We start from the raw sequence: 57671 nt of genomic DNA, 5'->3' as shown, positions 1-57671 counted from the left end.
ATGTTAGCCAGAATACCAGGTTTAGGCATGAAATCGGTATTTAAAATTATTAATGCTAGACGTTTTAGAAGATTAAATTGGGGACACCTTAAAAAAATAGGAGTTGCTTTAAATAGAGCGCAATATTTTATGGTGTGTGAAAGTAATCAGTTTGAAAAACGAGATTTAACACCCGAAAAAATTAAAGGATTTATACTTCAGAATTCAACTAGCAAATATCAAAAAACACTAAGTAATCAATTGAATTTATTCGGTTAAATGACAGCTAAAAACTTAATATATGATGGTACATTTGATGGATTTCTGTCTGCTGTTTTTTATGTGTTTGAACAGAAGCTGAAAACGGTAACAATTCAAAGTGAATTTACTGTACAACAAGGTTTGTTTTCAGAAAATGAAACCATTCATACAGATGAAGCTAAAGCCAACCGGGTATGGAAAGGCATAAAATCTAAACTATCCTCACAAGGAAGTTACCAATTATATTATGCGTTTTTAAGTGAACAGAGTGGAGTAGAAGACTTGCTTTTAGATTATATACAATATGCCTTTTCGCAGCATAAAAAAGTAGATAAAGATTATTCGCATCCGTCTATTTTAAAAATAGCACAAATTGCAAAATCTGTTGGGAGAGAAAAACATAGAATGGAAGCTTTTGTGCGATTCAGACTTACAAAAGATGCTATTTATTTCTCCAATATAGAACCCGATTTTAACGTGTTGCCTTTAATTGAAAAGCATTTTAAAAGACGTTATGCAGATCAAAAATGGGTGATCTATGATATTAAACGGAATTATGGAATGTTTTATGATTTGCAAAATGTAGAAGTAATGCAAATGGATTTTCCTGAGAATTTCGATTTCACCAAAACAAACGATGCATTTTTTGCCACACAAGAATTCGAGTTTCAAAAACTATGGCAAGATTATTTTAAAGCCACCAATATTGAATCACGTAAAAACATGAAACTTCATATTAGACATATTCCCAAACGCTATTGGAAATATTTAAGCGAAAAACAACCTAATTAAAACAGATATTTTTAGCATAAAAAAACCACCTCGTTAAAGGTGGTTTAATATATTATGTGCTATTGTTTTTTTAGAATTGGTATCTCACACCTAAGGCAATATCAAAATCTAAATCATCATTATTATCTCCAAAACCTAATTCAGGTCTAAAATCTAGAGATAGTAATAAAGGAAAGTCAAAACTGTATTCTAATCCTACGTCACCCGCAACAAAAACAAAAGTTTCGTCATAGTCGCTATTATCATTATAATAATTATCATAACTATAAGACCCTAGTCCTCCACCAGCACCTGCGTACCAGTTAAATCCACCTTCTATATTCCATATCCATTGGTATAAACCAGCTAATTTAAATCCATCATACTCATTACCACTTCTCCAACCCAAATCAGCTTCTAATCTATTATTACCTCCTAATGCATGTTGGTAAGAGATTTCAGTACCAAATCCATCACTATCTCCTAAACGAAGTCCAATTGCATTGTCAGCAATTTCTTGAGCACTTGATAATCCTATAAATCCAATGGTAAATAATCCTAATAAAAATAATTTCTTCATAATAATTTTACAGTTTAAATTCATAATTTTAGCATCTTGTTTAATACTAATCTTCATAACGTCAAAATTAAATCTAAATTGACTGATTGACCATTTTTTTAAGACAAATTTATAACTCGTTTCGATCGATTATTAACCCTTATGAAAAATGAAATGCGCTTAGAGTTTCAAACTTTAAAATCAAAATTAAAAGGAGAATTACATACTGATGATTTAATGCAAAAGTTATATGCAACGGACGCTTCGGTATATAGAAAACTTCCTTTGGCAGTAGCTTTACCAAAAGACAATAATGATATTAAATTATTGATTGCTTTTGCAAATAACAATAAAACATCTTTAATTCCTAGAACAGCAGGTACATCTTTAGCGGGTCAGTGTGTTGGTGAGGGGATTGTAGTAGATGTTTCTAAACATTTTACCAGAATTTTAGATATTAATGAAAAAGCACGGACAGTAACCGTACAACCAGGCGTAGTTAGAGATGAACTTAATAATTATTTAAAACCCTTTGGATTATTTTTTGGGCCAAATACATCCACTTCTAACCGTTGTATGATTGGTGGAATGGTTGGTAACAACTCTTCCGGAACCACATCTATTCAATATGGAGTAACTCGTGAAAAAGTTATCAATCTAAAAACTATTTTAAGTGATGGAAGTGATGCTGAATTTTCAAATTTATCTAAGGAAGCATTTCAAGAAAAATTAAAATTAGATAATCTTGAAGGCGCTATTTATAACAAGATCTATAACGAGTTGAAATCAGAAATTGTTCAGAAGCAAATTCAAGATAATTTCCCTAAGCCAGAAATACACCGAAGAAATACAGGTTATGCTATTGATGAATTGATAAAATCGTCAGCTTTATCCAATTCAGACGTAGATTTTAATATGTGTCAATTATTGTCTGGTAGTGAAGGAACATTAGCTTTTACAACAGAAATCACATTACAATTAGATGTGTTGCCACCAACAGAAAGTGCTATAATAGCTTTACATTTTGAAAGTATAGCTAACTGTTTAAAGTCTGTAGCAACTGTAATGCAATATAATTTGCATACGTGTGAGATGATGGATCATACCATTTTAAATCTTACAAAACACAATAAAACACAGCAAGAAAACCGAAAATTTGTAGAAGGTGAACCTGCTGCTATTTTAATGTGTGAATTAAAAGCAGATACAGAAGCGCAATTACATAAGGATATTGAACAATTTTTAATTGCAGTAAACACACTTCAATTATCTTATGCGGCGCCAATTTTAAAAGGGGAAGATATTGATAAAGCTGTAGAATTACGAAAAGCTGGTTTAGGATTGTTAGGAAATATTATAGGCGATAAAAAAGCGGTAGCTTGTATTGAGGATACGGCCGTGGCTGTTGAAGATTTAGATGCTTATATTTCTGAGTTTACAGCATTAATGAAGTCTTATCACCAAAACGCGGTGTATTATGCTCATGCAGGAGCAGGGGAGTTGCATTTAAGACCAATACTAGATTTAAAACAGAAAGAGGATGTTGTTTTATTTCGAAAAATAACAACTGATGTTGCCAAATTAGTTAAGAAATACAAAGGTTCTATGTCTGGAGAACATGGAGATGGTATTGTACGGGCAGAATTTATTCCTCTGATGATTGGGGAAGCTAATTATACCATCGTAAAACGAATTAAATCGGTTTTTGATGCTAATAATATTTTTAATCCAGGGAAAATTGTAGATGCTTATCCTATGGATAAAAGTTTACGTTATGAAGTAGGGAGAAAAGAACCTGAAATTGAAACTTTACTCGACTTTTCGGAATCTCAAGGAATTTTACGTGCAGCAGAAAAATGTAATGGTTCTGGTGATTGTAGAAAATTACCTGAGTTTGGAGGTGTTATGTGTCCGAGTTATAGAGCCACAAGAAACGAAAAGGATACTACTAGAGGTCGTGCTAATACATTGAGAGAATTTTTAACCAATTCCGAAAAAGCCAATCGCTTTGATCATAAAGAGTTAAAAGAAGTTTTCGATTTATGTTTAAGTTGTAAAGCTTGTAAAAGCGAATGTCCAAGTAGTGTAGATATTGCAAGTTTAAAAGCTGAGTTTCAATACCAATATCAGAAAGTAAATGGTGTACCAATGCGTACAAAACTATTTGCTTTTAATAATAAGATTAACGGTTTTGCAAGCCTTGTTCCTGGTATCACCAATTTTATGTTTACCAATAGTTTTACAAGTTCTATCATAAAATCTGTTGGCGGAATTGCTAAAGAAAGAAGTTTACCTTTAATATCATATAAGAGTTTAGAAAAAGAGTTTAAAGGTTTCAGTAATCAAGAATTTAAAGGCAAATTTATTAAAGAACTATATCTGTTCAATGATGAGTTTACTAATCATTTAGATACCGAAATAGGAGTAGATGCCATTTCACTTTTAACAACCTTAAATTATAAAGTAAACCTTATTTCTCATTCAGAATCTGGTCGTGCTATGTTATCTAAAGGTTTAGTGAAAGATGCCAAGAAAATGGCTAATAAAAATGTTTCGCATTTTAAAGATTTAATATCAGAAAACACCCCTTTAATAGGAATAGAACCTTCAGCTATATTAACGTTTAAAGATGAGTATCTTAAGTTAGCGGATGATAAAGAAGCAGCAAAATCTATCGCAAAGCATACGTTTATTATAGAAGAATTTATTCAGCAAGAAATTACGTTAGGACATATTACTTCAGATCAATTTACTAAAGAAGCGAAGACTATTAAATTTCATGGTCATTGCCATCAAAAAGCATTAGCCAATCAGAAATCTAGTTTTGATGTTTTAAACCTTCCTACAAATTATAAAGTCACAGTTATACCTAGTGGTTGTTGTGGTATGGCAGGAAGTTTTGGGTACGAAAAAGAGCACTACGATGTGAGTATGCAAATAGGTGAGCAAACGTTATTTCCTGCGATTAGAAAAGCTTCAGAAGATACTATGATTTCAGCAAATGGAACAAGTTGTAGACATCAAATTAAAGATGGAACAGGTAGAAAAGCAAAACATCCAATTACAATATTAAAGGAAGCATTACTTTAATTTTTTCTTTCTTTTAGGTTGCTCAACAATGGTAATAGCCGCAATGAGATCTTGTGTGTTCATCTCTTTAATGTCTTCATCGGCAAAAAAAGGACTTAATTTATCATTATTATAGTTGTAAATTTTCCAGCGTTTGAATTGGTATTCTAGCGCTGTAAAATTTTCAACCCAATCACCAGAGTTTAAGTAAGTTGTTTTTCCTAATTTATTCTCTTTAACAAGCATTTTTGGTTGATGAATGTGTCCGCAAATCACATAATCATAACCATTTTTAATAGCTAAATCGGTGGCAACTTCTTCAAAATCGTTAATATATTTGATAGCACCTTTTACACTATTCTTTATTTTTTTAGATAAAGAATAACGTTCTCTCCCCATTTTTAGCAAGCACCAATTAACACAACCATTAATTAAGATTAAAAAATCGTAACCCCATCCACCTAGTTTTGCTAACCATTTTGCATTCTGAATAGAGATATCAAACACATCACCATGAAAAAACCATGCTTTTTTACCATCTAAGTCTAAGACTAACTTATTAACGATTGATATGTTTCCGATTTCGGTATCAGTGAATTTTCGAAGCATTTCATCATGATTCCCTGTGATATAAACGACTTCAACACCATTTGCAGCAAAATCCATGATTTTTTTTATGACACTTAAATGTGATTTTGGGAAGTAACGTTTTTTAAATTGCCAGATATCAATAATATCCCCATTTAAAATTAGTTTTTTAGGTTCAATACTATTCAGGTAAGTTAAAAGTTGTTTTGCTTGGCACCCAAAGGTACCCAAGTGTACATCAGAGATAACGGCTATTTCAACTTTTCGTTTTAAATTCACAATGTGTTTTTTGAATATGTTACAAAGAACAAGGTTTCTAGTTAATAGACTGTAAACCAATGATTAATTTACTATAAGCAAATTGTTACTATTTTGTTATGAAAAATAAGTAAGTTAAAAACCATGTTAACATTGAAATAACACAGTAAAAAGCACTTTTCAATTTTTGTTTCTGTCTTAGAACATTTACATTAGCGTAAAATTATATTGTAATGGCAGGAAATTCATTCGGAAAGTTATTCAAACTCACCACATTTGGCGAGTCTCATGGAGCAGCAATAGGTGGTGTTATAGACGGTTGTCCATCGGGAATTGAACTAGATTTTGAAGCGATTCAGAATGAGTTAAATCGCCGCAAACCTGGTCAGTCTAAAATAGTTACACAACGAAAAGAACCCGATACTGTAGAGTTTTATTCAGGTGTTTTTGAGGGTGTTACTACCGGAACGCCTATAGGTTTTGTAATTCATAATACCAATCAAAAATCTAAAGATTACTCGCATATTAAAGATGTATATCGTCCTAGTCATGCAGATTATACTTACGAAAAAAAGTATGGAGTAAGAGATTATAGAGGAGGAGGACGTAGTTCTGCTCGAGAAACAGCTTCTAGAGTTGTTGCCGGTGCTATTGCAAAACAATTTATAGCATCAATTAAAATAAACGCATTTACGTCTTCTGTAGGAGAAATTTTTATAGATAAACCTTATCAGGCTCTAGATTTTAGTAAAACAGAATCTAACGCTATTCGTTGTCCAGATGAAGCTACTGCAGAGAAAATGATTACTAAAGTAGAAGAAATTAAAAAATTAGGAGACACCATAGGAGGGACAATTACTTGTGTTATACAAAACGTCCCTGTTGGATTAGGTGAACCTGTTTTTGATAAATTGCATGCTGAATTAGGAAAAGCCATGTTGTCCATCAATGCCGTTAAAGGTTTTGAATATGGTAGTGGTTTCTGTGGTGCAAAAATGACAGGAAGTGAGCATAACGATTTATTTAATAAAGACGGAAGTACAATAACTAATTTATCTGGAGGTATACAAGGAGGTATTAGTAATGGTATGGATATTTACTTTAGAGTCGCTTTTAAACCTGTTGCTACCGTAATTCAGAAACAAGATGCATTAAATAGTGCCGGAGAAATTGTAGAAATGCAAGGAAAAGGCAGACACGATCCTTGTGTTGTACCAAGGGCGGTGCCTATTGTTGAGGCTATGGCTGCTTTAGTCATTGCAGATAATATCCTTTTGCGTAGACAAGAGTCTAGAGATTGGTAAATTAAAAATTAAAGTGTGTTACTTTTTATCAAGTTGAATAGATATCACATTAAACCCTAATAAATATTGAAGAAATTCCTATTTTAAGAGGAATATAGCTTATGAAAAAACTAGCATTACACTGGAAGATTATAATAGGAATGGTTTTAGGAATCATTTGGGCTTTAATTTCAAGCACAATGGGATGGAGCCAATTTACTATTAATTGGATCGATCCATTCGGAACTATTTTTATTAATTTATTAAAGTTGATTGCTGTTCCGCTAGTTTTATTTTCTATAATAGGAGGTGTTGCTAATATTGGTGATCCTAAAAGTTTAGGCCGCATGGGAGGAAAAACTTTGGGGATATATTTGGTAACCACAATTATGGCTATTTCATTAGGATTAGTACTCGTAAACTTAGTTAAACCAGGAGAACTTATAGATGAACAAAGCCGAATAGACAATCGTATCAGTTACGAAATTTGGGCTTCTAATGAAGGACATGTAATTAAAGATGGGATTAACTATCTTCAAAAACCAGAATTTTTTGAACGTGCCCAAGAAATTTCAGAATTATCAAAAAGTCAATTAAAAGATGCGGCTGTCTCAGATAAAATGAAAACAGTTAAAACGCGTAAAGATGCTACTCCATTACAAGCTTTAGTAGATATTGTTCCTAGTAACTTTTTTCAATCGTTATCTAATAACGGTCGAATGCTTCAAATTATATTTTTTGCCATTTTCTTTGGGGTCTGTTTATTATTTGTGCCTTCAGAAAAGGCATCACCTGTACTAAATTTTGTAAATGGTGTTAATGAAGTTTTTCTTAAAATGGTGGATATTGTTATGCAAGGTGCACCATTTTTTGTGTTTGCTTTATTAGCAGGTGTGGTTAGTAAAATGGCTGGAGATGACATAGGTAAAGTTGTAGAGATTTTTAAAGGATTAAGTTGGTATTCTATGACTGTTTTAATTGGATTGCTTTTAATGATATTTGTAATTTATCCAATGATTTTAAAGATTTTCGTGAAGAAAATCCCATATAAAGGCTTTTTTAAAGCAATGAGTCCTGCGCAAACTTTAGCTTTTTCAACATCAAGTAGTGCTGCTACACTTCCTGTTACTATGGAATGTGTAGAAGAAAATTTAGGAGTCGATAAAAAAATAAGCAGTTTTGTATTGCCAATTGGGGCAACTGTAAATATGGATGGTACAAGTCTTTATCAAGCCGTTGCTGTTATCTTTTTGGCACAAATGCACATGATAGATTTAACCATAGCACAGCAAGTTACTGTTGTTTTAACGGCAACTTTAGCTTCTGTTGGTTCAGCAGCAGTACCAAGTGCAGGTTTAGTAATGTTAATTATTGTATTGAGTTCTGTAGGTCTTAACCCGGCTTGGATTGCTATAATTTTTCCTGTAGATAGAATTTTAGACATGTTTAGAACGGTTGTAAATGTAACTGGAGATGCTGCTGTTTGTTCTATCATTGCAGATGGGGAAAACATGTTAGATTATAAAGAACACGAGAACCCTTCAGAAACTTTTGACTTAGATTCTTAATTTGCATAACGTTGGATTCAAAATTATTTTTAAATTTATAACAATCAAATAAAACGTATAAATGAAATTTGAATTAGTATGTAGTGTTCAGTCTAATATTTTTAATAAATAAGATATTGAAAACAATCGATATAAGTTCTAACGTAGTTTCTGTAGAGTGGCTTAATAATCACATTAATTCTTCTAACTTAATTGTGTTAGATGCTACAATTAATAAAGTGATCGATACTAATTCAACCCGTATACCAAATGCTAGATTTTTTGATATCAAAAAGAAATTTAGCGATATTTCGGCACCTTTTCCAAGCACATTACCTTCAAAAGAACAATTTGAAAAAGAAGCCCAGTTATTAGGTATAAATTCTGAATCTGCTATTGTTGTTTACGATGACAAAGGGATATATTCAAGTGCAAGAGTTTGGTGGCTATTTAAAGTTTTTGGCTTTGAAAATATTGCTGTTTTAAATGGTGGATTACCAGAATGGCAACTTCAAGATTTTCAAATTGAGAATTATAACAATCAAAATTATAAACTAGGTAATTTTAAAGCTGTTTTTCATGGTGATTTAATGACTAATTTTGAAGGTATTAAAGCCTTTCAAAAAGATTCTGATGCATTAATTGTTGATGCGAGATCGGAAGCGCGTTTTAATTGTGAGGTAGACGAACCTAAGGAAGGATTAAGGCGTGGAACGATTCCTAATTCAAAAAATATACCTTACACACTATTATTAAATGGTTATAAATTACGACCAAAGGAAGAACTCTCAAAAATATTTAATATTTTAGTCGAAGAACAAAGTCCTTTAGTCTTTAGTTGTGGATCTGGTATTACCGCTTGTATTTTAGCATTAGCAGCCACAATTTGTGATTATAAACAATTAATTGTCTATGATGGATCATGGACCGAATATGGAAGTTTAACATAAATATAAAATGAACAGAATAGATTGGACAAGAGACGAACTCGTCGCTTACATTTTGCTTTTCGCTGCGAATGCAGACTTTAAAGAGTCTGAAGTAGAGCGTAAATTAATTATCTCTAAAGTTGATAAGGAATCATTTAAAGAAATTCACGAAGAGTTTGAAGATGATAATGATTATCAAAGTATTAAGAAAATTACAGCTAGTTTAGAACAACACCTCTATACTAAAGAAGATATCGACTTACTTTTAGAAGATATAAAGGCAATTTTCTTTGCAGATGGTGATTTTGATATTACAGAGCAAAATATGCTTATGTGTCTTACACGTTTATTTAAAAAGGCATAAAGCCTCAAGTCATAAAATGTAGTTATGTATAATTTAGAAGGGTAATCTTTATAAGTTATATGCAAATATTGTAATATATGATTTCATTATAAAGAAGCTTTATTACTTTATTGTGAAACCAATTCTATATAAAATAACAGAGCGTATCGTAAAACATTTTACGGTACGCTCTGCTTAATTATAATCAAAAACCTAATAGTAATTGATTGTGTTTTTTATTTCTAAAATAGAAATTACAATTTAAAACTTACAATACCACAATCCATTTCAAATATCTGACCAGACTGAGAAGCTGATTTATCAGATAATAAAAATGCTGCCATATCTGCAACTTCTTCTGGTTGTAAATACTTTTTTAAAGGATGGCGTTCGTTCATGTTTTCAATCATGCGCTCATTCCTTAAAAGTTTAGAAGCTAATTCTGTATTCGTTACAGTAGGAGCAATGGCATTAACTCTTATCGTTGGTGCTAATTCTGCTCCTAAGGATTTTGTTAGACCTTCAACGGCTGATTTTGATGCTGCTACACTAGCGTGAAAAGGCATCCCTAATTTTGTAGCAACTGTACTAAAAAGCACAATAGAGGGGTTATTTCCCTTTTTTAGTGCAGGTATATACTTTTGAATTGCTTTTACAGCTCCAATAACATTGATTTCAAAGTCATCCCTAAAATCTTCTATGCTTAATCTGTTTATTGGCTTCAGGTTAATACTTCCTGGGCAATATACTAATCCGTTTGCTTCTTCAATATGAGGTAATTCATCCGTTAAAATATTACAATTGTAATGCTTTAAATTGGGATGAGATTCTTCAGGTTCTGTTCTGCTTATGTTTACAATTTCATCATAAAAAGAAAGCAAAGATGTGACAATTGCTTTGCCTATACCTTTGCTTCCTCCAATAACTATTAATCTCTTCATCTTATATATATTAAGATGTAGCTGTTAAAGGTCTTCCTTTTAATCGTTTTTCAATTTTTTGTTTAATAACGGTCAAACGCTTCATAATATCCATAAGTTTAGCGTCCTTTTCTTTTTTATATAATTCGTTGACTTCTAATATTAAATCCTTAGCTTCTCTAGCTGCTAATATTCTGTCACTTGTTGTTTTAAATGAAAATTTTCTGTTTTCAAATTCTAAAGCCTTTTCTACTGTTTCCATAGCTTAATTTTTTAAATAGTTTTGTAATTCGACAATTTTTGAAGCGGTGTTAAATTCACCTCCATAATAGGTTGTTACTGTGGTAGAAGCATCATCTTTAACTCCTCTAGATGATACACATAAGTGTTTTGCATCTATTATTACAGCAACATTTTCGGTTTCTAAAACCGTTTTTAGTTCATTTGCAATCTGGTTTGTTAAACGTTCTTGAACTTGAGGACGTTTAGCATAATATTGTACAATTCGGTTTAATTTAGAAAGTCCTATAACTTTCCCCGAAGATTTGTATGCCACATGTGCTTTTCCTATAATTGGAACAAAATGATGCTCACAATTAGAGTATAAGGTAATATTTTTTTCGACTACCATTTGATTATATTGGTATTTATTTTCAAAAAGAGTCACTTTTGGCTTATTTTTAGGGTCTAACCCTGAAAATATTTCTTCTACATACATCTTTGCAACACGGTCCGGTGTTCCTTTTAGTGAATCATCATTAAGGTCCAAACCTAAAACATCCATTATTTCTGAAAATAATATAGCAACACGGTTTTTCTTTTCGTCGTTAGACATCTCAAAAGCATTAGGCTTCATTGGTGTGTCTAAATTGGTAAATAAATGATCATCTCCAATCGCTTCTGTAGAGAAACCATTAAAAGAATTTTCATTTGTTTTTGAAGTTGTATTTGTATTCATTAAATCTTTTTAATGTGCTGTATTTAAGTACTCCAGACTTAAATCAAAGCACGAGTTATCGTTTTGAAATAGAGTTATTTGTTATTGTTTTTTGACGTGAACACTTAAATCTGCCTTTGTCAAACGTTCTTTTTTTTATGTGTTTAGTAGATCTTCCCTGTACGCGTTTCCGCCACATTCTAAAACTACTTGGTTTTAACTCTTTTCTCATTAAGTTAATGACTTCTTGTTCTTTCAAATCAAATTGAAAGGTAATGGCTTCAAAAGGGGTTCTATCTTCCCATGCCATTTCTATAATTCGGTCTACAGCTCTAAGGTCTAAATTCATATTCCGTAGGGTATTGCATATTCTAAATCATAATTAATTTTTAGATCCATTAATTTATTAAAAAACGTTTTGTTTTCTTTAAATGTAATATTGTTTCTAAAATGTATAAAACGGCCTTGAGCATGAATGCTAGAGCCATTTGTTTTGTAAATTACTAATTGATAGAAAGGAATAATCCATGTGAAATTTTTTAATCCTTTATTTACCATTATTAAAATCCCTTTCGGTCTTAACTCAATATTTGCATAATTAGTATCTGACACTTTGTTCATTAACGACATCATATTTGGACTGACATTGTCAATAATCATGCGTTTAGAGCCTATACCCCTTAATCTCAACTTCTGTACCAAACTAAAAGGTCTGCCAATTAAGTCAGATATTATAGTTTTGTGCTCTGCGTTATAATGTGTTGTGTTTAATATCATATCTACTCAAATATACAAAATGTTTAACTTATGTTTTAAAAGGTTAAACAAAAATTAACACTTAATTATGAATAATGATAGATGCAATAAATTTGAAATAATTTGTTTAATTTTTTTAAACTGTTCTTTAAGTTTTATTAGTCGTTTTAACTTTCTTATGCTTTCATATATTATTATTATTATTATTATAAGTATTTCTATTTTAAAAGAGCACAAATTTTACATTTACTTTCTTTTCAAAGATTATAATAGGTTTAAAAACTGTTCTGCATTTTTAAAGTGTTCTTCTTTTTTGTTTTGCTTCATTTTATCAAAAGTTCCAATAAGCATCCCTAATCTAGGATTACTTAAAAAGAAATCTCTGTGTTTATCCATAAATGTCCAGAATAAACCATCCCATATAGGTTGCCAATCTCCTTTAGAATAATTACTCATTTTTAAGATGTAATTACTACTGCTTATATATGGTTTTGTAGACATTAAGCCTCCATCAGCAAAAAGACTCATACCATACACATTTGGTACCATCACCCAATCATAAGCATCTATAAAGAGTTCCATAAACCATTTGTAAACCTCATCTGGATCGAATTCACAGAGTACCATAAAATTTCCAAGAAGCATTAAACGCTCTATATGGTGTGCATAGCCTGTTTTTAATATTTTTTTAATTACGTCATCAATTGGTGGAATTCCTGTTGTACCATCATAGAAAGATTTTGGAATTTTTCTATTGAATTTCCAGAAGTTTTTATTACGCTCTTCAGTGCCTTTTACCTCATAAACGCCTCTAATAAATTCTCGCCATCCTAATATTTGTCTCACAAACCCTTCTGTAGAATTCAAGGGGGTGTTATTAGATTTGGCATATGCAATAGCTTCATCAATAACTTGTTTAGGATTTAATAGACCAACATTAATTAAAGGTGAAAGTAAACTGTGATTTAAAAAATGTTCTTCTTTTACAATAGCATCTTCATAGATGCCAAATTCATGAAATCGTTGTTCTAAAAATTGTTGAAACCAAGCTTCTGAAGTTTCAAAATCGATTGGATAAATAGAAAAATCGGTGAGTTTACCATAATGATCACTAAAATTTGAATTAACATAGTTTGTTGCTTCGGCATGAAAATCTGATGTATCAGGAAATTGAATACTCGGTGGTGTTTTATCCTTTGGATATTTCTTTCTGTTGTCAGCATCGTAAGACCATTTTCCGCCTTCAGGTTCATCAGAAACCATTAGAACATGATGTTTTTTACGTTGTTGCTTATAAAAAGAGGTTTGAAAGAATTTCTTTTTTGAAGCTTTAAAAAAAGTGTTTAAGTCTTCTTTTGAATTTATAAATAACGGATTAGTGTACCATTTAACGTCTAAGTTAATTGTAGCAGAATCAATTCGTTTTTGAAGCCAATTATCTGTAGGATCAATAATATGAAGTTTTGTAATGCCTTCCTTAGTCAATTCTGGAATTAGTTTTCTAATATCGCATAAATCGGAAATGGCTTCGATATAATTTACAGTTTTCCCCTTAGATTCTAAATAGGAAGCATAGGCTTTCATTGTAGCACGATGAAAAGCAATTTTCTGCTTATGAAACTTGTAGTGTTTAAAGAATAGAAATTCTTCAACAAGATAAATTTCATAATCTAAATCTAGAATCTCTGAAGACTTAAATAGTTGATGAGGAAAGATAATTGTAGCTTCTTTATTCTTCAATTTTATAAGTTTTAGTTTCTAATTATGTCTAATAAATTTCTATGAAATGAGAGTCTCAAAGATTATAAGTTCAGATAATATCAAAAAGATTTAGTTTTTTGTTTTCGACATTTATCACTGCAATACTTTACAGTTTTCCAGTTCTTTTCCCATTTTTTTCGCCATCTAAAAGGACGTTCACAAACAGGACAGATTTTAATGGGAAGATTTACTTTCTTTACCGTTTTCATTTTTCAACCAAAGCGTTAATCATTCCTTTAAAAACAAAGGCATGAAAAGGTAACACAGAATACCAATATAATCTGCCCCAAACTCCTTTTGGTCTAAATACAGCACGCTGGTACAGCTGACCTTTTTCAATTTTAAACTCTAACCAAGCTTCACCTGGCAATCGCATTTCAGCAAATAATAATAAACGTTTTTCTTTTTTGTCAGCGAGTAATACACGCCAAAAATCTAAGGGGTCACCTGCTTCTAAATACGTATCGTGTGTTCTACCACGTCTTAAACCAACACCTCCAAAAAGCTTATCCATATAGCCTCTCAGTTTCCATAATTTATTAAAACTATACCAACCATTTTTACCGCCAATGCTCCAAATTTTCTCTAATGTATAGGCTTCATCTATAACAGCTCTTTGTCTTGTGTCTTTAAAACAACCGAATTGTGGTAACTCTATATGTTTAGAAAGTTGGTCTTTAAACCTTCCGCTACTTACGGCATCTTTCCAGCTAGAAATAACGGCATTTTGTTCTGTTTTTTGAAATGCTAAATCTACAGCGGTTTTATAATCCATAGGTTCAATATCAATAACGTCATTAATGTTACTAGGTCTTCCTATGACTTCAACCTTCATACTATCAACTAATGCGGCTGCTAATTGAAACGAAGTAGAGGTTACAAAATATAACCAGTAGGACGATAGCTTTGGTGTTAACACAGGAAGCGTTACGATGTAGCGTTTTAAATCTCTTACTTCAGCAAATTGAAGTAACATTTCTTTGTAAGTTAGAATTTCTGGTCCAAAAATATCATAAGCATTGTTGTACAATTCTTTTTTACCTAAACCACCAGATAAAAAAGCAAGCACGTCTCTAACGGCTAGGGGTTGTGTCTTTGTGTTTAACCATTTTGGGGTAATCATAAATGGTAATTTTTCTACAATATCTCTTATAATTTCGAAAGAAGCACTTCCGCTACCCACAATAATTCCTGCTCTAAATGTTGTTAAAGCATAATGATTAGACTTTAGAGTTTCTTCAACTAAAAGTCTTGATTTTAAATGTTTAGAAAGTGTTTCTGCATTGACGATTCCGCTTAAATAAATGACTTGTTCGCATTCTGTTTTTGAAACTAAATCTTTAAAATTAGAAGCACAACGCTCTTCTAAACTTTCAAAATCGTTAGAAGATGTTGCCATTGAATGAATAAGATAGTAGGCAGCATCGATATCTTTAGGAATTTGAGCATTTTCTGGTTTTAAAAAATCTACTTTTATAAAGGAACAATTAGAATGCTCTTCTAGTTCATCCGGAATTCGATTAAGGTCGCGAACGCAACAAACTAATTCGTGATTTTGCTCTAATAATTGTAAGGCAAGTCGTTTAGCAATATAACCTGTTGTACCTGTAATAAGAATTTTCATAAACCATCGATGTTTTTAAATCTAGCTTTTAGGACGTTGATAGTCTAATCGCGTTTTTAACTTTGGTATGCTGTAACCGTCTAAACCATTTATAGCGGCTATTTTAGCTTTGGCTAAGTTAATAAAACCATCGTTTTCTATCAGATTATCAGCAACATATATTTTTTTAATGGCACCAATAATCAAAATTGTATTATTTGCTTTAATAGGATACTCTTCAACATATTCCATGGCTAATTGCAGTGGTGCACCTTTAACAAAAGGGGCAAAAAAATCACCTTTATATTCTTCTTCTAAATTGGTAACATCAAATTCTGAAATTTCACCATCATATTTAGCAGAAGTATGGTGTGCGTCTTCTAAAATAGCTTCAAAAATTGGGTTGATTGTATAACAACCTGTTGTTTTTAAGTTATGATACGTATTGCGCGTCACTGTTGTTGGTCTCATAAAGAAGCCTAACAACGCAGGATCTGACCCCACATGGGTTACGGAACTAAATACAGCAACATTGGAAATTTTATCTTCACTTTTAGTTCCAATTAGATTGGCAGACTTGTATCCAGAACAACTGTTTATAAGGTTTATTTTATATATATGTTCTAGCTTGTCAATGTCTTCTTTAGAAAATTCTGCCACTTATAGATTTTTGAAGTTATTTATTTTTACGTTTTCAGCTTTAAGATCAAACATTAAATTATAAAGTCCGAAAAAGGTTCTATTGATATAAATAAAGTGGGTAGAACCTCTATTTCCATTCATATTTTTAAGCTCAGTACTTTTTGAATAGCGTTGTCCCATTTCTGAAATCTGATTAAAGAAATCCGAACTTGAAAAATCAAATTCTTCAACATGAAATGGTTTAGTAAATAAACTTAATAACTCATGAAACATCGCGGTAAAGAAGGTTATTTCTTCTTCAGAATCATCTTTTCGTAATATTTCAAGTTCATAAAGTTTTTCTGTAAACAATTTAGGATTCTGAATACATTCTGGTTCCGCTAATTCAAAATAAGGAATATAGAAGTCTTCCGGAATGGTTTTCATACAACCAAAATCTAAAGCAATTAAGTCTGCGCTATCTGAAATTAAAAAATTACCAGGATGCGGATCTGCATGTACTTTTCTTAGATTGTGAATTTGAAACATGTAAAAATCCCATAAAGCTTGTCCTAATTTGTTAGACTTTTCTTGGTCTGTATTATGTGCTACAAATTCTGAAAGATGTTCCCCTTTCATATAATCCATAGTTATAATGCGCTCAGACGAAAATTCTTCGTAATACTCAGGAAATTTTAAATTCGGAATGTGTTTACAAGCCTCAGCAATTTCTTTACTCTGGGCAATTTCTAAGATGTAATTAGTTTCTTCTGTAAGTTTATTTTCAACTTCTTTGAAGTACTTATCAGAATCTTTTCCTTTAATATTAAACATTTTAATAGCAATAGGTTTTACTAAAGCCAAATCAGAAGCAATACTTTCTGCAACTCCAGGATATTGAATTTTCACAGCAAGTTTTTTCCCATCCTTTTCTGCCATATGGACTTGTCCGATGCTGGCAGCGTTTACTGAAGTTGCGTTAAAAGTATCAAATATATCTTCGGGATGTTTTCCGAAATATTTTTTAAATGTTTTTATAACTAATGGTGGTGATAATGGTGGCACAGAAAATTGAGATAAAGAAAATTTTTCTACATAAGCCTGTGGCAATATGCTTTTCTCCATGCTTAGCATCTGTGCAACTTTAAGTGCACTTCCTTTTAATGTTTTAAGACTATCATAGATGTCTTCTGCATTATTTTTATTGAGGCGATTTTTAGCATCTTCTTCAGAATTTACCATTTTATCTCCATAATATTTCAAGTAGTTAACTCCAACTTTTGCTCCTGTAGAAACAAGTTTAGAGGCTCTTGATATTTTTGAAATCGGAATACTGTCTAATGTTTTCATCCTAATTAGTTTTTGTGGATTTTTTCTTTGTATAAAAATTTACCAAAATCAATTAGGCTTTTAATAGGTGTAGTATCTATTAAGTCGAAACTAGCGGTTACCGATTTTTCTATAAAAATGTCTGTTTTTTCAAAAGAAATAGAGGTGTCGTCTAACCAGAATTTAATAGTTATCAACAATTGAAACCATGCAGATTCTTTAAGTGTTTTGTCCTTAATTTTCTCTAATTTTTCTTGTTTAAGATCTAACGTCTTAATATCTAAAAACGTAATGTATTTGTTAAAGCTATGTCTTAAATGTGTAAGTTGTTTTAAAGACTTTAACGGCTGTTTTTCTTTATTTAAAGCGTAAACCACATAACTTCTGTTAGCGGTTAAAACTTCGAAAAAAGTAAAATAAAAACTTAGTAATTTATTGCGGGCATCGAAAGATTGATACTCTTCGCTTTTTTCTAAAACATGTATTGCATTGCTAAAGAAAATTTCGAATATAGATTGCTCTAAAGCTTCAAACGAACTAAAGAATTCGTAGAATGTCTGCTCTTCAAAATTATTGTCTTTAGCAAATGCATATACTGTTTTTGGATTATGGTTGTGAGTTAACACATAATCCATATAAAATGATATTAAATCAGCTTGCTTAATGTTCTTCTTTTTCGCCATTGTACTTTATTTACAATGTAAAGATAAATAATGTTTAACTATTTTTAATTAAAGTTAAACAAAATTTAACATATTGAAAAAGAACATTTTCAAACTAAGCCTTTTTAGGTAAATAATACTTTTTACGTAACCAAAAAGAAACACGAACTAAAAGTATAAGAGCTGGTACTTCTACTAATGGGCCAACCACGCCAGTAAAGGCCTGACCCGAGTTTAAACCGAATACAGCAATGGCAACAGCAATAGCTAATTCAAAGTTATTACCAGCTGCTGTAAATGCAATTGCGGCATTTTTGTCATAAGTTGCTCCCATAGCTTTACTGACAAAAAAGCCAATAAGAAACATTAAAGAGAAATAAATAAGCATTGGTACGGCAATAATTAAAACATCCATTGGGATTTCTACAATCATTTCACCTTTAAGAGAGAACATTACAACAATTGTAAATAGTAAGGCAATTAATGTCATTGGTGAAATTGTCGGAATAAATTTCTTAGTATACCATTCTTCACCTTTAAGTTTTACTAAAATAACACGAGAAAGAATTCCTAATAAAAATGGAATACCTAAATAAATAGCCACGCTCTCAGCAATTGTTCCTATCGAAATATCAACTATAGCACCTTCAAAACCAAAATAGGGTGGAAGTACGGTAATAAATAGGTAGGCATAAAAACTATAAGCAAATACCTGAAAAATACTGTTTAGAGCAACTAAACCAGCACCGTATTCGCTACTTCCTTCAGCTAAATCATTCCAAACTAAAACCATGGCAATACAACGGGCTAAACCAATTAAGATTAAACCTACCATATATTCAGGATAATCTTGTAAAAAGATAATCGCTAAAAAGAACATTAAAACGGGACCAACAATCCAGTTTAAAACTAAAGAAATGGATAAGACTTTTACGTCTTTAAAAACCTTTGGTAACAAAGCGTAATTCACTTTTGCTAAAGGCGGATACATCATTAAAATAAGTCCTATGGCAATAGGGATATTTGTAGATCCACTGCTGTAAGATTCAATATACGCAGGGAATTCGGGAATAAAATTGCCGATACCAACACCAACTAACATGGCGATAAATATCCATAACGTAAGGTAACTATCTAAAAAGCTTAATTTTTTTTTAATTGCACTCATAATAATTATTATTTAATATTAGAAAAGACATATTTCATTTCAGTAGCAATTTGAAGACTACGTTCATTATATTTCTCTAATTGTTGTGGTGTATTATCAAAGGCTTTTGGGTCTTCATATGTAATAGGAATACGTTTTTCAGCACCAGAAATAAACGGGCAACCTTTATCTGCACTAGAACAGGTCATAATAGCAGCAAACTCTGAAGTTGGGTTAAATTCTGAAGTAATCGTTTTTGAAAAACATATCACCGGATGTGAATTTTCTGCGTATTTAATACTGTAAACAGGATTGTTTCCTGTTGAAAGTGTATGCACTTCAAAACCTGTGTTTTCTAAAGTTTTAGCAGCAACAGGAAATAAAGCTGTAGCCTCTGTACCTGCAGAATAACAGAATACATTATTGATTTCGTAATATTTAGCAGCAACTTGTGCCCATACTTGAGACAAATGACTTCTGCGTGAATTGTGCGTGCAAATAAAATCTAAATTAACTGACTTTTTTGCTGCTACTTTACTTTGAATAAAGTCTACAAGTGGTTGCAAAATAGTTTTACGTTCAGCTGAAATAGAATCCATATCTAAGGCTTCTATTTGATTCTTTATATTTTGGTATAGCATGATATTTTCTAAAATTTAAGAATTAACAACATCCAGAATCAGGTCCGCAACAAGATCCTTCTTGCGATAATTCTGATAATTTAAGTTTTGGTTTTTGCTCAGGAATGCCACATTTATCTTTTGCTAAACAATCTGTAAGCTTGCTAGTTAATAAAAAGTTTGTACCGTCAAAATCTAAACCGTATTTTCCAATAGTATCACTTTGGTATTCTACTTCGATTTCTAAGTCTTCAATGTTTAGGACTTTCTCAGAAAGCTCAATAATGCTCAATAATTTTTCAGGATGTAAGCGGTGATCATAATCATCTGCTTCCCATAATTGAAAGTTAGCGACGTTTTCAGACCTAACAGTTCCACCACAATCAATAAAGTTTTTGGTTATTTTACCGACTTCAGTAACATGAAAATGATTTGGAACTAAAGTTCCGTTTGGTAATTGAAACGCGATAGTTTCTAACGATCTTAATTTTGATTTAATTTCTGAAAGTTTCATATTTATATTTACTTTTTTAATTATTATTTAGCAACAATTGCCATTATCGTTTAAATCTTGATCCAGAAAAACATGTAATATGCTTTTCATTTTAGTCCAATTTTCTTTATTTATACAATAACAAACACTTGTGCCTTCAATATTTCCTTTAATAAGGCCTGTTTTTTTTAATTCCTTTAAATGTTGAGAAATTGTGGGTTGTGCTAGACCAATTTCATTAACAAGATCTCCGCAGATACAAGAATCTGTTTTAAATAAATATTGAAGAATTGCAATTCTTGCAGGATGACCAAAGACTTTAGCAATGCTAGAAATTTCATTTTGATCTGGTGAAAAAATTTCGGATTTAGTAACTCCCATAATTTTAATGTATTATTATATTGCAATATTACGATTAATGAGTGAGATTACAATTATTAATGATTAAAAACTTGTATTAAATAATTGTTAATTGATTTTAAGGAATCCTTAACATATACATTTTTATGAAGTTGTAATTTTACGATTCATAAAACAACTATAACACAATTAAAAATGAAGAAATTAGTACTTTTTACATTTGCTTTAACTTTAATGTTTTCAGTGAATGCACAAATTGAAACTCCACAACCGAGTCCTTTTACTAAAATAGAGCAGAAGGTAGGTTTAACAGACGTTACGTTAGAATATTCGCGTCCAAGCATGAATGGAAGAACCATTTTTGGCGATTTAGTACCTTACGGTAAAGTTTGGAGAGTTGGAGCAAATAAGAATACAACGATTACATTTAGTGATGCTGTAGTTGTTGGAGGTCAAGAGCTAAAAGCAGGTGCTTATGCTATTTTTATTACACCTTCTAAAACATCTTGGGATGTTATTTTTTACAGCGACACTAATAATTGGGGAACACCAAAAACAATTGAAGCTTCTAAAGTTGCTGCTAAAGTGACTATAGAGACAATGGAATTACCAATGAATGTTGAGACTTTTACAATTACTTTTGATAACCTTACTAGTGGTTCTGCTGAATTAGGTTTTATTTGGGAAAACACTATGGCTAACTTAAAATTTGAAGTACCAACAGACAAAACAGTTACCGCTGCTATTGATAAAGTAATGGCAGGACCATCTGCTGGTGATTATTATGCTGCAGCTGTTTATAATTTAACAGAAGGTAAAGATTTAGAAAAAGCAAAAGAATGGATGGATAAAGCAATGTCTATGACTAAAGAACCAATGTTTTATCAATTAAGAAAACAGTCTTTAATATATGCAGCTTTAGGCGATAAAAAGAATGCTATTGCTACAGCTAAAAAATCTTTAGCGAAATCGGAAGCAGCAGGAAATGCGGATTACGTAAAAATGAATAATGATTCTTTAAAAGAATGGGGAGCTAAATAATTATTTTTAGATTTCAGAATATATAATAAAAGCGCAACTGTATCAGTTGCGCTTTTTGTTTTTAATAATTTAAACCAATTAGCTGTCGAATAGTATCTAAAGTGCTAATGAGCTGTTTACTTTTATCAAAAGTCATAATGTCACTTTCAGTCTTGCCAGTTCTAATAAGTTGATTAAAATGCTCTATTTCATAGCTGTACCCAATTGTTTTACAATCAAAAGTTTTTGTTACCGAATTCCCTTCTTTGTCTGTTAATACAACAGTTGAAGGTTGATGAAAACGACCATTAATTTTAATCGTTCCGCGTTCACAGTGAAATAAAGCTTCGGTATTTGTTTGCGCTAATAATGTACTTTTTAAATAGGCTTTTGAACCTGAATAATTAAATACAATCTCACATTCTGAATCTGCTCCTGAATCGAAAAATTGTGCTTCTGCTTCAATAGAATCAGGTTTTCCTAAAGTTGATAAAGCCGCAAAAACAGGATAAATGCCGATATCTAATAAACTGCCGCCTCCTACAGATTTATTGAAAACTCTAGAGGTTTCATCATATGTAGGATGAAAACCAAAATCAGCTTCAAGCGTAGTAAGATTTCCAAAATGTTTACTTTCAATCAACTTTAAAACATATTGATAATGTGGAAGAAAAAGTGTCCACATGGCTTCCATTAATAAAGTCTTTTTTTGTTTTGAAAGCTGAATCATGGCTTCAACTTCTTCTAAATTCATTGCGAATGGCTTTTCGCATAACACCGGTTTTTGCTGATTTAAGCACAATATGGTATGCTCCTTATGAAAACTGTGTGGTGTGGCTATATAAATAGCATCAATATTAGGATCTAAAACTAAATCCTCATAGCTACCATAAGCAATATTTGCGTTAAAATTTTCTTTAAAAGCTTCAGCCTTTTCTATATTTCGTGAAGCAATGGCATAAAAATTACAATTAGAAACTGTATTTAAGTCCGTAGCAAATTTAGTTGCAATTTTACCTGCACCTATTATTCCCCAATTAATGATTTTAGATTTCAATAGCCGTTTTTTTAGGTGTCATGATTTGTAATAGGTTAGCGATAAAAATAACAACAACACAGCCAAATAAATTGAGCCACAGATAAGGCATCCAATCAAAATACCAACCAATAACAACGATAGCTTGAGTTATTAATGCACCAACAAATACAGCATTTCCTTTAATGTATTTAAAGAAGAAAGCTAGTAAAAAGATACCTAAAACATTACCATAGAATATAGAACCTATAATATTTACAAGCTGAATTAAGTTTTCAGCCAAATCAGCAAAACATGCAATAATAATGGCTACGATTCCCCAACCTAAAGTAAACCACTTGGTCATTTTTACCATATGGTCATCGTCCTTTTCTTCTTTTGTATTTCTACCATACAAATCAATAGAGGTAATGGTTGCTAAAGCATTAATTTCTGATGCCGTAGAAGACATCGCTGCCGATAAAATAACAGCTAATAACAAACCAATTAATCCCGTAGGCAATTGATTTAATATAAAGCGAATAAACATATAATCTCTATCATTGGTCTGCGTATCCTTTGCAGCATCTTTATAAAGCGAAGTTAGAGCTGCTGATTTTGCTAGGTAAATTTCACTTTCAGGATTCCTTTCTAAAGCTTTAACTTCAGAATTAAGAGAATTATATGCCGAAGTATATTCTGGATCAATAGCTTTTTTTATTAAAAACTTAGACTCTAAACGGTATGTTTTTTCAATACTATCTAACTGAAATAAGTCTTTTTTTATACTTGAATCTTTTGTCTTGGATAGGGCTAAACTTAATTCCTGTTTTTTATTAAATAAAATGGTTTGTTTATCTTGAAGTGCTCTATAGTCATCACCGTATTGGGAAGCCAAAACGGTTTCTGTAGATTTGTCTATAAAGTTTAAAGGTGAAGGACTAAATTGATAAAAGACAAATACCATAACACCAACTAATAAGATAAAAAACTGCATTGGCACCTTAAACAAGCCGTTAAAAAGTAAACCCATTTGCATTTCTTTCATTGATTTACCCGAAAGATAGCGCTGTACTTGACTTTGGTCAGTTCCGAAATAAGAAAGCATTAAAAATGTACCACCAATTAAACCTGTCCAAACGGTATATCTATTCTCTAAATCGAATGAAAAATCTAAGATTTCCATTTTACCAGAAGCGCCAGCAATATCAATAGCATCTTTAAATGAAACTTCTTCAGGAATTAAATTTACAATGATAAATAAGGCCGCAATCATACCACCAAAAATGACAAACATTTGCTGTTTTTGAGTGACAGTAACGGCTTTGGTTCCACCAGAAACGGTATAAATAATTACTAACACACCAATAATAATATTAAGCGTTACAATATTCCATCCTAAAACTACAGAAAGAATAATTGCAGGTGCAAAAATGGTAATTCCAGCAGCTAATCCACGTTGAATTAAAAATAGAATCGCTGTAAGACTTCGAGTTTTTAAATCGAAACGATTTTCTAAAAACTCGTAAGCAGTGTAAACTTTAAGACGATGATAAAGCGGGATAAAAACCAAACAAATAATTACCATGGCAATAGGCAGTCCAAAATAAAATTGTACAAATCCCATTCCATCAGAAAACGCCTGCCCTGTTGTAGATAGAAATGTAATTGCACTCGCTTGGGTTGCCATCACGGATAAACCGATAGTCCACCATTGTGAGGTATTACCACCTTTTATATAATCTTGAGCATTTTTTCGTCCTCTTGTTTTCCATGTTCCATAACCAACAATAGTAGCAAGTGTCGCTATTAAAACCGTCCAATCAATCCAATCTAAAGTCTGTGTCATAAATTAAGAGAATGAAGCTGTTATAAAGTAGAATATTATAATATAAAGTACATTAGCTAATAGTACAGCTGTGTACATATGGCTCCATTTTTGTTTAGGCTCAGGTCGGCTTTGGTTATCCATTCAGTTCTGTTTAAGCGGTTTTAGTTTTGTTTTATTTTTTAAGACTGATAGTGTCTTCTTTTTCAGCAGAAAGTAAGTTAGCAAAAAGGCGGTAAGCACCAGAAACTCCTGCAGGAAATTCTCTAAAGAAACTTAAACCTGTATAGATATAGTTTCCTTTGCCATATTTTGCGACTAATAGTGATCCTTTTTTAGATTTTTCACCTTTATCATGTGCAGCGAGTAGGGGGGTAAATTCTTTAGACCATTCATTTGGAAAATATAAACCACGTTCTTGTACCCAACCTTCAAAATCTTGAGATGTTATTTTGTTTGGATAATTAAGAATAGGATGATTTGGTTCTAAAATTTTAACTTCTGCGTTTTCGTCAGTAACACGATCTCTAGATAATTTTAAATTATAAGGTGCTAAATTATCAATTTTAATACCTCTGCTTGTATTGTATTGCACCACTAAATTTCCACCTTCTTTAACATATTCTAATAAGAATTTTTGTTTGAATTTTAAATCTTCAACAATATTATACGCTCTAATACCAACAACAATAGCATCAAAATTAGCAAGGTTTTCTGGTGATATTTGTTCGGGCTTAATAATGGTAACGTTGTAACCGATTTGTCTTAAACTTTCTGGTACAACATCTCCTGCACCTTCAATATAACCAATATTATTACCGCGTTTTTCAATATTTAGTCTTACCACTTTACTTTCGCTAGGTATTAATACCGTTTGAAAAGGAATATGTGCATAATCGATCTCTATTAATTCATCGGTATAAAATTGCCCATCAATATTAACCATTGGTGAGATTAAACCTTCACTCTGATTTTTAGGTGGAATAACGGTGAAAACAACTTTTTGGATATCTCCTTTGTTTGCAATTTCAATCTTTTGCTTTTCAGGAAAAATACTCCAACCTTTAGGGTAAGCCATTTGTACGTAACCACTAAGATTATTTTTACCAGCTTTTACAGTAACTTCAATTTCTTTTTGTTGATCATTTTCAAAAATAAATACCTTATCACTAATACTTGCAGATACGATTGGTATGATTTCGAACGGTCGGTATAATTCGCCCTTATCTGGTTTAGAATAGCGATAAACAACAGGCTTTTTAAAACTGATAGGTGTACCTTCAATTAATAAGTTGAAATCTACAAAAATAGCTCTTGGTGTTTCTGGTAAACCTATTAATTTTTGATCTTCAACGTGGTACATTCCTAATGAAGCCTCTTTGTTTAACCAATAAGGCGTTGTATAATCACTATTTTGAGGAATAGTGATACGTTCTTCAAAATTTAATTTTTGATTATTTTTTAGAGTTATTTTTTTAGAAGTCCCGTTTTGTAATGTTGATAAATGATAAGATAGCAATTCGATTTTTGAAGTACTTCGGTTTATAACTTCCATGTCTAAAGTTACCTCAGAGTTTGGTGCTGCATTTGGACTTTTAGCTGAAACTTCTAAATATAAACCTGCACAAGCTTCTATGATTTCTTTTAATTCTTTAGATTTAACCGTTTTCCAATGTTCGTCTTTTAAATTTTGAACCAGCTTGTAAGCTTCTAATAACTGTGGTAAATGTGATGCTGGATTTTTAAAATTGAAATTAGTTTCAACAGATTTTAATAACGTTTCAATGGCTTGTCCGCCTTCAACACGATTCCATGATGTATCGATACCTTCAAAAATATTTTCACTTCCGTTTAAGTCATCTCCTTTTAAAAATTCTATATATTCTTCTTGTGTACCGCGCTGTGTTAAACGACCAAAACCTTGGCAAAGGTGTTGACTGCTCGCTAAAGCTGCGACCTCATTGTTAGACATGCCTTTGCTAGGGTAATAAACCCCAACATCAAAATTAAGCATGTTACTTTTATCTAGTTTATCAAATTTTTCTTGACTTCCATAACGCCACCAAGAGGTATTGTAAAACAAACGCTTTGGTTGCCAAATTTCTGTATCCGTTAATTGTGATTTGTATTTAGAAGGATCATTAGCCAAATCAAAGGCTTCTACGCTTAACATTGCCGAAGTGGTGTGATGACCATGTGTTGTACCTGGTGTTCTGTGATCGAAACGATTGATAATAACATCGGGTTTAAACTCTCTAATAGCCCAAACAACATCTGCTAAAACTTCATCTTTATTCCAAATTTCTAAGGTTTCATCGGGGTGTTTTGAATACCCAAAATCATTAGCTCTAGTAAAGCGTTGTTCGCCACCATCTACACGTCTAGCGGCTAATAATTCTTGAGTTCTTATTACTCCTAAAAGTTCTCTAATTTCTGGACCAATAAGATTTTGACCTCCATCTCCTCGTGTTAATGATAAATACGCTGTACGTGCCTTAACTTCATTAGACATGTAAGAAATAAGACGTGTATTCTCATCATCGGGATGTGCGGCAATATAAAGTACAGAGCCTAAAACATTCAGTTTTTGAACAGCTTCGTAAATTTCTGAGGACTTAAGTTTTTTGGGTTGTTGCGCTTGTAAGGATACAATTGTGCTTATAAAAAGCAGTAGACAGAGTCTAATTTGGAACATGAGGCTATTAGTTAGTTGGATTCCAAATATAGCCAAGTTTGATACTTTTAGACTTTGTTTTAGATTTTTTTAACGTTGCGTTAATTTTAAGAAATCCTTATATTCTAAGTATTCAATAAGTAGTTTACCTATAACCACTTCTTCCTTTTAAAATAAATTAACAGCGCAATAAAGATGAGTAACATGACTCCTAAAAGAATAAAATAACCATTGCGATGTTGTAGTTCAGGAATGTACTCAAAATTCATTCCGTAGATACCCGCAAGAAAAGTTAAAGGGATGAAAATAGATGACATAATAGTCAGCACTTTCATTACTTCATTCATCTTATTACTAATGGTGGTCATATACATATCCATTAAACTCCAGATCATTTCACGATAGATGTCAATGTTTTCTGAGACTTGAATAAGGTGATCGTAAATATCTCTATAGTAGGTAATTGTCTTTGGGTAAATTAATGTGTGCTCGCCTTTTTCTACACGATTTATAATTTCACGAAGTGGAAAAATAGCACGACGAACTTTTAAGATTTCTCGTTTTAATTGTTGTACTTCAATATTTATGTTTTCTCTAGAATTCCCAGCAAATAAATCAGTTTCTAAATCTTCTATTTTATTACCTAAAGTCTCAATAATACTAAAGTAATTATCTACAACGGCATCTATTAGAGCATAAAGTAAATAATCAGATTTTAAGCTTCTAATTCTTCCATTTCCTATACGTAGGCGGTCTCTCACATTATCAAAAACATCACCTTCAGATTCTTGAAAAGACAAGACGTAATTTTCTCCTAATACAAAACTAACTTGTTCAATAACAATGTTTTCATCAGTATCATAATAAAGCATTTTAAGGACAATGAATAAATAATCATCGTATTCATCAATTTTAGGACGTTGAGTTGTGTTTACAATATCTTCTAAAACAAGTGGATGTAATTCGTACTGTTTACCAATATTTTCAATTTCATTAATAGCATTTAAGCCATCAATATTAACCCATGTTACTGAATTACTATTTTTAAAAGACTTAGCTTCTTGAATATTGGTTAATACACGTTCGTTTAGTGTTTCTTTAGTATAATCGAAAGATTCTATTTGAAGTAGTTTATCTGTTTTTACACCTGTATAAACTAAAGTCCCAGGGGCTTTTCCTGTATGCTTTTTATGGTTTTCTGTACGTTTTTTGATCGTCTTTTTCTTCATTGTTATAAAATAGTAGAATCGTCTAGAGCGTCTTTTTGCAATAAAGTTACTGCTTTTTGAAGAATAAGATTATTAGGGTAAGTCATTAAGTTTCCATTGTCTTCTCTTAGAATAAGTTGAAAGGCTCTAATGTCTTCAATAATAGCTTCTACAGGACAATCTTTATCGTGAATTTTTATTTTGTCTCCAACCTTATATGGAAACGAAAAAAACATGATAACACCAGAGGTAACATTACTTAAAATAGACCAAATGGCAAAGAGAGCAATACCGATAACAGCAAAAACAGAAGAAAAAACCAGAGTAACATCTCTAGTTTGTGCACCAAGAATAAAAGCCTCAATTAGTATGGCTATAAGTACAAGTGTTACTGTTGCATAACGCCCTATTAAACCAGCACGTGCTTCTGTTGTACCACTTTTTCTTCCTATTCTTTTTACAGTAATTACAATGATGGCTCTAATTATAAAAAGTACAATTAATAAAATTGTTGTAGAAATAATTTCATCTTGATAATTGTTAAAAATAGAGTTCATGTAAAGTATTGTTAGTCGATGAAAGATAATTTAGAATTTAGATAATTTATTGCAATTTTAAAATTTCTCTTAAGTTTGAATCTGTATTGCTTTTCTTATTCCAATAATCAGATTTTATAGTCTTTAATTTTGAAGCTTTTGTGGTTTGTGATTTAGCATTTGCACCTAAACCATGAATTGTAGTTTCTTCCCAACCTTCAATTTCATAAGGGAAATTTTGATTGAAATTTATTTTTAAAGTTCTACCTAATTCATCATAAGATATTGTGTAACTGTCATTTTTTAAACTAGCAAGTGCTTTATGAGGTTTAAAGGCTATATTATTTAATCTGATATATTCCATAGCCGGAATTATATCTATTTGTCCGACAGGAAGACTTTTAGGGTTAATTCTTAGCTTAGCCCATAATTCATTTTCTGTGAGTGCTTTTTCTATCTTAAAAGATTGATCAGCTTGGTTTTGAAAATAAGAATGCGACTGTATTTCAAAATTATCACGATTGTTGAGTTGCATATAAGTTTGCCCACACCATTCTTGAACCGAAGTCGTGACTTTTATAGCATGTTGGTTATCTACAACAGGATAAAACGTGCTTTGCATAATAGAGTAGGGGTAAATACCTGTGTTAAAATTCTTTGTTGCATTCACTTTTAAAACAGGTATGTTGTTCTCGCTATAATTATCTGCTTTGACTTGTTTTTCGGGTAAAAAATCTTCGGTTACAAAAACTAAAATAGCAGAACCTTCTCTAATTTCACCATAGCGAGCTTGCTCTAATTTATAAGATGTTATTTCTGCATCACCATTGTACCAATAATCTTTAAAGTCTTTAGATAATTTAGCTTTAGGTTTTAATATTTCAGTTTTAGCTTCAGTAATTGCAATTGACTCTGAAGTTGTAGTCTTATTTTCGTTACAAGACGTAAGGCTTAAAAAAGTTCCAATAAGTAAAACGTATGGTGCTTTGTTTTTTGTAATCTTTATCATGATATTCAGTATTTTAAATTCTCTTAAACACAAGGTTTTATCACAGAATGATAAATAATAATAGTCTAATAAAGATAAGCTTCTAAACTGCTTTAGCAATGCTATTTAACGTTTTGTAAAGTAAATGTGTTGGTAAGCCAACAACATTATTATAAGAACCCTCAATATTTGTAATTCCTATAGCACCAATCCATTCTTGTATACCATAAGCACCAGCTTTATCTAAGGGTTTATAGGTGTTAACGTAATACCAAATTTCTTCATCAGTTAGAGCCTTAAAAGTTACTTTTGTTGTGGTGTTAACAATGTGTTGTTCGGTTTTTAAAGTAAAACAAATTGACGTAACAACGTCGTGCGTTTTATGGCTTAGAGATTTAATCATATTAAAAGCATCTGTTTCGTCTTTAGGTTTACCAAGTGCTTTATTTTCTGACCAAACAATAGTATCGCTTGTAATAAGAATATCTTTATTTTGAAGGTTTTCGAGGAAAGGTTCAGCTTTTAGTTTAGCTAAAAAATCGGTTATTGCTTCACCTTTTAAATGCTCAGGAAAAATTTCTTCAACAGGTTTAAGCCTAATTTCAAAATCGAGATTCATTTCTTTTAAAAAAGCATGACGACGTGGTGAACCTGAAGCGAGAATAATATTGAAATCTTTAAGTGTATCGTTAATCATAATTATTTCAATATAAAATTATAAAGAAGTAATGAGAACATCCCTGTTAACATTACAAGTTTTAATATTAAGCTTATATGTTTGTATTGCGATTTTTGTTTTGTATTAAATAATTTTATGGTGACATAAATTAATGGTGCAATTACTAATATTAAGAAGTAAGCGACTACAATTTGTTGTTTAAATAAATAGGTAATAACATAATAAGTAATAGAAAAAATAGGAATTAGAGACAATGCTATTATCAACTTATTAGCACGATCTTTACCAATTAAAATAGGAAGTGTTTCTATTCCTGCTTTATAATCACCATCCATATCTTCAATGTCCTTAACTAATTCTCTTAAAAAGTTAATCATAAAAGCAAAAATAGCATAGTCTTTTATAATATTTAGAAATGTCATTTGTGTAGCTTTATTACTGAAGTTCATTGCCGGAATTATTTCGTAAATACCAACTAACAAAATACTTAATGCCACAACTAAAGACACCACAATATTACCAACTACAGCAATCTGTTTTAATGACGTAGAATAAATATAAAGTAAGGCAGAAGCAATAAAAAATGCAGCAAAAAAAGTAGGTTTTCCAATGCCATTAGCCAAGTAAAACCCAATACCAACACCAATAATATTAAGAATTATAAATAATGTTGATGCATTATTTTCGGTAATATATTTAGTTACAATAACTTCTTCAGGTTTATTTATTTTATCTGTTTCTACATCATATATATCATTAATAATATAACCACCAGCAGCAATGCATATCGTTGCGAAAACTAATAAGAAAAAATTAAAATCACTTAAGGTTGTTAATACACCGTGACTTTCTTTAAAAGGGATTAAAAGCGCATATTTAATTAAGTATTGCATTATAGCAATCATTAATAGGTTTTTCCAACGAATTAATTTAAGTATATGAATCATTTGAAATTTTAGTAAGATTATATTGTGATATATAAATAATAAGAAGTTAATAAAGGTAACGTTAGCAATTATAACGGTCTTATTTTGTCTTTAATTTTTTATTAATCGTATTTAGCGCTAAAATTCTTATTCCATTTGTTTTGAACTTTAAGAACTTGCTCAATAACATCTCTAACAGCACCTTTTCCACCATTTTTATGTGAAATATATTTTGAAATAGCCTTAATTTCTGGCACAGCATCTTGAGGACAACATGGCATTCCTACCAATTCCATTACAGGATAATCAGGAATATCATCTCCCATATATAAGACTTGAGATTTTGAAATATTATTTTCACTCAAGTAAGTATCAAGCTGTTCAATTTTATTATGTGCGCCTAAAAAGATGTCTTTAATACCTAAGCCAGCTAAACGTTTTCTTACGCCTTCATTAGAACCGCCAGAAATTATACAAAGGTTAAACCCTGTATCAATAGCTGTTTTTAGAGCAAATCCGTCTTTAATATTCATGGTTCTTAACATTTCACCTTCTGTTGTAACGGTTATTGTACCATCAGTTAGTACACCATCAACATCAAAAATAAAGGTGGTTATGTCTGCTAAGTATTCTTTATAACTTTTATCGTCGCTCATTATTTGCTGTTTTTTGTTGTTTTATTGATTCTTGTAGAATTAAATCCGTGTGTTCTTTTTATAGAAGACGTAAGTAATTTATAAATCGATTCGTGTTCTTCTTTTTCAATCAGTTTTAACTGTCGCTTAATGGTTTTTTTATCATTCCGTTTTGCAGGACCTGTTTGTGCCATAAAAGGAGACATTCCTTGAATTTTTTTAGCCGTTTCTTCAATTAAAGGGTGTAAGATGTTAAACTCTATATTTTTGGTTTCACAGATTTCGTGTCCAATTCTATACAATTGGTTTGTAAAATTATTTACAAAAACAGCTGCTAAATGAAGCGTTTGCCTTTGTTCTGTTGTTATTTTATGAGGTTTGCATCCAACGGCTTTTACTAAATCTTTTAATAATTGAAGATCTTCTTTGTCATATACTTCAATACAAATAGGAACTTCAGAAAAATTGATATCTGCATCTTTAGAAAACGTCTGAAGCGGATAAAAAACACCTATCTTATTTTTTTTATCAATATCATGCATGGCAACACTTCCTGAGGTATGCACCACAAACCGATTTGTAAAAGGTAATTCGGTAGAGAATTCTGCAATATTATCATCACTAATAGCAATAATATAAAGGTCTGCTTCTTTTAATTCCTCTAAAGAATCTGTAATGTCAACTTCATTTGCATACGAAGAAATTGAAGCACGTGTTCGATTATACCATTGTGTAATCGAAACATTTTCAGCATTCATAAATGCTTTATATAAGTGTGTGGCTACATTGCCTGCACCAAGTAATACAACTGATATCATGCCGTAAAAGTACTAAGATTTCTTTTTTTAGTACCACAAGAATAGGAATAAATAGAATAATATTTTTTGTTTTATTAACAATACTTCATAATTAAAAACTCTTACAAATTAGCCAAATGATTTTCTTTTAATTTAGGTAAATTGCAGCAATTATTTTAACATTGAGAACAACAGAAATTCACCAAATAGAAGACATTGAAAACTTTAAGCAAAACGCATTGCTTTGGAGTCAGCAATTTATAGATGTTGTATGGTTAGATTCCAACCACCACCAAGATAAATATAGTAATTACGATGCGGTTTTGGCTGTAGAAGGCTTTACGGCAATTCATACAGATTATTATGATGCTTTTGAACGTCTAAAAGAATACCAAACCACAACAAAAGATTGGATTTTCGGTTACCTCACTTACGATTTAAAAAACACAACAGAACGTTTAAAGTCGAATAATTTTGATGGTTTAGAATTTCCTGATTTGTATTTTTTTCAGCCTCAAAAGTTGTTTCTAATTAAAGGGAATCAAGTTGAAGTTCAGTATCTAAAAATGGTAGATGATGAAATTGAAAGTGATTTACTAGAGATTCAAAATTTATCAAATAAATGTACTGAAAAGCTTCAGAATGAAATTAAAATAAAACTAAGAATTCATAAAGATTCTTATTTTGAAAAGTTAGATAAAATGTTAGCGCATATTCACCGTGGAGATATATATGAAGCTAATTTTTGTCAAGAATTTTATGCAGAAGACAGTGTAATTAATCCACTTGAAACTTTTAATAAATTAAACGCAATTTCTAAACCACCGTTTGCAACTTTTCTAAAATATAATGACAAATACTTATTATCTGCTTCGCCAGAACGTTATATTCAGAAAACAGGATATTCAATTATTTCTCAGCCGATAAAAGGAACCGCAAAACGATCTTTAGATACCGTTGAAGATGAAAGATTAAAAACTGAATTAGCGAAAGATGAAAAGGAACGTAGCGAAAACATTATGATTGTAGATTTGGTGCGTAATGATTTGTCCCATACCGCAATTAAAGGCAGCGTAAAGGTTGAGGAACTTTGCAAAGTACATTCTTTTATGCAAGTGCATCAAATGATATCTACGGTATCTTCAAAAGTAACAGAAGAAACACATTCTGTAGATATTATAAAAACAAGTTACCCGATGGGAAGCATGACGGGTGTTCCTAAAATTTCAGCAATGACTATTGTTGAAGATTTAGAAGAAACCAAACGAGGTTTGTATTCTGGTTCCGTAGGCTATTTTACACCAACTGGCGATTTTGATTTCAACGTTATTATTAGAAGTATTCTTTATAATGCAACTAACAAATACATTTCTTATTCTGTAGGTGGCGCTATTACTGCTAAAAGTGATCCTATTAAAGAATATGAAGAATGTTTAACTAAAGCCAAAGCCATGCGTGAGGCTTTAGAGAATTAGATTTTAGTTTTAGCTTTGTTTTAATTATAAACCTAAAAGTCTTTGTGTACCTCTGTGTTTACTCTGTGAAACTTCGCGTAAAACTATCCAGTAAACAAACTGTTTTTACATGAGTTTTCACGAATCAGATCAAATATTTACAACCTAAAAGTCTCTGTGTATCTCTGTGTTTTTCTCTTTGGAAATCTGAGTAATACAATTCAGTTCACAGCGCTACACAAAGACTTCAAACTTTCAATCTATTATCCAATATGTCTTCTAAAAGTACGTTTCACTTTATTAAAAATTGAAATAATACGTTTAGTTTCTATATTTTTAATTTTAGCAATAGATTCAAAATCTAATTTACCAATAACATGTAAATCCACAATATTAGAAACATTAAAAGGTAGCCAGTTGTAAAGTTGTCCGAAGACTTGATCAGTTGGAGTAGAAGATAAATCTTCCACTTCAAATGCGTTTAATATAGAGATTTCTTTATCGGCATATAAATGCAAAGGTTCATTTTCGTTTTGATTATAAGAAATGTCATTTAATTCTGTGTTAAGAATAAAATCGAAATCGGCATCAATGGTATAATCTTGACTCAATTTAGACAATTCCTTATTCAAAAAAGTATCTGTACTTATGGTGTTTTTATGATGTGCTTCTTCTTTAAATAACCCATTCATGTAATTATCTACAATCTTAAATAACGCTAACCTAATAGCCGTTGCATCAGCATTTCTATCAAATTCTTCACTATAAAGAATAATAATACTTTCGTCTATAAGCCCATTAGAAGAAAACATGTTTTTAGGTAAAATACCCGTGGTTTCAGCAATATAAATTCTATGTTTTACATAAGGATGTAAATGAGGAAGAGCGGAAAGTACCTTTTTGTCAAAATTAGTTTGTGTATATTTTGGTTTTATATTATTTATAGTTGCCATAACTTCTAGATTTTAAATTAATTTAAAGATAACGATAATCAAATTTTTGAGATATGATAATTATCATTTGTTAGTGAGCTTAAAATCATATTTTATATTATTTTTAATAAGACTTCAATTTCAGAAACAATAAAATTCAATACCTTTGAAAGGTGTATAAAGACTTCAAAAATCATATAGAAAATAAGCTTTCTATTCTAAAAGAAAGCAAGCTTATTATTGCCATTTCAGGCGGAATAGATAGTGTTGTATTGGCCAAATTATGTCAATCTTTAGAGTTAAATTTCGCTTTGGCGCATTGTAATTTTAATTTAAGAGCAAAAGAAAGTGATAAAGACGAAGCTTTTGTAGTTGCTCTTGCAGAGCAGTTAGAAGTTGAGGTTTTTGTTCAGAATTTTGATACGTTAGCCTATGCAGATAAAAATAAATGTTCTATTCAGATGGCTGCGCGTGAGCTTCGTTACGATTGGTTTGCAGAATTAGCGCAACAATTAAACTACGATTATATACTTACAGCGCATCATGCTGACGATAATTTAGAGACTTTCCTTATTAATTTTACGCGTGGTACAGGATTAAATGGTTTAACCGGAATCCCGATGATTAACCGAAATATTGTAAGACCATTATTGCCGTTTTCTAGACATCAGATTGAAGCTTTTACCCAAGAAGAAAATATTACATGGCGAGAAGATGCGAGTAATGCCTCTCGTAAATATTTAAGAAACAAATTACGTCACGAAGTGGTACCCGTTTTAAAACAGATTAACCCAAATTTGTTAGATAGTTTTCAAAATACACTCACTAATTTAAGTGATACGGCAGCTATTGTAGAAGAAAGTTTGTCAGCCGTTTTAAAAAGAGCTTTAGTTTCTAAAGACGAAAATGGCAATACATACAGGGTTTCAGAATTTAAAAAACTTAACAATCCTAAAGCTTATTTATTTGAAATATTTAAAGATTACGGATTTACAGAATGGAATGATATCGTTGACTTATTAGATGCGCAATCCGGGAAATTAATCCAATCTAATTCCCATCGGTTAATAAAACATCGTGAGTTTTTAATTCTTACCGGCTTAAAGGATTCTGAATTAAGTGAAGTAAGAATTTTAATAACAGAACAAGATTCTGAAGTAGAAATTCCTTCTGGTACATTAATAATTCAACCTATAGAATCTATAGACAGTGAAAACGATAACGCCTTATATATAGATAAGGAAAAGGTAAGTTTTCCGTTAGAATTGCGACTGTGGAGGGAAGGTGATTTTTTTCAACCTTTAGGGATGAATGGAAAAAAGAAGCTGAGCAAATATCTTAAAGATGAAAAGTTTTCTTTAGTTGAAAAAGAAAATACCTGGTTGCTTACCTCGAATAAAAATGTGGTTTGGGTTGTTGGTAAACGTGCTGATGATCGTTTTAAAGTAACCAAATCAACGCATTCTATTTTAAAAATAGAGTTTAAATCTTAATATCTGGCGCAGACAGTTAAAGCCTAATAAAATTAATTATCATTCTGTATGTAATGCAGAAACCACATAGAAGTTATGAAATTAAAAGGAAACATCGTAGATATACAAAACCGTAGAATTTTTAAAGGTGAAGTTACTATTGAAAACGGAAAAATTAAAAGTATTGAAGAAAAGAATTGTAGTGAAAACCATTACATTTTACCTGGTTTTGTAGATGCACATATTCATATTGAAAGTTCTATGTTGGTGCCTTCAGAGTTTGCTAAAATTGCTGTAAAACACGGAACTGTTTCTACAGTTTCTGATCCGCATGAGATTGCAAATGTTTTGGGTGTTGTAGGTGTAGAATTTATGATTGAAAACGGTAAAAAAACACCATTCAAATTTAATTTCGGTGCGCCATCTTGTGTGCCAGCTACAAGTTTTGAGTCGGCAGGAGCGGTTATCGATTCTGATGACATTAAAACTTTAATGGCAAATCCGGATATTAAGTATTTGGCAGAAATGATGAATTACCCAGGCGTTATTTATGACGATGCTGAAGTATTGAAAAAAATAGAATGGGCAAAACACTATAATAAACCTGTAGATGGCCATGCGCCAGGATTACGGGGTGATGATTTAACGAAATATATTTCTGCGGGAATTTCTACAGATCACGAGTGTTTTACATTTGAAGAAGGTTTAGAAAAACTACAAAAGGGTATGAAAGTGATTATCCGCGAGGGTAGTGCGGCTAAGAATTTTGAAGCTTTAATTACTTTACTCGATGAACATTACCAAAATATGATGTTTTGTAGTGATGACAAACATCCCGATGATTTATTATTAGGGCATATTAATCAGGTTTGTGCAAGAGCTGTAGCTAAAGGAAATGACGTTTTTAAAGTGTTGCAAGCTGCTTGTGTTAATCCGGTAAAGCATTACGGTTTAGATGTTGGTTTATTGAATGAAGGCGATACCGCAGATTGTATTGTTGTAGAAGATTTAAAAGATTTTAAAACGCTTGAGACTTATATTAATGGGGAAGCGGTTTATGCAAATGAAACTTCAAAAATAAAGCATGTTGAATTTCAAAATTTGAATAACTTCAACACGGATAAAAAAGAAGTTTCTGATTTTAAATATGAATCTGAAGCTAAAGAAATTAGGGTTATTGAGTGTTTAGATGGCGAATTAGTTACTGATGAAATCGTTACGGCATCTACAATTAAAGATGGTAATTTAGTTTCTAATACAGAAACAGATGTTCTAAAAATGACCGTTGTTAATCGTTATAAAAATGATAAACCTGCTATTGCATTTATTAAAAATTATGGACTAAAAGAAGGTGCTATTGCAAGTTCTGTAGGTCACGATTCTCATAACATCATAGCTATTGGTGTTTCGGACGAATCGATTTGTAAAGCCGTGAATCTATTAATAGAAAATGAAGGCGGAATTTGTGCGGTGAGCGATACGGAACAGAAAGTAGTTGCGCTTCCTGTTGCTGGAATTATGAGTGATAAAAATGCCGAAATTATTGGTAAACAATATGCCGAATTAGACAAAATGGCTAAACAATTAGGGAGTAAACTTCATGCACCTTATATGAGTTTATCATTTATGGCATTGCTTGTTATTCCTGCTTTAAAACTGAGTGATAAAGGTTTATTTAATGGTGGTAAATTTGAGTTTACTTCTGTTGAAGTTAATTAAGGTTTCATTATTTGCTGTAATGTTTAGAAGTTAACAGCTATAAATTCAAAATATATATCTTTAAACCTTTCAAAAAATAAAACGTTATTATGATAAAAAGAATTTTACTCATTACCCTAATTGTATTCACTCTTACAAATTGTCAAGAAACAAAGTCAACAGATTCTAATGTTAAAGTTGCTCAAGTAGAAAATACGTTTGCTAAAGATAATTACACCAAGAAAGAAGTCATGATTACCATGCGAGATGGTATAAAATTACACACTACAATCTATAGCCCAAAAGATACCTCTAAGACGTATCCGATGTTAATGATGCGTACACCATACAGTTGTAAACCTTATGGTGAAGATCAGTTTAAAAGCAAAATAGGTCCTAATAAATACCTTATGGAAGAAGGTAATATTATGGTTTATCAAGATGTTAGAGGACGTTGGAATAGTGAAGGTGTTTATGATAATATGCGTGCTTACATTCCTAATAAAACAGGAAAACAATTTGATGAGGCTAGTGATACCTACGATACTATTGAATGGTTAGTAAATAATGTAGCACATAATAACGGTAATGTTGGGACTTACGGAATTTCGTACCCAGGATTCTATGCCACTTATTCGCTTTTAGATTCGCATCCTGCATTAAAAGCGGTTTCACCACAAGCGTGTATTGGTGATTTTTTCTTTGATGATTTTATTCATAATGGTGCATACATGTTAAGTTATTGGAGAGCAACAGGTTTATTTGGTTATATGAAAGATCAACCCACAACTGAATCTTGGTATACATTACCAAATTTACAAACAGAAGACCAGCATCAGTTTTTCTTAGATCATATGCCGTTAAGTAAATTAGATACATTCTACGATAGTACCAATGTGTTTATGGAGCAACTGAAAACACATGTTACTTATGATGACTTCTGGAAGTCTAGAGGAATTATTCAATATTTAAAAGATATAAAACCAGCAACAATGATTGTTGGAGGTTTGTTTGATGCGGAAGATTTATACGGACCTTTTAATACTTATAAAGCTATAGAAAAGAATAGCAATAATTACAATACCGTAGTTTTTGGACCATGGAGTCATGGTGATTGGGCTAGAAATAGTGAAAGACAAGTGGTTGGTAATATTCATTTTGGAGACGGTATATCTGATTACTTTCAGAAGAATATTGAAACGAAGTTCTTTAATCATTTCTTAAAAGGTGAAGCTAATGGAGATACTAGTTTAGCTGAAGCGCAAATGTTTAATACGGGGACAAAAGAATGGCAATCTTTTGAAACTTGGCCACCAGAAAACACAACTAAAGAAGATTACTTTATGCAACCTTACGAGCGTTTAACACAACAAGAAAATCGTATGATAGCAATATCTGATTTTGTTAGTGATCCAATGAAACCAGTACCATATACTGAAGATATAGGTGTTGGATTTACACCACGTAAATTTATGACAGACGATCAACGTTTTGCTTCGAGACGTCCAGATGTGTTAACTTTTGAAACAGAAGTTTTAGGAGGTGATGTTACATTAGCAGGTGATATTTTAGCAAAATTGAAGGTTTCTACCACAGGAACAGCAGCAGATTGGATTGTAAAAGTGATTGATGTATATCCGGCAGATACTAAAAATACAGAAGATGTTCAAGATCATCTAAAGCTTAGTAATTACCATATGATGGTGAGAAGTGAAGTGTTACGTGGTCGTTTTAGAAACAGTATGTCAGAACCAGAGCCATTTATTCCAAATGAGAAAACAGCAGTTAACATAAAGTTACAAGATGTGTTTCATACGTTTAAAAAGGGACATAAAATTCAAGTACAAATACAGAGTACATTCTTTCCTTATATAGATGCAAATCCACAGACTTATGTAGATAATATTTTTGAAGCTAAGGAATCAGATTTTAAGAAACAAACACATAAAGTGTATAATGACTCAGCAATTGAGTTTACTGTGCTTAAATAATATATAACAATCACATCAGAGTTGTCACTTCGAGTGATTTCGAAGCATGAGAAATTGTATCGAGAAGTTTTTAGTAATTAATGCTTTAAAATATTCTCGATACAAAATTGCAAAAAAGCAATTTCACTCGAACTGACGATAAGCAAGGTTAATAGAATAAACTCAAATACAGATAATAAAGAAAGATGCCAGTAATAGAATCTACCTACAAACCGCCATTTTGGGCAAGAAAAAGTTTTGTATCAACCGTGTTTTCAGGTTTAGTAAGAAAGGTAAAAGGCGTAGAGCAAACAAGAGAACGTATCATTTTAGAAGATACCGATTTTTTAGATTTAGATTGGAGCTATGCCAAGGAAAAATCTAATAAAGTTATTATTTTACTTCACGGTTTAGAAGGTCGTGCACAACGCCCTTATATTACCGGAGCAGCAAAACTATTTAATGAAAACAATATAGATGCTTGCGCTGTAAATTTTAGAAGCTGTAGTGGAGAGCCAAATAGGTTATTTAGAAGTTACCATTCTGGTGCTACTGAAGATTTAGATGCCGTTGTACAGCATGTTTTGTCTAAAGGACAATATAATGAAGTCTATATTAAAGGAATTAGTTTAGGTGCCAATATGGTATTAAAATACGTGGGAGAGGGTAGAACACTTCCTACGGAATTAAAATCTGTTATCGCTGTATCCTCACCTTGTGATTTAAAAGGTTCTTGTGGTGAATTACTAAGCTTGAAGAATAAACATTATGCGATTCGATTTTTAGGACATCTAAAAGATAAATTGAAGCCTAAGTTAGAGCAATTTCCTAATGATATATCTATAGCCGATTTTAATGCCATTAAAACTTTGAAAGATTTTGATGATGTTTATACGGCAAAAGCACATGGTTTTAAAGATGCTTTTGATTATTATGAAAAATCAAGTTGTTCACAGTTTTTACCTAATATTAAAATTCCAGCTTTAATCATTAATGCCCTTAATGATTCCTTTTTATCATCGGGATGCTATCCTGTAAAAGAAGCAAAAGAGAGTGCAAATGTGTATTTAGAAATGCCAAAATATGGTGGTCATGTTGCGTTTATAGATAAGGGAAATGTGTATTATAATGAAAAACGTGCTTTAGAGTTTGTGAAAGAAAACTAAGTTTTTTAAACAAAAGCATTTAATTTTATAATTGAAAAATATGTAACAGCTATCATTTTAGTATTAAAATTAGATTCAGATAATAATTTAATAATATAGGTAACATTATCATGTAGATATTATAATTATCGAATAACATTTACATAATAGTTTAAGGGTTTTAATTTCATTTTTTTGCTAAATGAAACTGAAACCCTTTTTTATAATCCAGATTTGTGCTTTTCTAATCTTTATAGCAAGAGCCTACCAATTTTATTTTTTCGGAGCACCTTTTAGAGCTATCCTTTGGGATGAAAGCTTAATGAGTCCTATTGTCGAGAATGTTTTTAACACAGCGTGGTATGATTATGCTACGAGTTCTAAAACAAACAAAGGCATAGCTAATCTTACCTTGTTTTTTAGTATCACATTATTTGTGTCTGCATTTGTAAGTCTCTTTTGGAAACAGATTCCTTATGTAAGACTTAAAAAGAGCATTATAGGATTTAGTTTATTCATCTTATTTATACTTGGTGTGTGTATGGTGAAAGATAAGAACTATGACTTCTTACAATTCTTTGAGCTTACCATGCAATTTGCGGCACCTTTAGTACTCTTCTTTACTAAAGATTTTGAAACACTTAATAAGCAGAAACTTATTTTTTGGTTAAAAGTATCTATCGCATTGACGTTTATTCCACATGGACTTTTTGCAATGGGATTAATATATGTACCAGGTCATTTTATAGATATGACCATTAAAATATTAGGTGTAACAGAAACTCTTGCTAGACAATTATTATTTGTGGTTGGACTTTTAGATGTAATAGCAGCTGCTTTTCTATTCATTCCTAAATTGGTGAAGCCTGCTTTTATTTACATCATTATTTGGGGAATTTTAACGGCGCTAGCAAGAATAGTTGCTGGTTTTAACTATGATTTTTTCCTGAACTCAATTCATCACTTCACTTATTTAACAGTTTACAGATTGCCGCATGGTCTATTGCCTCTGGCGACTTTAATGTTATACGGAATTTACGATAAAACCCTTAAAACTAAACACTAAAACAAAAAATGCTATGAAGTTAAAATTACCTCTAATGTTTCTTATTCTGCTTGGCCTAGTTCGCTTAGGTTATGCAAATAATGACAAGTACAGGCTCATTCTTTTAGATGATCCTGCAACTACAATTACAGTGGCTTGGAATCAAATTTCTGGTTCTAATGCTTCTGTTTATTATGATACCATAGATCATGGTACAGACTTTAGTGCATATGCTTTTAATAAAACAGTAGATAGAGAGACGTCAGCAAAAGGAATGACCAATCAGTTTGCAAGATTATCTGGTTTATTACCAAATACAAATTATTATTTTTTAATAAATGATAGCGAAGGTGTAAGTCAACAATTTTGGTTTAGAACAGCACCAGATGACGACAGTAGATTGTTTTTCATTGCGGGAGGAGATTCTAGAAATAACAGAACACCAAGACAAAATGCTAATAAATTGGTAAGTAAGTTAAAACCACATGCCGTTTTATTTGGTGGAGATATGACCAATGCTGATAGTGATTCAGAGTGGCAAGATTGGTTTGAGGATTGGCAATTAACTACAGCTGCAGATGGAAGAATGTTTCCAATTGTACCAGCTAGAGGTAATCATGAAAACACATCTTCTATATATGACCTTTTTGATACGCCAAACGCGGATTCTTATTATGCAATGACGTGGGGAAATAATATGATTAGAACTTACACGTTAAATTCTGAAATTTCAGTGCTTGGTGATCAGTTAACTTGGTTAGAAGATGATTTAAATACGTCTTCTGATTTAACATGGAAAATGGCACAATATCATAAGCCAATGCGTCCACATACTTCAGGTAAATCTGAAGGAAATGCACAATATGGAGCATGGGCACAATTATTTTATGACCAACAAGTAAGATTGGTTGTAGATTGTGATTCGCACATGGCTAAAACAACATGGCCAATAAAACCATCATCAGATCCAGGAAATGATGAAGGTTTTGTTATTGAAGAACAAGCCGGAACTGTTTACACAGGTGAAGGATGTTGGGGAGCACCATTAAGAGATAATGATGACGATAAGAGTTGGACAAGAAACTCAGGGTCTTTCAATCAATTTAAACTAGTTTTTGTTGATAACGAAAAAATTGAGTTACGTACCATAGATGTTAATAATGCAGATGAGGTTGCAGAAGGAAGTAATACAGATCCTTTTACATTGCCTGAAGCATTAAATATCTTTTCACCAGAAACAGGAAGTGTTGTTACTATCTCTAATTCTAATATAGATGATAATCCTTGTCCTGTTGTAGGTATAACTTGTGATGATGAAAATGCAACGACTTTATATGATGAAGAAGATGGTTTTTGTAATTGTGAAGGTGTGCCAGATTTTGAATTAGTAGAAGAAACTATTGCAGTACAAAATAGTAGTGATGATGCTGAAGAAGAAATAGGAACAGGTTTAGTTTATACGGAAAGTACAGATTTAGAGTTAATCTATGATGATATCGATCAATTGGTTGGTATTCGTTTTGAAAATGTTCAAATCCCACAAGGCGCTACATTATATAGATCTTATATCCAGTTTCAAACTGATGAAACAAGTACTGAAGTTGATGTAACTAATTTAATTATTAATGGAGAATTATCATTAGCTAGTGAAACATTCACTTCTAATAATAATGATATTTCAGTAAGACCATTAACGGTTAGCGCTGTAAACTGGAACGATGTTGCACAATGGGAAACAGTAGGAGAAGCTGGTGTTAATCAGCGTACACCATATTTAAATAATGTTGTATATGAACTTGTTTCTCAAACAGGTTGGGAAGTCGGTAATGCAATGACATTTATTTTATCAGGTTCAGGAGTAAGAATCGCAGAATCTTTTGATGGTTCGGCAGCACCAGAATTGAAATTATTCTATCAATTGCCATGTAATCCAGAAGGTACGACTTGTGATGACGGAAATCCTAATACGGTTTTAGATTTTGAAGATGGTAACTGTAATTGTATTGGGGTAGAAGAGTCGGGGACGTTAACTTACCAAGTGAACCATGCAGATGACGATGCCGAAGAGGCTGAAACAGGAGGGGCTATGTATACGGATAGTTCTGATTTAGAAATGGTTTATGATGCTTATGAGGATCAATTCAATCAAACTGTTGGTATGCGATTTAATGGCGTTACCTTACCACAAGGTGCTGTTATTTTAGATGCGGCAATTCAATTTACTACAGATGAAATTAATACAGAGTCTACAAACTTAATTATAAGAGGTGAAAAAACGATTAATAGTTTACGTTTTACTACGGATAATTACAATATAACATCTAGAGAAAAAACAGATGCTGTAGTGGCTTGGAGCAATGTTCCAGCTTGGGAAACAGTAGGTGAAGCAGGGGAGGATCAAAAAACACCAAGCTTAAGAACTATTGTTCAAGAAATTGTAGATCAACCAGATTGGTTACCATATAGTTCTATGTCCTTTTTTATATCAGGTTCTGGTGAAAGAACAGCAGAGTCATTTAATGGTGATTCTGGTGCAGCACCTCAGCTAATTATAACATATTCATTAGAGTCTAATGACTGTCCTACTTACGGTACACCATGTGATGATGGCGATGCGAGTACAATTGATGATGAAGAAGATGGTTTTTGTAATTGTAATGGAATTCCTGATGATGTTGTAGAAGCTATTAATGAGGTGCTTAATTCTAGTGATGATGCTGAAGAAGAAATAGGAACAGGATTAGTTTATACGGAAAGCTCAGATTTAGAGTTGGTTTATGATGGTATTGATCAAGTCATTGGTGTGCGTTTTGATAATGTAGTGATACCAGAAGGGGCTACTTTACATAGAGCTTATTTACAGTTTCAAACTGACGAAACAAGTTCTGAAGATGATCCAACTAACTTAGTTATAAATGGAGAATTGTCTCCTGCGAGTGCTACGTTCTCTTCAGATCTTAATAATGTTTCTTTACGTCCTTTAACTTTAACTTCAGTAAACTGGAATGATGTTGCACAATGGGAAACTGTAGGTGAAGCAGATATTAATCAACGTTCACCTTATGTTACAGGTATTGTGCAGGAGGTGATTACTCAAACAGAATGGGTAAATGGAAATGCAGTTACTTTTATAATATCAGGTTCTGGTCAACGTGTTGCGGAATCTTTTGATGGGTCAGCAGCTCCTATTTTAAAATTGTATTATCAAACACCTTGTGAACCAGAAGGAACTGCTTGTGATGATGGTGATGCTACTACGTTTTTTGATGTTGAAGATGGAAATTGTAATTGTGAAGGTATCGCTGAAACGGGTACTTTAACGTATACCGTTAATAGATCTAATAACGATGCGGAAGAAGAAGTTGCTAGTGGTGACATGTCTTTAGGGAGTTCAGATTTAGAACTTGTAGACGAAAGTGGTTCTACTAATCAATTGGTTGGTGTAAGGTTTACAGATATACAATTACCTGCAGATGCTACAATTACAAATGCTTATATTCAATTTACTGTAGATGATGATAATTCTGGTGCTACAAGTGTAGAAATAAGAGCAGAAGCTAATGCATATTCATTAGAATTCTCAAATACAGATTTTGATATTTCATCTAGAACACTTGGAAACAATGTGGTAAGCTGGAGCGATATACCTGCTTGGGAAACTGAGGATATTGGAGAAGCAGGAGCAGATCAGCAGACCCCAAATATTGCTTCATTATTAGAAGAGATTTTGGCACAAGAAGATTGGGAAATGTTTAATGCAATGACTTTTGTAATCAATGGAAGCGGAGAGCGTGAAGCAGAATCTTTTGATGGTACAGCAGGACCTCAATTAATCATTGAATATTCACTTTCTAGCTTATCTGTAAAGGATGAAAGTTTAGAAAATGCTATAACAATATATCCTAACCCAGTTACTGAGGTATTAAATATTGAATCTACTGTTGTTATTGATCAAATCACTATTTACGATGTAAATGGTAGACGTATCAATACCCTAAAAAAGAATAATGATTCATCAATCAATGTTGGTGATTTATCAAATGGAGTTTACTTTTTAGAAATTCAATCTGGTATTAATAAAACGATTAGAAGGTTTGTTAAAAACTAAACAATTTTAATATTTTATAACTAAAACCTTTCAAATTAATTTTTGAAAGGTTTTTTTGTATTTTTAGCATTTATTTAACATTGTACCTGTTGAAATCATTCAAAATAGAATACTAATCATAATACATGTATAAAGAGCATTATCAAAAATTACAAATCTGAGAATTCTAGAATTACCGCCTAGTTAATTGAACTTACCCTTTTTAAACCAGCCCCAAATGAATCTTCTTAAACTATCTACTACAATACTTTTATGTATTTTAGTTACACAATTATCTTTTTCTCAGGATGTAAATATCACTGATGTAAATTTTAAAACCGCTCTATTGACTCACAATCCTATTATTGATACCAATGGAGATGGTGAAATTCAGGTTACAGAAGCAGAAACTTACACAGGAAGTTTAAATTTAAGTTTGTTAGATATCTCTGATCTTACAGGTATAGAACATTTTGTTTCTATTACAGAATTGCAGTGTAATAATAATGGGCTAACATCAATTGATTTATCTAATAATATAGATTTACAAATAATTAATCTTGTAGCTAATGACTTGAGTGTTCTAGATATCTCTCAGAATATCAATCTACAAGAGTTAGCTTGTAATGGTAATAATCTTACAGAGCTCTACACAAACACAAATTTAAATCTTGAAATTTTAAATCTTTCAGCAAATTCAATTTACGATTTAGATTTGTCTGCTAACACAGCACTGAAAGACCTCAAATTAAATTTTAATCCTATCGTAAATCTCGATATTAGTGCTAATATTAACTTAGAAGCATTTAGTGCAACGTATTGCTATAGTTTAGAAAATGTAGATTTTTCAAATAACAATTTATTAGAACAAATTTCTTTATGGTATACCAATCAAAGTGAGATTGATGTATCTAATATGCCAAATTTAGGATCTCTATACCTTCGGAATTTAAATTTAACGAGTTTAGATGTTTCAAATAATCTTAACTTATATAATTTATATGTTACAGATAATAATATATCAGAGTTAGATGTCAGTTTTAATAGTAGTTTAGCGTACTTATCACTCGATGGTTTATATGTGTCTTCTGTAGATGTTTCTAATAACCCTAATCTAGAATGGTTAGATCTTGGAGGGTTTTTGTTAGAATCAGTAAATGCTAAAAATGGTAATAATACTAATTTAGCATATTTCAATATAGATAATGCCTCATCTTTAGGTTCTATTTGTGTAGATGATGTTGTTTATGCAAATTCAAATTTTACAATACCATTAACTAGTTATTTTAGCGAAATTTGTAGTCCAGATGATTGCGATGCTTTAGTCGTAAATGATACACAGGGTTTTGAAACCACAACACAACCTGGTATTGATGGGTGTTGGCGAAAATATCCACTTACATTATCTAATGTTTACTATGTAAAAACGGTTAGTTTAGGACATACAGGTAATAATTCCGTTGGTATGCGTGTGTCATCTAATAATGAAGCCTTTTTAATTACACCAGAATTGTCTGATTTTGATAGTTCTAAGCGTGTGTCGTTTTGGTTGTATTCGCCAGAAGTTACCAGTCTAAATATTGGGACAATTGTAGATCCTGATGATATTTCAACATTTGAACCTTACCGTGGTATTACTATAAATGATGGTGGAGGTAATCAATGGAGAGAGATTCATATCGATTTCGAAAATTATACAGGTACTGCAAATCATGTGGCGTTTAAATTAAGTGGCTATTATACGTTAACTTATATTGATGATTTTATTTATGAAGATTCACCAAACTGTATAGCCCCTATAAATGCTGAAGTCGTAACATATGCTACTGAAGCATTAGTAGATTGGACCAGTTTAGGTAACGCTGAAAGTTGGGATATAGAATATGGACTTGAAGGTTTTACTCTAGGTTCTGGTACCATAGTAAATACAACGTCAAAACCATTTTTATTAGAAGGATTACAGAGTGACACTGAATATAGTTTCTATGTAAGATCTCATTGTGATGGTGATGAAACTAGTGATTGGTCGCTTTTAAATCAATTTACAACGGCTTGTCCTGCACTTGTTGCAGATTATGCTTATAATTTTGAAGATGGATACAGCGGAGAATTTTATAATTGTTGGGAAGTCACAGGAAGTGTTTTTTTAACCCAAGATGGAAATACGTTAGAATCTTCATATGCTATTAAAATGTCAAATTATAATGAAGGGGCAGTTGTTACACCAGAATTATTTGAATTTAACAGTTCTAAACGTATCAAATTTTGGTTAAAAAATGAAGATGGTGCTTCTAACTTTATTGTCGGTACACTTTCGGATCAAAACGATTTGTCAACGTTAACACCGTATCAAACGATTTCTTCAGCTGATATGGTAGATGGTGAGTGGCAGCAAGTTATAATAGATTTTGAAAATTATACTGGAAATGATCGCTTTGTAGGGTTTAAACAAGTTCAAATAGATAATTATGCTGAATTTTATATCGATGAGTTTGTATATCAAAACACACCAGATTGTTTAGAGCCTGAAACTATTCAGCTAACTACAATAACAGATACAACTATAGATCTACAATGGTCAAATACCAACGGAGTTACAGATTGGGAAATAGAATATGGTTTACTAAATTTTGAATTAGGTACAGGAACAACACTCATTGGAAGTGGAGAAAGTACAACAATCAATAACTTGTATCCAGATTCAGCTTACGATATTTATATCAGGTCAAATTGTGGTAGCGGAAGTTATAGCGATTGGTTTAAACTTCAGGATATACATACTATTTGTGGTCCGTTTTCAGGAGCTTATATTCAGGAATTTGACGATAGCGAGTTTGCCAATTGTTGGTCTCGCTTACCAGTTGTAGATCCAGAGGTATATAATACAAATATTATAGATGTTTCTACTCAATATCCGCTTGGAGATAGTGGAAGAAATATTAAATTCTATAATTATGAGCAAAATGATGGACTTTATTTGATATCACCAGAATTTAGTGATTTAAATAATGGTAATAAACGTATAAAGTTTTGGTTACATACTAGATACAACAATGCAAATATGGTTGTTGGTACAATGACAGATCCAGCAGATCCAAGCACCTTTACGGCTAAAGAAACCATTGATTATACAGATATGACATATAGAGACTGGAAACAGTTTACGGTCAATTTCGATGATTATTCAGGGTCTGACAATTATATCGCATTTAATATGCAAATTGTAGATGAGCCAGTAGGAGGAACTTCAATTATTTATTTAGATCGGTTTGAATATTCAGATAATCCAAGCTGTCAGATTCCAACAGATTTTTCAAACACATCAATCTCTAATGGTAATATCGAATTGTCTTGGAATGATGAAAGTAGCGCTACGCAATGGGAAATATTATATGGAGAAGAAGGCTTTTGGTTTGATGATGGTACGGTAATTCAAGTGAATTCAAATCCGTTTAGTGTTGAAGATCTACCAACGGGTATTGTGTATGATTTTTATATCAGGTCAATATGTGATACCAATAACATAAGCGATTGGTCAGATAAAATAACCGTAGATATAGGTTGTGGGCAATCTTATCTTACGGGTTACACTTACGATTTTAATTCCTCAACTTTAGATGAATGTTGGACGGCTTATGAGTTTACTTCAAACCATTATACAACACTTTTCGAAATGGTTATTGATAATAATTTTGGAGACGATGGTTACTCAGCTTACTTAGAAGATACCAGCTCTTATTCTAGTTATGGAGTTATGCTAGTATCACCAATTTTTACAGATTTATCTAATGATAAAAAGATAGAATTTTATATCAGTAATTATGACGAAGGTCTGACGGTTGGTACTATGAGCGATCCTGAGGATTCTTCAACCTTTGAAGCCTTAGAGACTGTTACAGGAGGTGTTAATCCTAATGTTTGGGAAAAACGAACCGTATATTTAGCAGATTATAATGGTACAGATCAATTTATAGCATTTAGACAAAGGCGCCCTAATACTAATGCAGGTTATCAAGTGGTTATCGATGATTTTTCGTATTCACAATCTGTTTTGTGTAACGTTCCTACAGAGTTAACATTAAATAATATAAATGATACGAGTGTAGAAATCAGCTGGACAGCAGGAGAATCTGATATAGAGTATGAAATTGAATTTAAGATAATAAATGAGTACAATTCAGAAGAAACAGTTGTGGTAACTTCTAATAATTACGTCTTAGAAAATCTTCTTGAAGGTACTGAATACGGAATAAGAGTTAGAGCTAAATGTGATGAAGAGGGTTTATATTCAAATTGGACAGAAGTAAGTACGTTTTTTACAACTTGTCTTCCTGTTGAAGCGTATTACTTTGAGTCTTTTGAATTTGAAAACGCTATAAGTCCTTGTTGGACTAAAATAGTAGAGACAGACAATACGATTACTAATATTTATCCTGTTTCAGATTTTGCTGTAAACTATAATGGTGTAGATAGAACTGTATATCCTGTGACTGGAAATCAGTTTATTAAATTTGCTAATAGCTTTGATAATTCTACAGACCCATCAGATAACTTGTTATTAGTTTCAAGAGAAATTTTAGATATAAATAATGAAAAGAGAGTTAGAATTCATTTAATTTCCCGTCAAGGGACTTCAAGTCTTCTTTATAACAGATCTAGCTTACATATTGGTACAATGTCTGATCCAAATGATAGTAGCACTTTCAATTTGGTGCAAACCATTACACCAGAAGAAATGAATGAGTATAAAGGCTATCAGGTAGATGTTGTAGATTGGAAAGAGCACACCATCTTTTTTAATAACTATACTGGTAATGACAGTTATATAGCCATCAAACATGGTGATGAATTTGTAGGAAGTGAATTTTTTGTAGATGATTTTACATTTGAAACCATACCAGACTGTACAGAACCTTTATATCCAATTGTAAACGATGAACGTTATGACGCTGTTGATGTGAGTTGGGAATCTTATGAAAATTCAAATCCTACAGGTTGGGAAATTGAATATGGTTTTTCTGGTTTTGAAATAGGTAACGGAACCATTATTACGTCTTATGATAGTTCTTTCACAACAATTCCTAGTCTTTTAGAAGATACAGAATATGATTTTTATATCAGAGCAAATTGTGGAAGTACTTTTAGTAACTGGTCCGTAAAACAATCCTTTACAACCAAGTGTGGAGGTTTTGAGGTAGGTTATCAAGAGAGTTTTGAAAACCATCCAACAGGCTTTTTAGAGCATTGTTGGACAGGGTTGTTGCCGAAAGTAGGATCATCATATTGGGATGAAATAGCTCAGATAAAAGTCTATGATAATAGTGCTGTTTATACACCTGATGCCCGAACAGGTGAACATGCTATATGGTTTTTAAATGAATCTAATAATCCATTAAATGATGCCGTTTCGGAACAAAGCATCTTAGTGTCACCAAGATTAATTGATTTAGATAATTATAAAAAAGTGTCATTTTGGATGTATCCAATATCGAGTGCTTATGCAACACCTACAGAAATAATTGTTGGTACAATGACGGATCCAGATGATTATACCACATTTACAGCATATTTTACAATTACAAATGCTGCTGAAAATGAAGATACTTGGACACAATATGAGATAGATTTATCTAATTATTATTTAGAAGATGAGTATATAGGAATAAGACAAGCAAGTATAAATGAGCGTCAAGTAATTCTTTTTGATGATTTTGAGTATTCTGAAAATTCATGCATTATACCAACAGATTTAGAAGCGACACAAAGTGATTCTGGTGAAATAACGCTGACATGGCAAGATAATAATACACAACAAGCCCCTCAAAATTGGGAAATTGAATATGGACCTATAGATTTTAATATCGGTGAAGGTACAGTGGTGCAAGCCAATTCAAACCCGTTTGTTTTAGATGGTTTAAATACGTTTTCTAATTATGAATATCGCGTGAGAGCATATTGTAATGTCGAGAGTGGTTATAGCGATTGGAGTGTGCCTTATGCTTTTACTATAACTTGTGTAGAATCTGCACCTTTTTATGAGGATTTTGATAGTTATAATGCATATTATCAAAATTCAAATAGTGGTATTCCAAATTTCTGCTGGACAAGAAACGATCGTTCGGTTTCAGGGATTTACAATTCAGAAGGACTTGTGGTTAGCCCTAGTTCATCACCAAATGTAGGTTTTGTAAATTATTATGGTTCAGATACTTCACCTTTAGCAGGTGTTTTAATTTCTCCATTTCTATCCGATTTAGATGCAAATAAAATTCTTAAGATTTGGGTGAGAAATGAATCTACGGGTTCTACTTATAATCAATCCGGAATCATAATCGGTACCATGACAAATCCTTTAGACAGTGAAACATTTGTACCATTTAAAACCATTTGGGCAGAAGAGATTCCATTATTCGGGAAAGAGTTTTTAATCGATTTTGCGACATATACAGGGGATGCGCATCATATTGCTATTATGCATAATGAAGAAAATGATTATTCTAGAGTAATGTTTGATGATATAGAGTATAAAGAAAGACCAATGTGTTTAGAACCTATAAATGTCGATTTCTTATCGGTTTCAGATACAAGTGTAACGATCTCTTGGGAGAATTTAGGGTCAGGTGAAGCTTTTGATGTAGAATATGGTATACAAGGATTCACACAAGGAACCGGAACAATAGTTAGCTCAACAATCAGCCAAATAGAGATTAGTGGTTTGGATATTGAAACAACTTATGAGTTTTATGTCAGAACAAATTGTGGTTCATCAGGAAATAGTGAGTGGGTTGGTCCAATTAATGCCACCACAGCTTGTAATGTAGAATCTGTACCATGGGTAGAGAACTTTGATACTATGGATGCTTATGGTCAAGGAATATTACCAGACTGTTTTCAGAATGATGATGTTTGGGTGTCTAGTAATACTAATTTAAGTGCTTATCAAGTTGGAGATGGAGATACAGATTATCTCTACGCTATTTTTGATGAATATGGTATTGAAGCTTATATGATAACTCCAATGTTTAATTTACAGGCTGGTACAACATATACACTGTCGTTCAAAATGAGAAAAGAGCAAGGGGATTATAGTTCTCAGAGCGTTAAAATATGGACAGGACAAGGCAATACAACTGATGCCTTAGATAATTATATTAATTATTTTTCAGAATATAGTTATGGGTTCTATAATTATTACACCATAGAAACAACGTTTACACCTGTAGTAAATGGTGATTATTCCTTTTTATTAGATTTTGGGTATTCATCTATTGTACATACCATTTCAGTTGATTCCTTTAGTTTAGAAGGAGAGTATGAAGAACGCGTTGAGGTGCCAAGTGGTTCCGCTGTAAGTTATGATTTTGATAGTGGATATCTTGAAGGCTTAATTCTAGAAGAAACAGAAAATACCCAATGTAGAATTACGAATGATAACGGAGCAGATGTTATTATGATGAGAGGTGGTTCAGATAACACAGCCTGGTATAATACAGGAAATGCAGATCTAAATTGGTTAGAAAATCAAAACTTTATCTCTAAAGTGAATTTTGAAGTTGATGCCACAAACGTTTCAGAATTATTTATGAATTTCGATTTAAGACAAACATTTCTAAATTCTAATACTGAATCTGTGTTTAGAGTTGTAGTTAATGGTAATGAGCTTGTGAGTTTTAATGCAGATAATGCAAATGAATACGAGAATGTAGAAGTAGATCTTTCGTCTTATGCAGGAGCTGATTTAAGAGTATCCTTACAGCAACTTGGTAAAAATAATGATGATAAAGCTTATTTAGATAATCTTACGTTTGGTGAGGAAAGTACGCTTAGTGTAAACGACTACTTGTTTTCTGGATTTTCATTCCGTCCAAATCCGGTGAAAAATCAATTATTTTTAAATAATACTACAATGATAGATCAAATCTCTATAATAGATGTTACGGGGAGACTCTTGCAAACAGAAGTTATTAATAATGAAAATTCAACCATAGATATGTCATATTTACCATCAGCAATGTATTTTGTAGAGGTTAAGGTGGGTGAAGCAACAAGAACTATTAAAGTTTTAAAAGAATAGATTTTATTATTTACAATATGAAAACCTTTCAAAAGTTAATTTTGAAAGGTTTTTTTATAGGATTAGTTTTCTGTAGAACGGGTTAAACAACATTCAAAATCTCTATTTAGAAAAGTAAAAGTATAGAGGATTTGTTGGTTCTATTGTTAAAGATGAATGTGTATTATAACGAGAAATATACTTAGGAGCTTACTATTAACTTCTTATAGTTTAGATTTGAATTCAACTTAACATAATTATGAATAGATATACACTATTATTAAGTCTTGCTCTTTTGTTTTTTAGCTTTAATATAAATGCGCAATGCCCAACAACTCAAGTAAATTTAAGTACTCAGGCAGATATAGAGGCGTTTATATTAAATTATCCTAATTGCTCTGATCTTCAATCTACTTTATCCATTCAAGGTTCAGGAGTTAGTGATATTTCAGGTCTGTCTTTCATAAATTCTGTTCAGGGAAACGTGTTACTCTATTATTTAGACAATTTGTTATCGTTAGAAGGGTTGCAAAATATTACAACAATTAGCGGTAAGCTAGATATTAAATCTTTAAATGCGTCTACAGATTTTTCTTCTTTGTCAAATGTTACAACAGTTGGTGGTAATCTTTCAATAAATAATTGTGATTCATTAACAGATATGACACCTTTTTCTAGTATAACAGATGTTGGAGGTGATTTTGAATTAAAAGATAATTCAAGCCTTGTTCATCTCGATGATTTGAATGATGTAATTATAGTTGGTGGTTTATTCCTTATAGATAATAACGACGCTATGACATCTATAAATGCTTTTAATTTTATGTCAAATGTCATCGAAGATATAAGTATTAAAAATAATAACTCATTACTAAGTGTAAATGCATTTAATGCTGTGGCTGGAGTTCAGGGCAGTGTTTCAATAACTAATAACACTGGTTTAACTGAGTTTGTTGGTGCAAATAATTTGTTAAACATTTCTAGCAATCTTACCATTAGTGGAAATGCGATATTGCAGTTAGATAATGCTTTTAATCAATTGTTATCGGTGTCTGGTAATGTATTAGTTTCAACTAATAATCAATTACAAGATATATCAGGTTTTAATAGTTTAAGTGAAGTGCAAGGTGATTTTACTGTGGACAACAATGATTCGTTAACTGAAATCTCAGGATTTAATGTTTTAGATAATGTAGGTGGTAATTTTGTTATTGATGAAAATATAATGCTTGCACAAGCATCTGGTTTTTATCAGTTGCAAACTATTCAAGGTGATTTTGCGATAACTTACAATGATAATTTCCAAGATTTTTCGGGTTTTCAAAATTTAAGTTTAATCAATGGAGAATTTGAAGCAAGATATAATGATAGTCTTATAAATTTTAATGGGCTTAATAGTTTAACACAGATTAATGATGCTCTAAGAATAGGGAGTAATTTGAGTTTAGAAAACCTTGATGGTCTTGAGAACCTAACTTCATTAGGTGGATATTTAGGTGTTTCTAATAATACTGTATTAACTAATGTTAATGCTTTAAATAATTTAGAAAGTATAGGAGGAGGTATTGGTATTGGTAGTTCTTACAATGATTCTGTAGATGTAATTTCCAGTTTACCTTTTGATAGTTTAACCTTAGTTGATGGTAATATAAATATTAATAGTAATGAAGGATTAACAAGTTTATCTGGTTTTAATGCGCTTACACAAATAGGAGGAATTTTGATTATAGAAGTTAACTCTGCTTTGGAGGAAATTTCAGGTTTTAATGCCTTAACAAGTATTCAGGACTCAAGTAGTAGTTACAGAAGTGTTGAAATACGTTATAATGCCAATCTTTCTTCTGTCTCTGGTTTTAATAGTCTATCAGAAATAAGTAATTCGCTAATAATTCTAACTAATGCCCAATTGCAGAGTGTTACAGGTTTTCAAAATTTAGAGAGTATCAGTAATTATTTAAATATTAATGAGAATGATGTACTTACAGATATTACAGGATTTTCTAATTTAACCACCATTACGGGTGATTTAAGATTAGGTGTTTATGATAACTCTGGGTATAATTCCATTGGTAACCCAATGTTAGCCAGTTTAGAAGGATTAGAAGGGTTAGAGGTTGTTACAGGTAATTTAAGTATTAGAGAGAATCATGGATTAATTAGTATTGATCATTTAACTAGTTTAACTAGTGTAGGTGGTGATATTGATATCGTTTTAAACTCTGTTCTTCAGGATGTTCAAGGTTTATCTTCTCTTGTTTCTGTTGGTGGTGATATTGAAATTAATGCCAATTATAATTTAGCATCACTTCAGGGTCTTAATGCTTTAACTACTGTAAGTGGTGATTTTAGGATTTATCATACGGCTTGTGATGATTTTTCTGGTTTAGAGAGTTTAACAAGTGTTGGCAATTATTTGGCTATTAGTAATAACGCTGTTACAACTTTAAATGGCTTAGAAAACTTAGACCAAGTAGACCGTATTTCTTTAGGAGGCAATGATAATCTTGTAGATATTTCTAGTTTATCTAATATTGATTACTTAAATCTGACAGATCTTTATATTCAAGGTAATCCTCAATTATCGGCTTGTAATATAGCTAGTATTTGTAATTATTTGAGTTTAGATAATGTGTCTTCAAGTATTAATGTGTTTAATGGTGTTGGATGTCAAAATGAAGAACAAATTTTGAATCTGTGTGCTACAGAGACGAAT

45 protein-coding genes (2 of these 45 cut by a window edge) are annotated in these 57671 nt (G+C 31.7%); 17 read left to right on the top strand and 28 right to left on the bottom strand.

Going from position 1 to position 57671, the window contains the following annotated elements; all coding sequences use genetic code 11:
- Window positions 1-258 carry the 3' end of a putative DNA modification/repair radical SAM protein gene (locus tag HSX10_RS14150; RefSeq protein ID WP_173588886.1) on the top strand. The gene continues 1005 nt to the left of window position 1, outside the view, so the window shows 258 of its 1263 coding nt (coding positions 1006-1263); its start codon lies beyond the left edge, outside the window; its stop codon occupies window positions 256-258.
- A complete protein-coding gene (locus HSX10_RS14145) occupies window positions 259-1032 on the top strand; it encodes a TIGR03915 family putative DNA repair protein (protein WP_173588885.1) in 774 nt (257 codons plus the stop codon).
- A 70-nt stretch (window positions 1033-1102) separates the two neighbouring features.
- Here HSX10_RS14145 and HSX10_RS14140 read toward each other — a convergent pair whose 3' ends face one another.
- Entirely contained in the window at window positions 1103-1591 is a 489-nt protein-coding gene (locus HSX10_RS14140) for a hypothetical protein (RefSeq protein ID WP_173588884.1), read from the bottom strand.
- Between the two features lie 141 nt (window positions 1592-1732).
- On the opposite strand from HSX10_RS14140, the gene HSX10_RS14135 reads away from it, so the two are divergent.
- Complete coding sequence (locus HSX10_RS14135; protein ID WP_173588883.1) at window positions 1733-4660, top strand: FAD-binding and (Fe-S)-binding domain-containing protein; 2928 nt, start codon at window positions 1733-1735, stop codon at window positions 4658-4660.
- Here the strand turns inward: HSX10_RS14135 and HSX10_RS14130 are convergent.
- The gene (locus HSX10_RS14130; RefSeq protein ID WP_173588882.1) at window positions 4652-5506 is read right to left on the bottom strand and encodes a UDP-2,3-diacylglucosamine diphosphatase; all 855 of its coding nucleotides are present in this window, start codon (window positions 5504-5506) and stop codon (window positions 4652-4654) included. The two genes, HSX10_RS14135 and HSX10_RS14130, sit on opposite strands and share 9 nt — an antisense overlap.
- 212 nt (window positions 5507-5718) lie before the next feature.
- Here HSX10_RS14130 and aroC point away from each other — a divergent pair, with 212 nt between their 5' ends.
- The 4 genes from aroC (at window position 5719) to HSX10_RS14110 (ending at window position 9608) form a co-directional block, all read left to right on the top strand.
- Window positions 5719-6789 carry a chorismate synthase gene (gene aroC / locus HSX10_RS14125; RefSeq protein ID WP_173588881.1) on the top strand — a complete coding sequence of 357 codons (1071 nt, stop codon included), beginning with the start codon at window positions 5719-5721 and terminating at the stop codon, window positions 6787-6789.
- A gap of 101 nt (window positions 6790-6890) precedes the next feature.
- On the top strand, window positions 6891-8336 hold the full coding sequence (locus HSX10_RS14120) for a dicarboxylate/amino acid:cation symporter (protein WP_173588880.1): 1446 nt from the start codon (window positions 6891-6893) through the stop codon (window positions 8334-8336).
- Window positions 8337-8452: 116 nt separating this feature from the next.
- A complete protein-coding gene (locus HSX10_RS14115; RefSeq protein ID WP_173588879.1) occupies window positions 8453-9265 on the top strand; it encodes a sulfurtransferase in 813 nt (270 codons plus the stop codon).
- A 7-nt stretch (window positions 9266-9272) separates the two neighbouring features.
- Window positions 9273-9608 carry a hypothetical protein gene (locus tag HSX10_RS14110; protein ID WP_173588878.1) on the top strand — a complete coding sequence of 112 codons (336 nt, stop codon included), beginning with the start codon at window positions 9273-9275 and terminating at the stop codon, window positions 9606-9608.
- A 233-nt stretch (window positions 9609-9841) separates the two neighbouring features.
- Here the strand turns inward: HSX10_RS14110 and HSX10_RS14105 are convergent, their stop codons facing one another.
- The 15 genes from HSX10_RS14105 to HSX10_RS14035 form a co-directional block, all read right to left on the bottom strand.
- Window positions 9842-10528 carry an SDR family NAD(P)-dependent oxidoreductase gene (locus tag HSX10_RS14105; protein WP_173588877.1) on the bottom strand — a complete coding sequence of 229 codons (687 nt, stop codon included), beginning with the start codon at window positions 10526-10528 and terminating at the stop codon, window positions 9842-9844.
- 10 nt (window positions 10529-10538) lie between these two features.
- Window positions 10539-10769 (bottom strand): hypothetical protein, encoded by a 231-nt coding sequence (locus HSX10_RS14100; RefSeq protein ID WP_173588876.1) that lies wholly within the window; start codon window positions 10767-10769, stop codon window positions 10539-10541.
- Between the two features lie 3 nt (window positions 10770-10772).
- Window positions 10773-11465, bottom strand: a complete 693-nt coding sequence (gene folE, locus HSX10_RS14095) for a GTP cyclohydrolase I FolE (protein WP_173588875.1) — start codon at window positions 11463-11465, stop codon at window positions 10773-10775.
- 55 nt (window positions 11466-11520) lie between these two features.
- Window positions 11521-11793, bottom strand: coding sequence for a TIGR03643 family protein (locus HSX10_RS14090; RefSeq protein ID WP_173588874.1), 273 nt, complete (start codon window positions 11791-11793; stop codon window positions 11521-11523).
- On the bottom strand, window positions 11790-12221 hold the full coding sequence (locus HSX10_RS14085) for a hypothetical protein (protein WP_173588873.1): 432 nt from the start codon (window positions 12219-12221) through the stop codon (window positions 11790-11792). Before HSX10_RS14085 ends, HSX10_RS14090 begins: the two co-directional genes overlap by 4 nt.
- A gap of 243 nt (window positions 12222-12464) precedes the next feature.
- Complete coding sequence (locus tag HSX10_RS14080; RefSeq protein ID WP_173588872.1) at window positions 12465-13940, bottom strand: cryptochrome/photolyase family protein; 1476 nt, start codon at window positions 13938-13940, stop codon at window positions 12465-12467.
- A gap of 80 nt (window positions 13941-14020) precedes the next feature.
- Window positions 14021-14170, bottom strand: a complete 150-nt coding sequence (locus HSX10_RS14075) for a DUF2256 domain-containing protein (protein ID WP_173588871.1) — start codon at window positions 14168-14170, stop codon at window positions 14021-14023.
- Window positions 14167-15585, bottom strand: a complete 1419-nt coding sequence (locus tag HSX10_RS14070; protein ID WP_173588870.1) for an SDR family oxidoreductase — start codon at window positions 15583-15585, stop codon at window positions 14167-14169. Before HSX10_RS14070 ends, HSX10_RS14075 begins: the two co-directional genes overlap by 4 nt.
- A 21-nt stretch (window positions 15586-15606) precedes the next feature.
- Window positions 15607-16224, bottom strand: a complete 618-nt coding sequence (locus HSX10_RS14065; RefSeq protein WP_173588869.1) for a flavin reductase family protein — start codon at window positions 16222-16224, stop codon at window positions 15607-15609.
- Entirely contained in the window at window positions 16225-17535 is a 1311-nt protein-coding gene (locus HSX10_RS14060) for an ABC1 kinase family protein (RefSeq protein ID WP_173588868.1), read from the bottom strand.
- A 5-nt stretch (window positions 17536-17540) separates the two neighbouring features.
- Window positions 17541-18197 (bottom strand): TetR family transcriptional regulator C-terminal domain-containing protein, encoded by a 657-nt coding sequence (locus tag HSX10_RS14055; RefSeq protein ID WP_173588867.1) that lies wholly within the window; start codon window positions 18195-18197, stop codon window positions 17541-17543.
- Window positions 18198-18291: 94 nt separating this feature from the next.
- Complete coding sequence (gene arsB, locus HSX10_RS14050) at window positions 18292-19344, bottom strand: ACR3 family arsenite efflux transporter (RefSeq protein WP_173588866.1); 1053 nt, start codon at window positions 19342-19344, stop codon at window positions 18292-18294.
- Between the two features lie 8 nt (window positions 19345-19352).
- Window positions 19353-19964, bottom strand: a complete 612-nt coding sequence (locus HSX10_RS14045) for an arsenate-mycothiol transferase ArsC (RefSeq protein WP_173588865.1) — start codon at window positions 19962-19964, stop codon at window positions 19353-19355.
- 22 nt (window positions 19965-19986) lie between these two features.
- A complete protein-coding gene (locus HSX10_RS14040; RefSeq protein WP_173588864.1) occupies window positions 19987-20457 on the bottom strand; it encodes a DUF6428 family protein in 471 nt (156 codons plus the stop codon).
- A 27-nt stretch (window positions 20458-20484) separates the two neighbouring features.
- Window positions 20485-20817: an ArsR/SmtB family transcription factor gene (locus tag HSX10_RS14035; protein WP_173588863.1), complete on the bottom strand. Its 333-nt coding sequence runs from the start codon at window positions 20815-20817 to the stop codon at window positions 20485-20487.
- Window positions 20818-20991: 174 nt separating this feature from the next.
- Between HSX10_RS14035 and HSX10_RS14030 the strand changes: the two genes are divergently transcribed.
- Complete coding sequence (locus HSX10_RS14030; RefSeq protein WP_173588862.1) at window positions 20992-21837, top strand: DUF2911 domain-containing protein; 846 nt, start codon at window positions 20992-20994, stop codon at window positions 21835-21837.
- A 61-nt stretch (window positions 21838-21898) separates the two neighbouring features.
- On the opposite strand, the gene HSX10_RS14025 is transcribed toward HSX10_RS14030, so the two are convergent.
- From HSX10_RS14025 to HSX10_RS13980, 10 genes are all read right to left on the bottom strand, one after another.
- Window positions 21899-22873: a Gfo/Idh/MocA family protein gene (locus tag HSX10_RS14025; protein ID WP_173588861.1), complete on the bottom strand. Its 975-nt coding sequence runs from the start codon at window positions 22871-22873 to the stop codon at window positions 21899-21901.
- Window positions 22863-24680, bottom strand: a complete 1818-nt coding sequence (locus HSX10_RS14020) for a sodium:solute symporter family protein (RefSeq protein ID WP_173588860.1) — start codon at window positions 24678-24680, stop codon at window positions 22863-22865. The genes HSX10_RS14025 and HSX10_RS14020 overlap by 11 nt, the downstream gene beginning before the upstream one ends.
- A gap of 154 nt (window positions 24681-24834) precedes the next feature.
- The gene (locus tag HSX10_RS14015; RefSeq protein WP_173588859.1) at window positions 24835-27354 is read right to left on the bottom strand and encodes a PIG-L family deacetylase; all 2520 of its coding nucleotides are present in this window, start codon (window positions 27352-27354) and stop codon (window positions 24835-24837) included.
- Between the two features lie 128 nt (window positions 27355-27482).
- On the bottom strand, window positions 27483-28562 hold the full coding sequence (gene corA / locus HSX10_RS14010; RefSeq protein ID WP_173588858.1) for a magnesium/cobalt transporter CorA: 1080 nt from the start codon (window positions 28560-28562) through the stop codon (window positions 27483-27485).
- Between the two features lie 2 nt (window positions 28563-28564).
- Window positions 28565-29098, bottom strand: a complete 534-nt coding sequence (locus tag HSX10_RS14005; RefSeq protein ID WP_173588857.1) for a mechanosensitive ion channel family protein — start codon at window positions 29096-29098, stop codon at window positions 28565-28567.
- Between the two features lie 46 nt (window positions 29099-29144).
- A complete protein-coding gene (locus HSX10_RS14000) occupies window positions 29145-30086 on the bottom strand; it encodes a septum formation inhibitor Maf (RefSeq protein WP_173588856.1) in 942 nt (313 codons plus the stop codon).
- 82 nt (window positions 30087-30168) lie between these two features.
- Window positions 30169-30762, bottom strand: coding sequence for a Maf-like protein (locus HSX10_RS13995; RefSeq protein ID WP_173588855.1), 594 nt, complete (start codon window positions 30760-30762; stop codon window positions 30169-30171).
- A gap of 2 nt (window positions 30763-30764) precedes the next feature.
- On the bottom strand, window positions 30765-31691 hold the full coding sequence (locus HSX10_RS13990; protein ID WP_173588854.1) for a geranylgeranylglycerol-phosphate geranylgeranyltransferase: 927 nt from the start codon (window positions 31689-31691) through the stop codon (window positions 30765-30767).
- A 101-nt stretch (window positions 31692-31792) separates the two neighbouring features.
- Window positions 31793-32326 (bottom strand): KdsC family phosphatase, encoded by a 534-nt coding sequence (locus HSX10_RS13985; RefSeq protein ID WP_173588853.1) that lies wholly within the window; start codon window positions 32324-32326, stop codon window positions 31793-31795.
- Window positions 32326-33123 carry a Rossmann-like and DUF2520 domain-containing protein gene (locus HSX10_RS13980; RefSeq protein WP_173588852.1) on the bottom strand — a complete coding sequence of 266 codons (798 nt, stop codon included), beginning with the start codon at window positions 33121-33123 and terminating at the stop codon, window positions 32326-32328. Before HSX10_RS13980 ends, HSX10_RS13985 begins: the two co-directional genes overlap by 1 nt.
- A 161-nt stretch (window positions 33124-33284) precedes the next feature.
- On the opposite strand from HSX10_RS13980, the gene HSX10_RS13975 reads away from it, so the two are divergent.
- A complete protein-coding gene (locus HSX10_RS13975; protein ID WP_173588851.1) occupies window positions 33285-34577 on the top strand; it encodes an anthranilate synthase component I family protein in 1293 nt (430 codons plus the stop codon).
- A 242-nt stretch (window positions 34578-34819) separates the two neighbouring features.
- On the opposite strand, the gene HSX10_RS13970 is transcribed toward HSX10_RS13975, so the two are convergent.
- Window positions 34820-35509, bottom strand: coding sequence for a hypothetical protein (locus tag HSX10_RS13970; RefSeq protein ID WP_173588850.1), 690 nt, complete (start codon window positions 35507-35509; stop codon window positions 34820-34822).
- 152 nt (window positions 35510-35661) lie between these two features.
- Here HSX10_RS13970 and tilS point away from each other — a divergent pair, with 152 nt between their 5' ends.
- The 8 genes from tilS to HSX10_RS13930 form a co-directional block, all read left to right on the top strand.
- Entirely contained in the window at window positions 35662-36981 is a 1320-nt protein-coding gene (gene tilS / locus HSX10_RS13965; RefSeq protein WP_173588849.1) for a tRNA lysidine(34) synthetase TilS, read from the top strand.
- Between the two features lie 75 nt (window positions 36982-37056).
- Window positions 37057-38679 carry an adenine deaminase gene (gene ade / locus HSX10_RS13960; protein ID WP_173588848.1) on the top strand — a complete coding sequence of 541 codons (1623 nt, stop codon included), beginning with the start codon at window positions 37057-37059 and terminating at the stop codon, window positions 38677-38679.
- Between the two features lie 89 nt (window positions 38680-38768).
- Window positions 38769-40649 carry a CocE/NonD family hydrolase gene (locus HSX10_RS13955; RefSeq protein ID WP_173588847.1) on the top strand — a complete coding sequence of 627 codons (1881 nt, stop codon included), beginning with the start codon at window positions 38769-38771 and terminating at the stop codon, window positions 40647-40649.
- Between the two features lie 185 nt (window positions 40650-40834).
- Window positions 40835-41794 (top strand): YheT family hydrolase, encoded by a 960-nt coding sequence (locus HSX10_RS13950; protein WP_173588846.1) that lies wholly within the window; start codon window positions 40835-40837, stop codon window positions 41792-41794.
- A 181-nt stretch (window positions 41795-41975) separates the two neighbouring features.
- Window positions 41976-42839, top strand: a complete 864-nt coding sequence (locus tag HSX10_RS13945) for a hypothetical protein (RefSeq protein ID WP_173588845.1) — start codon at window positions 41976-41978, stop codon at window positions 42837-42839.
- 13 nt (window positions 42840-42852) lie between these two features.
- Window positions 42853-46926, top strand: coding sequence for a T9SS type A sorting domain-containing protein (locus HSX10_RS13940; protein WP_173588844.1), 4074 nt, complete (start codon window positions 42853-42855; stop codon window positions 46924-46926).
- A 217-nt stretch (window positions 46927-47143) separates the two neighbouring features.
- Window positions 47144-54979: a T9SS-dependent choice-of-anchor J family protein gene (locus HSX10_RS13935; RefSeq protein ID WP_173588843.1), complete on the top strand. Its 7836-nt coding sequence runs from the start codon at window positions 47144-47146 to the stop codon at window positions 54977-54979.
- Between the two features lie 238 nt (window positions 54980-55217).
- On the top strand, window positions 55218-57671 hold the 5' portion of the coding sequence (locus HSX10_RS13930) for a T9SS type A sorting domain-containing protein (RefSeq protein WP_173588842.1). It continues 1335 nt past the right edge of the window; the window shows 2454 of its 3789 coding nt (coding positions 1-2454); the start codon lies at window positions 55218-55220; the stop codon falls past the right edge of the window.

It is taken from the genome of Winogradskyella undariae (assembly GCF_013285155.1).
GTDB lineage: Bacteria > Bacteroidota > Bacteroidia > Flavobacteriales > Flavobacteriaceae > Winogradskyella > Winogradskyella undariae.
Note: the sequence above shows the minus strand (reverse complement) of the source record. Positions and strands in the feature narration are given on the sequence as shown.

What these genes read in the sequence shown, in the direction of transcription:
- HSX10_RS14085 (WP_173588873.1), bottom strand. Translation starts at nt 12,221, where the DNA reads ATGATATTAAACACAACACATTATAACGCAGAGCACAAAACTATAATA.
- HSX10_RS14110 (WP_173588878.1), top strand. Translation starts at nt 9,273, where the DNA reads ATGAACAGAATAGATTGGACAAGAGACGAACTCGTCGCTTACATTTTG.
- HSX10_RS14070 (WP_173588870.1), bottom strand. Translation starts at nt 15,585, where the DNA reads ATGAAAATTCTTATTACAGGTACAACAGGTTATATTGCTAAACGACTT.
- corA (WP_173588858.1), bottom strand. Translation starts at nt 28,562, where the DNA reads ATGAAGAAAAAGACGATCAAAAAACGTACAGAAAACCATAAAAAGCAT.
- HSX10_RS14015 (WP_173588859.1), bottom strand. Translation starts at nt 27,354, where the DNA reads ATGTTCCAAATTAGACTCTGTCTACTGCTTTTTATAAGCACAATTGTA.
- HSX10_RS13995 (WP_173588855.1), bottom strand. Translation starts at nt 30,762, where the DNA reads ATGATTAACGATACACTTAAAGATTTCAATATTATTCTCGCTTCAGGT.
- HSX10_RS13970 (WP_173588850.1), bottom strand. Translation starts at nt 35,509, where the DNA reads ATGGCAACTATAAATAATATAAAACCAAAATATACACAAACTAATTTT.
- HSX10_RS14140 (WP_173588884.1), bottom strand. Translation starts at nt 1,591, where the DNA reads ATGAAGAAATTATTTTTATTAGGATTATTTACCATTGGATTTATAGGA.
- HSX10_RS14100 (WP_173588876.1), bottom strand. Translation starts at nt 10,769, where the DNA reads ATGGAAACAGTAGAAAAGGCTTTAGAATTTGAAAACAGAAAATTTTCA.
- HSX10_RS14105 (WP_173588877.1), bottom strand. Translation starts at nt 10,528, where the DNA reads ATGAAGAGATTAATAGTTATTGGAGGAAGCAAAGGTATAGGCAAAGCA.
- HSX10_RS13955 (WP_173588847.1), top strand. Translation starts at nt 38,769, where the DNA reads ATGATAAAAAGAATTTTACTCATTACCCTAATTGTATTCACTCTTACA.
- HSX10_RS14145 (WP_173588885.1), top strand. Translation starts at nt 259, where the DNA reads ATGACAGCTAAAAACTTAATATATGATGGTACATTTGATGGATTTCTG.
- HSX10_RS14040 (WP_173588864.1), bottom strand. Translation starts at nt 20,457, where the DNA reads ATGAAACTTTCAGAAATTAAATCAAAATTAAGATCGTTAGAAACTATC.
- HSX10_RS13990 (WP_173588854.1), bottom strand. Translation starts at nt 31,691, where the DNA reads ATGATTCATATACTTAAATTAATTCGTTGGAAAAACCTATTAATGATT.
- HSX10_RS14045 (WP_173588865.1), bottom strand. Translation starts at nt 19,964, where the DNA reads ATGCTATACCAAAATATAAAGAATCAAATAGAAGCCTTAGATATGGAT.
- HSX10_RS13950 (WP_173588846.1), top strand. Translation starts at nt 40,835, where the DNA reads ATGCCAGTAATAGAATCTACCTACAAACCGCCATTTTGGGCAAGAAAA.
- arsB (WP_173588866.1), bottom strand. Translation starts at nt 19,344, where the DNA reads ATGAGTGCAATTAAAAAAAAATTAAGCTTTTTAGATAGTTACCTTACG.
- HSX10_RS14020 (WP_173588860.1), bottom strand. Translation starts at nt 24,680, where the DNA reads ATGACACAGACTTTAGATTGGATTGATTGGACGGTTTTAATAGCGACA.
- HSX10_RS14000 (WP_173588856.1), bottom strand. Translation starts at nt 30,086, where the DNA reads ATGATAAAGATTACAAAAAACAAAGCACCATACGTTTTACTTATTGGA.
- HSX10_RS14060 (WP_173588868.1), bottom strand. Translation starts at nt 17,535, where the DNA reads ATGAAAACATTAGACAGTATTCCGATTTCAAAAATATCAAGAGCCTCT.
- aroC (WP_173588881.1), top strand. Translation starts at nt 5,719, where the DNA reads ATGGCAGGAAATTCATTCGGAAAGTTATTCAAACTCACCACATTTGGC.
- HSX10_RS13945 (WP_173588845.1), top strand. Translation starts at nt 41,976, where the DNA reads ATGAAACTGAAACCCTTTTTTATAATCCAGATTTGTGCTTTTCTAATC.
- ade (WP_173588848.1), top strand. Translation starts at nt 37,057, where the DNA reads ATGAAATTAAAAGGAAACATCGTAGATATACAAAACCGTAGAATTTTT.
- HSX10_RS14035 (WP_173588863.1), bottom strand. Translation starts at nt 20,817, where the DNA reads ATGGGAGTTACTAAATCCGAAATTTTTTCACCAGATCAAAATGAAATT.
- HSX10_RS14005 (WP_173588857.1), bottom strand. Translation starts at nt 29,098, where the DNA reads ATGAACTCTATTTTTAACAATTATCAAGATGAAATTATTTCTACAACA.
- HSX10_RS13985 (WP_173588853.1), bottom strand. Translation starts at nt 32,326, where the DNA reads ATGAGCGACGATAAAAGTTATAAAGAATACTTAGCAGACATAACCACC.
- HSX10_RS14090 (WP_173588874.1), bottom strand. Translation starts at nt 11,793, where the DNA reads ATGAATTTAGACCTTAGAGCTGTAGACCGAATTATAGAAATGGCATGG.
- HSX10_RS13935 (WP_173588843.1), top strand. Translation starts at nt 47,144, where the DNA reads ATGAATCTTCTTAAACTATCTACTACAATACTTTTATGTATTTTAGTT.
- HSX10_RS14135 (WP_173588883.1), top strand. Translation starts at nt 1,733, where the DNA reads ATGAAAAATGAAATGCGCTTAGAGTTTCAAACTTTAAAATCAAAATTA.
- folE (WP_173588875.1), bottom strand. Translation starts at nt 11,465, where the DNA reads ATGAATACAAATACAACTTCAAAAACAAATGAAAATTCTTTTAATGGT.
- HSX10_RS13980 (WP_173588852.1), bottom strand. Translation starts at nt 33,123, where the DNA reads ATGATATCAGTTGTATTACTTGGTGCAGGCAATGTAGCCACACACTTA.
- HSX10_RS14055 (WP_173588867.1), bottom strand. Translation starts at nt 18,197, where the DNA reads ATGGCGAAAAAGAAGAACATTAAGCAAGCTGATTTAATATCATTTTAT.
- HSX10_RS13940 (WP_173588844.1), top strand. Translation starts at nt 42,853, where the DNA reads ATGAAGTTAAAATTACCTCTAATGTTTCTTATTCTGCTTGGCCTAGTT.
- HSX10_RS14120 (WP_173588880.1), top strand. Translation starts at nt 6,891, where the DNA reads ATGAAAAAACTAGCATTACACTGGAAGATTATAATAGGAATGGTTTTA.
- HSX10_RS14030 (WP_173588862.1), top strand. Translation starts at nt 20,992, where the DNA reads ATGAAGAAATTAGTACTTTTTACATTTGCTTTAACTTTAATGTTTTCA.
- HSX10_RS14075 (WP_173588871.1), bottom strand. Translation starts at nt 14,170, where the DNA reads ATGAAAACGGTAAAGAAAGTAAATCTTCCCATTAAAATCTGTCCTGTT.